This window comes from Streptomyces melanosporofaciens (assembly GCF_900105695.1).
GTDB classification, from domain to species: Bacteria; Actinomycetota; Actinomycetes; order Streptomycetales; family Streptomycetaceae; genus Streptomyces; species Streptomyces antimycoticus.
In genome coordinates this window covers 10,072,449-10,128,983 of the sequence record NZ_FNST01000002.1, presented here as the reverse complement: position 1 = coordinate 10,128,983, position 56,535 = coordinate 10,072,449, and the positions used below count along the sequence as shown (strand labels likewise).

Below are 56,535 nucleotides of genomic sequence, written 5' to 3'. Positions count from 1 at the left end.
CTGCGCCTGGGTCCGCAGCCCGGCCAGTGAGCCTGCCGCACGGGCGCCGACGGCGACTGCCCTGCTGACGGCGTCATCGCGCAGGTCATGGACGAGCACCGGGCCTTTGGCGCGTGCCGTCAGATGCGCGCACATCGGTTCTCCCATGACGCCGAGGCCGATGAAGCCGATCGGCGCGCTGAGGAGGGCGCTCACTGCATACCCCAGTAGATGCTCTTCGCGGCCTGGTAGGTGCGGATGCCGTACAGCCCCTTCTCCCTGCCGACACCGCTGGCCTTGAAGCCGCCGAACGGCATCGCGACGCTGATCTGCTTGTAGGTGTTGATCCACACGGTGCCGGCGTCGACGGCCCGGCCCACCCGGTAGGCAAGCTGGTAGTCCCGGGTCCAGATCCCGCACGCCAGACCGAAGTCCGTGTCGTTGGCCTGAGCGATGAGATCGGCCTCATCGTCGAAGGGGAAGACACACAGCACCGGACCGAAAACCTCCTCACGGACGATGCGAGCGTTCCGTGGCAGGTCCGCGAGGACGGTCGGCAGGTAGTAGGCTCCGTCGGCCAGTTCCGGGTCATGGGGGCGGGTGCCCCCGGACAGTACCTTGGCCCCTTGGGCGACCGCCTCGTCTACGAACGCTTCGACTCGGTGCCTGTGCAGGTCCGAGGAGAGCGGCGCGATCTGCGACTCCGGCCTGTCCGGCGGCCCGACCCGGAGCCGGGACGTGTACTCGACCAAACGCCCGACAAACTCGTCGTACTGGCAACGCTCGACGAACAACCTCGAGCCGGCGATGCAGGATTGGCCGGAGGAGGTGAAGATCCCGTTCGCGACCCCGGTCACGGCGCGGTCGAGGTCCGCATCGGCGAACACGACGTGGGGAGACTTGCCGCCGAGTTCAAGGGCGACCGGCACCATGCGTTCTGCCGCCGAGCGACCGATGGCGCGCCCCGTCGCGGTGCCGCCGGTGAACGAGATCATCCGGACGCGCGGGTGCTCGACGAGTGCCGCTCCGGTGTCCCCGCCCGGGCCCGTGAGGACGTTGAGCACGCCGACGGGGAGCCCCGCTTCCAGCGCGAGCCGACCGAGTTCCAGCCCGATGGTCGGCGTGACCTCTGAGGTCTTGAGGACCACGGCGTTTCCCGCCGCGAGGGCGGCCGAGACCTTCTGCGACTCCAACGTCAGAGGGGAGTTCCACGGCGTGATCGCGGCAACCACCCCGTAGGGCTCGTAGACGACCATCGACAGGTAATCGCCGCGGTGGGGGGCAACCTCGGAAACCATGGTGTCGCAGATTCCGGCGAAGTAGCGGAAGGCAGCGGTGGCGCCGGCGGCCTGTGCCCGGCATTCGCCGAGCAGTTTGCCGTTCTCCCGCATCTGGCGCTGCGCGAGTTCTTCACCGTGCGCTTCCAGCAGGTCACCGATGCGGCGCAGCACGGCCGCCCGCTGGTCCGGCCTGAGGGCGTGCCAGGCCGGCTGGGCGGCCGCGGCGGCGGCAACGGCGCGGTCGACGTCCGCCGGACTCGCCGTGGCGATGAGCCGGTTGACACTGCCGTCCGCGGGGTTGACGGATTCGAACGGCTCGCCTGAACCGGCGGCCCACTCGCCGTCGATGAGAAGGGCAGTGGTTTCCATGTCGATGCGCTCCTGTTCGGTAAATGCGCGGTTCGTCGGTTCACGCACAGCTTTGGCGGCCGGTACGGGAGTCCTTGAGGAACGAGACGGCGATGAGGCTGATGACCGCACCGAGCACCGCGTACCCGGCGACCGCGTAGCCGCTGTGATCCCATTTGAAGAGCAGTGCCGTGATGAGCGGCGTCGGACCACCGGCAACGATCGAGGACAGCTGGTACCCGACCGAGGCGCCGCTGTAGCGCACTTCAGGGCTGAAGGACTCGGCGATGAGCACGGCCTCGGACGCGTACGACATCGCGAACGGCACGAGGGCGACAAGGATCGCGAGGAATGCGAGCGGAGCGGAGCCGCTGCCCAGCATGAAGATGTAGAGCGGGGCGAAGGTTCCGGAGAGAGCCACTCCGGTGACGAAGACCCGCTTGCGTCCGATCCGGTCGGACAGGGCACCGAACAGCGGGATGGCGACGCCGCAGACGACCGCGGACAGCATGAGCGCGGTGAGCAGAAAACCGCGGCTGTACCCGGCGATCACAGTCCCGAACGTGAAGACGAAAACCGTGGCGATCTGGTAGAAGGACATCTCCGCCATGCGCAGGAAGGCGATGACAAGGATCTCCTTGGGGTTGCGCCGTACGGCCTCCCACACCGGCCGGCGGGCCAGGCGCTGATCCTCGGCTGCCTTACGGAAGACCGGGGTCTCCTCCACGGTGCGGCGGAAGTAGAACCCGAGCCCCACGAGCACGATGCTGCTGAGGAAGGGGATCCGCCAGCCCCAGTCCATGAAGGCCGGGCCGGTGAGACTGTCCACGGTGACGAAGACCAGGTTCGCGAGCAGCAGGCCGATCGGCACCCCGACCTGCGGCCAGCTCGCCGCAAGACCACGGTTGCCCTTCTTCGCCCACTCCATGGAGACGAGCACCGAGCCCGCCCACTCACCGCCGACGCCGACTCCCTGAAGGAACCGCAGGACGGTGAGGGTCACCGCGCCCCAGGCACCGACTGAGTCGTATCCCGGTACGAAGGCGACGGCGAACGTGCCGATGCCCATGAACAACAGCGATGCGATCAGGGTCTTCTTGCGGCCCGCACGGTCCCCGAAGTGGCCGAACAGCAGCGCACCGATCGGCCGGGCGAAGAACCCCACGGCGAACACGGCGTAGGCGTTGATCGTGGCGACGAACGGGTCACTCGCGTGGAAGTACAACGCGGGGAAGATCAGCCCGCTGGCAACGCTGTAGAGGATGAAGTCGTACCACTCGATCGACGTCCCGACGACGCTGGCCACGACGGCGCGTCGACGCTTGGTGCGATCAAGGTCGGTTTCCTGGGAGTCGGCCGTCGAGGCCGCGGTTCCGGTCAGGGACGTTGTTTCACTCATGGTCTCTGCCTCACGTCATCGTGGAGCTGACATCGATCATGGATTTGGGCGACCCGCGCCATCGTGAGGTCACATAGAGCTGGGAAGATCCGGGCGACCCGCGCCATCGCGGAGCCGACATCAGTCTGAGATTTCAGACGGCCTGCCCGCCGGCTTGAAACTACCCACACTCAAGCAGCTGGGTCACTCGATTTCTCAGCTATAGTTAACTGAGAAAAAGTAATGCGAGGAGTCGATCGATGGGGTGGCAACTGCCGTCGCTCAACCCGCTGAAGGCTTTCGAAGCCGCCGGACGGCACGGCAGCCTGACCCGTGCGGCCAAGGAGCTGCACGTGACACAGGGAGCCGTCAGCCGCCAGGTACGCCTGCTGGAAACCGAACTCGGAGTGCGACTGTTCGAGCGCCGCCACCGGCTGATCGTGCTCACGCCCGAAGGCGAGCAGTACCTGGCCGACATTTCCGCCGCCTTCGCCACGATCGACCGGTCCACGGCGCGGCTGCAGAGCCACCGCCGTCGCGCCGTGCTGAAGATCCAGGCTTACACGACATTCGCCATGCGATGGCTGATTCCCCGCCTGCCCGAGTTCAACGAGGCACATCCGGAGATCGAAGTCCAACTCTCGGCGTCGACGCGCGATGTGAACTTCGACCGGGACGACCTGGACGCCGCGATCCGCTCCGGGAACGGCCAGTGGCCCGGGCTCCATGCGCTCCACCTGTGCCAGTGCGCCCTCATCCCGGTGATGTCCCCTTCGCTGGCCGCAGGGCCACCCAAGCTGCATACGGCGGCAGACCTGGCGCGTACCACGCTTCTGCACTCCCTCGCACGGCCACGCGACTGGGCGACCTGGCTGGCCGGGACCGACCACGGTGATGTCGACCCGGAACGGGGCCTGCGCTTCGAAAGTTCGAGCCTCGCCTACGAGGCAGCCAGGCAGGGCCTCGGGGTCGCCATCGGACAACCTGAGCTGATCCGCGCAGACCTGCGCTCCGGACGCCTGGTCGCGCCCATCGACCGAGAGGTCGAACTGCCGGAGGGCTACTACTTCGTCTGGCCGGGTGAGCGACCGGAGAGCCCGAAGATCCAGGTCTTCCGCGACTGGCTGGAGCGGACCGCGCATTCGGCGGCGTCCGAGGGCTGAACTGTGCTGTCCCCGTGCGCCGGCCGAGGAGCGACGGGCCCCACGCCGCGGGCACTCCGCCAGTCGACGGGAAAGTAGGATGAAACCGGTGGAGTGTTCCGCGAAGGAATGGCTCTTCCGTCCTGACGCGGCCGTCGACATCGTCGTCGAAGGAGGCCGGGATGGTCACGACACCAGCGCACGGCAGTGCGCCATCCCTCGACACCGTAGTGGGCCTGCTCGACGCGCTCGCCTCGGACGCCCGCGGCCATGAAGTAGAGGGCCTGGCGGACGCTCTGGTCAGCAAGGTCTCTCCGGAGGGCGCGGAGCGGGTGCGGGCTTCCACACGTCGGCTCCGTGAAGTACTGGACCGACGGCTGCGCCGTGAGCGGGAACTCATCGCGCTGTACGGCACCGCCTGCGACCTGGCACAGATCCGCGATGTGGGTACGGCGCTGGACTCCATCGTGCGGCGTGCGCACGATGTGGTGCCGTCCGCCGATGCGGTCTACCTGTGCCTGCGCAGTGAGTCGTCGGACGGGTTCTACGTCAAGGCCAGCGTGGGTCTGACGTCTCCCGCCTTCATGCATGTGGAAGTCCCGTCCGGATGCGGCATGTCCAGCGTGATCGAACGTACCCGGGCTCCCCTGCAGATCCAGCGCTACAACCGCAGCACCGGCTTCCGGCACGATTCCGAACTCGACCGGGCCCTGGCCGACGACGGTCTGGTCTCCGTGCTGGGCACGCCTTTCATGCTGCGTGGAGAGGTGATGGGCATACTCTTCGCCGCGAACCGGATCGAGCGGGTCTTCAGCAAGGAGGAGATCTCCTTGCTGACCGCGTTCGCGGATCACGCCGCGGTCGCCCTGCACAATGCACGGCTCTTCGCCGGGCTGGAAGAAGAACACCGTGCCGTGGCGAGCCACGTCACGGCCATGAAGCGTTCGGCCCAGCTGCACGACTCACTGACAGACCTCGTGATCAGCGGCGCCGATGTCACCGACGTCGCGGACGCTCTTGCGGACGTTTTCGCGGAGGACCTGCTGCTGGTCGGCAAGAACAACGAGGTCACTTCCGTACGCGGCAGGCCCGTCACCGCTGGCGAAGAATGCGAACACGCGCATGCCCAGTACGGCAGGGCCGTACCGTCCGAGATCTCCGAGGACATCATGGCCAGCCAGCGCAGTGGCCATTGCGTGGTGAACAAGGCCACCCGTTGTGCCCGGTACGTGGCGGCCATCCCTTCCGGCCATACCTATCTGGGAGCCCTGGTGCTGCACACCACGCACGGTCTCACCGACCTCGATGTACGCACACTGGAACGGGCTGCCCAGATCGTGGCCCTCCTGACGCTGCGGGAGCAGGCCATCGGCGACGCCGAGGAAAGGGTACGGGGCGAGCTGCTGGAGGAGTTGCTGAGCAGCGCGAAACCGCTCCGGGAAAGCACCAAACTGTTCGCCCACTCCCGGCACTTCGACGTGGCCCGCCCGCACGTGGTGGTGGCGGTGGCACTTCCCGACAGCCCCCGCATCGAGGCCCGGCAGGCCGTTCGGGAGACGGCCCTGGCCGAGGGGGGCCTGGGAGGCGAGTACAACCGGTCTCTCGTGGCCGTGCTGCCGGGCGACGATCCAGGCGCCATGGCCGTCCGGGTCAGGCGACGGCTCTGCGCGGCAACGGACGGGCCGGTGCTCGTCTGCGCCGCGGATGCCGCCGACCCCCGCACCGGCGAGCTGGCCGCCCAAGCCTCGGTCACGGTCCGCTGCCTGCAACTTCTGCAAGCACTGGGCCAGCGGGGCGCGGCGGCAACGACGCGGGACTTCGCCCTGTACAGCCTGCTGCTGGATCCCCAGCGGGACACCCAGCTGAAGACCTTCCTCGGGAGCACTCTGGGAAAGCTCCAGGTGTATGACCAGGAGCACGGATCCGATCTGATCAGGACCCTCACCGTGTTCTTCGCCACCGGCTCCAGCGCGGCACAGACCGCCCGCGAGCTCTATGTCCACCCGAACACGGTGATCAAGCGCCTCGACCGGGTGGGATCCTTGCTCGGCTCGGACTGGCAGGCCGAGCCCCGAGCCCTCCAGCTGCGCATTGCTCTGCACCTCCACGACCTGTTCGGCAAGATCTGTGAGCTGGAGGATCGCTAGGGGACTTGGGCCGATTCGCCCGAGCCCGGTGGCCGGGGACGCGGCGCAGGCCGCCGACGAGCTCACCAGGCCCCTGAGCCGGTGGGCGTTCCCACACCGAAAGTGCCGGAGGTGGGGTGATTCCTCCATAGGGGGCTCACGAGCGGCGGTGTTCCCTGGACACGTAACGCAGAAGGGCCAAGCACCCAGGGAGCCGAAATGGCCACCACAGCGCCGACCGAGACACGCGAGTCAGCCAGCATCTGGACACTCCCCCATCAGGACGTCTCCGTCCCCACCGCCCGGCGTCTCGCCCGTGCTCATCTATGCCGGAGGCAGCTGGCCCCCGACGCCATCGACACCGCGCTGCTGCTGTTGACGGAACTTCTCACCAACGCGGTCCGGCACGGGCACGGCCCGTACGTCACCTTCGCCGTCAGTCTCCTTTCAGGACAGCTGATACTCAGCGTGACCGATACCGGAAACGGCGGGCCCCGCACGCGCCACCGATGCGACGCCCTCTCCGAGAGCGGCCGCGGGCTCGACATCGTCACAGCCCTCGCCGCCGCCTGGAGTGTCCAGAGGACAGCAGCGGGCCACACCATCTGGGCGATCATCCGTCTCTGATCCAGTGGGACGCGCGTCCACGCGACTCCAGGACACGTCCTCACTTGCGCGCCAATTACATTACGTGCTAGACACGTAATGTAATTGGCTCGGGCAAGCGACACCGTGCGCCCGTCCACACCAAACGCAGACATCACGACGAACCGCTAACGGTTCATCCGGAGGCATCAATGAAGGCATGGTTCATCACGGGAGCGTCCCGTGGTTTCGGGCTGGAGATCGCACGTCAGGCCCTCGAGCGGGGAGACTCCGTCGTGGCGACCGCTCGCGATCCCCGGACAGTGGAAAAGGCGCTTCCCGAGGGCGGTGACCGGCTGCTGGCGCTTCCTCTCGATGTGACCGACGAGCAGCAGGTGCGGCAGGCCGCCGATGCGGCCGTTGACCGGTTCGGCCGGATCGACGTCCTGGTCAACAACGCGGGCCGGGGCCTCCTCGGAGCCGTCGAGGAAGCCTCCGACGACGAGGCCCGGGCCGTCTTCGGCACCAACGTCTTCGGTCTGCTGTCCGTCACCCGGGCGGTCCTGCCGGTCATGCGTCACCAGCGTTCCGGCCGGGTCCTGAACATCAGTTCCGTGGGCGGCTTCACCGTAGGCGCGGGCTGGGGAGTCTACGGCGCCACCAAGTTCGCGGTGGAGGGCCTGAGCGAGGCCATGCGGGCGGAGCTCGCACCGCTCGGCATCGCGGTCACCGTCGTGGAGCCCGGCGTCTTCCGCACCGACTTCCTGGACAGCAGCTCATTGCACCGCACCAACCGGACGATCGACGACTACACCGCCACGGCGGGCGGCACCAGGGTCTGGGCGGAGCAGAACAACCACGCCCAGCCCGGTGACCCGGTGAAGGCGGCCACCGCGATGATCACAGTGGCGGACAGTCCCGAGCCGCCCACGCGCATTCAGCTCGGTGCGGACTGTGTCGCACGAGTCGAGGCCAAGTTGGAACACGTGGCGAGTGAGCTCGCGCAGTGGCGTGACCTCGCACTGTCCACCGTGCACGCCTGACCGTACGAGGACGGCTCAGCCACCACAGGAGCACGGCAGCCCCCTGTGCCGACGAACCTTAGGAGGACACTGTGCGGAACACCGCGCATCAGCGTCCGCACGTGGCCCTGATCCATGGCCTCGGCCTCGACACCACCATGTGGAACCGCGTCACGCAACTCCTGCCCAGCCGCTTCGATGTGGATTCCCATCCGCTGCTCGGCCATGCTCCGGGCACCCGCGTGTCCCAGGGGCTCACTCTGCGCGACATGGCGGATTTCACCGCCTCCCACCTGCGACCTCGCACTCATCTCGTGGGCTTTTCCCTGGGTGGCCTCGTAGCCGCACACGTCGCGCGGCGTCACCCCACCCTGGTGCGTTCCCTGACCCTCGTCAGCACCGCCGGCCGCCGCACAGAGGAGGAGAGAGCCACGGTCCGAGAGCGCTTCGCCCTCATGGAAAGCGACTTCGAGGCGGGGATCGACGACATGCTCGACCGCTGGTTCCGGCCTCACTGGCTCGAGCGGGACCAGGATCTCGTACATGACCTCGCGGCGGCCATCCGCCGGCACGACCGGGAGGCGCTCCTCGCGTGCTTTCGGCTCTTCACCGAGGCCGACATCGAGGTGTGGTCTGGTCTTCCGGACATCGCCGCGCCGACCCGGGTGATCACCGGCAGCGAGGACCCGGGATCGACTCCGGCCATGGCCACCGAACTGGCCGTCGCCATCCCCTCCGCGTCCTCCTACGTCGTCACCGACTCCGCCCACTTGCTCCCCCTGGAGCAGCCGGGAGCTCTCGCGACCCTGCTCATCGACCACGTGGACGACGTCGAGTCGGCCACCCCGGACCGCCCTCGAAGGAGGCTCCCGTGTCCCTGACATCCGGGTCGGTGGACGACCGCGTGAAGCTCGTCGTGAAGGGTGACGTCGCCGAAATCCGCCTCAACCGTCCCGACCGTCTCAACGCCGTCGACGACCGGATGATCGAAGCCTTCGCCGCTCATCTGGAGACGTTGCGGACCTCGGAGCATGTACGAGTCGTGGTGCTGACAGGAGCCGGACGGGCATTCTGCGCGGGGGGAGACTTGAAGCGGCCTCCGCGGACCGGGCCGCTCGAGGAACAGGCCACCGTGCTGAGACGGCAGGCCGCCACGGTCGAACGTCTCGCGGCTCTTCCACAGATCACGATCGCCATGCTCAACGGGGCGTGCGCCGGACTGGCTGTCGGTTGGGCGGCAGCGTGCTCGTTGCGCATCGTGAGCGATGCCGCGGTGATCAATACCGCTTACCTCACGGCCGGGCTCGCGGGCGATTTCGGGGTCGCGTGGTGGCTCAGCCGGCTCCTCGGGCCCGGTGTCGCCGCGGACTGGATGCTGCGGCCGCGGAAGATCGGGGCACGTGAGGCGGCAGACCGAGGTTTCGCCACGATCCATTGCCCAGCGGGCGAGCTGAAGGCAACCGTGGACACAGTGGTCCGCGAGCTCTGCGCGATCCGCCCCGCGGCACTGACCGGTGCGCTGACCAACCTGCGCCGGGCGGAAGACATCCAGCTGTCCGCATACCTGGACGAGGAGAGCGCCCGGCATGTCGCCGTGCGCCACCGTGCGCAGCCGGCCATCACCGGAACACACGCCACCGCCTCGCGACCGGGTTCACCGGAGCCGCCGCACGGATCAGCGGACCGCCGCACACTCGAAGAAAGGACCTCACGGTGACAGCGCCGTACCCTGCCATCCGCCAGTACATAGCGGGCGAATGGCAGGAGGGGCAAGGGGACGGCTACACGACCGTACTCAACCCCTCCTCCGAAACACCCCTGGCCGAGGTTCGCCACGTGAGCGCCGCGCAGCTCGACCGGGCTCTGGACGCCGTGCGGGAGACGGCCCGGCCCTGGCGGCGCACGTCCCCGACGGAACGAAGTGCGATCTTGCACGGGGCTGCTTCCCTGTTGCGCGAGCGGTGCGGGGACATCGCGCGCACCCTGGTCTCGGAACAGGGCAAACCGCTCCGGGAAGCGCATGCCGAAATACTGGTCTCCGCCGACATGCTCGACTGGTACGCGGAGGAAGGGCGCCGGGCCTACGGCCGGGTCGTACCCGGCGAGCACGGAACCCGGCTCAGCGTGATCCCCGAGCCCATTGGTCCCGTGGCGGCTTTCACCCCTTGGAACTTCCCCGCCACCTCATCGGTCCGGAAACTCGGCGGAGCCCTCGCGGCAGGCTGCCCGATCATCCTCAAACCGTCCGAGGAGACACCGGGCACCGTGGTCGAGTTGTTCCGGGCCCTGGCGGACGCCGGGCTGCCTCCCGGCGTGGCCCATATGGTCCTCGGCGATCCGGCCGCCGTTTCCGCACATCTCCTCACCGCCCCCGTCATCCGGAAACTGTCGCTCACCGGCTCCGCGGCGGTCGGCCGCGAGCTGTCACACCTCGCGGTGGAGTCGAACATCGTCACCACGATGGAGTTGGGCGGCAACGCACCAGTGCTGATCTTCCCCGACGTGTCCGTGGAGGCGGTTGCCGAGGCATGCGCGAAGGCGAAGTTCCGCAATGCCGGGCAGGTGTGCAACGTTCCCAGCCGGTTCTTCGTCCATGAATCGGTGTCCGCAGAGTTCGCCACGGCGTTCGCATCGATAGCCTCCGGCCTCCGCGTCGGCGACGGCCTGGCGAGCGGCGTGGAGATGGGGCCACTGGCCAACGCGCGCCGCAGGGAAGCCGTGGAAGCCATGGTGGACGAGGCCGCGGAGCAGGGCGCGCGGATCCTCGCCGGCGGTGGGCGCCTGGAGGGGCCCGGGTTCTTCTTCACTCCGACGGTACTCGGCGACGTCGGCGAGCGGCACCGGGTCTTCACCGACGAGGTGTTCGGCCCGGTCGTCCCCATCACCACCTTCCGGGACGAGGACGAGGCCGTGCAGCGGGCCAATGACACGGACTACGGGTTGGGCTCCTTCGTATTCACCGATTCGCTCGCCACCGCGACCCGGGTCTCCGAAGACCTGGAGGCCGGTGTGGTCGGTGTCAACACCACGGTGCTCTCGCGAGTGGAGACGCCTTTCGGAGGCGTGAAGGCATCCGGGCACGGTCAGGAAAGCGGCTCGGAGGGCCTGGACGCCTACCTCGTGCGCAAGGCCGTCCTGCAGCACCCCCCGCTGACCGCGAACATCACGAAAGGCAGCACATGAACAACCGCGAACACACGGTGCCTGACCAGCCCGTCGCCCTGATCACCGGTGGCGCGAGCGGCGTGGGCAGGGCCGTGGCGCGTGAACTGCACCAGCGGTCCTACCGGGTCTTCCTGCTCGACATCCAGGTGGATGCCGCCGGGGGCGTCGCCCGCGAGCTGTCGGCCGACGGCGCCTCCGCCAACGCGTGGAAGACCGACGTCACCGACGAGTACGCGGTGGCGGCCGCAGTCGAGGAGGCCGTGCGGGTGTGGGGCCGTCTCGACGCGGTGGTCAACTGCGCCGGGGCGGCGACCCGCAGCGCTCCGCTCACCGACACGACGTCCGAACTGTGGCAGCGCACGCTCGCGGTCAACCTCATGGGGCCCGTGCACGCCAGCCGTGCGGCCATCCCCTTCCTGCGGAGCGATGGAGGCGCCATCGTCAACGTCAGCTCGGTGGCGGGTGTCCGCGCCCGTGCGGAGCTGACCGCCTATTGCGCGGCAAAAGCGGCCCTGGTGTCCCTGACCCAGTCCCTCGCCCTGGAACTCGCGCCCGACGGTATCCGGGTCAACTGCGTGGCTCCCGGCGCCCTGGAGACACCGATGTTCGACGCGTTCAGCCGCCCCGGGGAATCCCCCGCCGAGGTCCGGCGGCGGTACGTGAACGGTATTCCCCTCGGACGGCTCGGCACCGCGGAGGACATCGCACACGCCGTCACGTTTCTCACCGACGGCGCCAGGTCCTCCTTCGTCACCGGCCAGGTGTTCGTGATCGACGGAGGACGAGCGCTGTGAAGATCGACACCTCCGACGAATCTGTCGGCGGCGGGGCCCTGCATGGCCTGACCGTGCTGGACCTGTCCAGGGTTCTGGCCGGGCCCTACTGTGCCCAGATGCTCGGCGACCACGGCGCGCGCGTCATCAAGGTCGAGCCGCCGGAAGGCGATATGACCCGTGAGTGGGGAGCCACGGGCGAGGAACGCATCAGCGCCTACTACGCGGGCCTGAACCGCAACAAGGAACACATCAGCATCGACCTGAGAAGCACGGAGGGCCAGGACCTGCTGCTGGAACTCCTCACGGACGCGGACGTCCTCATCGAGAACTTCAAGGCCGGAACGATGGACCGCTGGGGAATGGGACCTGGCGTCCTGCTCGAGCGCTTCCCCCGCCTCGTCTACTGCCGGGTCACCGGCTTCGGCTACCACGGGCCGATGGGCGGACTGCCCGGCTACGACGCGGTGTTGCAGGCGTTCAGCGGCATCATGCACATGAACGGCGAGGCCGATGGTGGCCCTGTCAAGGTGCCGATGCCGGTGGTCGACCTCACCACCGGCATGCTCGCCCTCTCAGGTGTCCTTCTCGCACTGCACGAACGGAGTCGGTCGGGCTGCGGCCAACTGGTGGATCTCGCCCTGCTGGACAGCGCGCTCAGCCTGCTGCATCCACAGGCCGCCAACTACTTCCTGCACGGCGAGGAACCCCGGCGGATCGGCACCGCCCACCCCAACGTCGCACCGTACGAGACATTCGGCGGGCCCGAGAACCAACTGTTCGTCGGTGGCGGGAACGACCGCCAGTTCCACGCTCTGTGTGAGTACCTGGGCGACCCCGGTCTCGCCGACGACCCGCGCTTCCGCACCAACGCCCAGCGGGTGAACCATCGCCTGGAACTGAGCAGTCGCGTCGCGGAGCTGATGACGGACATCGATCTGGACGAAGCCGCCGGCTCCATGCTGGCGCACGGCATTCCGGCCAGCCCTGTGCGGCCACTGCCGGAGGTGATGGAGGATCCGCAGGTCCGCCATCGCCGTATGGTGCAGGACATCGGTGACTACCGCGTCCTCGGCATACCCGTGAAGCTGGCCCGTACCCCCGGTGCGGTGGTGACACCGCCCCGGGCGCTGGGAGCCGACACCCGCCGCACGCTGACCGACCTCGGCGTACCCCCGGCCCGTATCGAGGAGCTGGTCCGCAACGGCGTCGTTCACGCCTCGGAGACGTCGTCCGCCGCATCCGGCGACGGGACAGACGCATGACGCCTCGCTCCGTCCAGCAATGTGGTGACCACACGCTGCTCCCACCCGTCGTCCAGTGCCAGATTCTGGGTGTAGCCGCCGTAGAACGCGCCGATCAGCATCGAGGCCATCAGCGGGGCGTCGGTGTCCGGCGACAGTTCACCGTCGTCCACCGCGCGGGTGATGATCGAGGCGATGCGCTCCCTGCGCGGCTCAACGACCCAGCGCCGCCAGGCCGCGATCAGCTCGGGGTGGTGCCGCTCCTCCGCCAGCAGCGTGCCCACCATGGCCATGGGAACGGTCCGCTCGTACGTGATCCGTACGTCATGAAGCTCCGCGGCCAGATCCTGCCGCAGGTCGCCCACCGGGTCCGGCCGGTCACGGTGGCTGTTGGCGATGGCGGCGGCGACGACTTCGGCCTTGCCCGACCAGCGCCGGTAGATGGCCGGCTTCGAGACACCGGCACGATCGGCGATGGCCGCGATGGTGAGTCGCTGGAACCCTTCCTCGGCGAGCAGCGCCAGCGCCGCGGAAAGGATCTGTTCATCCGCGTCCAGCCGGGGACGGCCAGGACGGCGCGGCGATCCGCCGGCCGCTCGTGCACGTGTCATGGAACCAACCTACAAGGAGACGGCCGTGCCTGAGATCACGGATGTCGGCATTCAGCGCGAAGGGGGCGTCACTGTCCTGGAGATGCGCAACCCCGGCAAGAAGAACGCGTTCGACCAGCACCTTCTCGACACTCTGACCGCCGAACTCATACGGGCGGGCCAGGACGACGCGGTACGGGCGGTCATCCTCACCGGCGCGGGAGACGCGTTCTGCGCCGGTGGTGACGTCTCCGCAATGGGTGGCGACACCGATGCCACGGGACACCTGCGTTATCTCACCGAGCACATCCACGCCGTGGCACGCGCCTTGATGGACTGCCCCAAACCGACCATTGCCATGATCAACGGCCCCGCGGTCGGTGCTGGACTGGACATCGCTCTGGCCTGCGACCTGAGAGTGGCGGCCCGGTCCGCCGTACTGCGGGAGGGTTACATCAGGGTCGGGCTGTCGGCAGGGGACGGCGGTGCCTGGTTGCTGCCCCGCGTCGTCGGGCGTGGCCGTGCCCTGGAGCTGCTGCTGACCGCACGGGGCGTGAGCGCCGACGAGGCCGAGCGGATCGGACTCGTCACGCTCACCGTGCCCGACGCCTCGCTGCGCGAGCGGACCCTCGCGTTGGCGCGGCGTCTTCAGGAGATGCCCCCGAACGCCGTGACCGCCATGAAGCGGCTGGTGAACGACTGCGCGGAGGCCTCGTTCAGCACGGGGCTGAGTCTGTCGGCCCAGTCCGTCGCGGTACTGCAGAGCAGCCATGAGCACGCCCAGGCTCTCCAGCACGCTCGGGCCCGTCGGCTGACCGGGAACGCCGGGAGGGAGTCATGAGGACCACAGCCGCCGTACTGCGGGCCGCCGGATCCAAGCGGCCGTACACGACAACGAGCCCCCTGGGCATCGAGCAGCTCGCGCTCGACGCACCGGGTGCCGGTGAGCTGCTGGTGAACATACGCGCCGCAGGTGTCTGCCACTCCGATCTGTCGGTCGTCACCGGCCACCGGGTGCGCCCCCTGCCGATGGCACTGGGGCACGAGGCGGCGGGGGTCGTTGCCGACGTCGGCCCCGGGGTCTCGGATGTGGCCGTCGGGGACCACGTCGTGCTGGCCTTCGTTCCCAGCTGCGGGGCCTGCGGTTACTGCGAGGAGGGCCGCCCCGCGCTGTGCGAGGCGGGAGGGGCCGCCAACGCCGCGGGTCGGCTCCTCGGCGGCGGCGGGCGGTTGCACGACGCATCCGGGACGGAGATCAAGCACCACCTCGGAGTGTCCGGCTTCGCCGAGTACGCGGTCGTCGATCGCTCCTCGGCCGTCGTCGTCGACAAGGACGTTCCCTTCGACGTGGCCGCCGTTCTCGGCTGCGCCATGCTCACCGGCTTCGGCGCGGTGCGCAACACGGCCGGGGTGTCCCCCGGTGAGAGCGTCGCCGTGCTCGGTCTGGGGGGAGTGGGGCAGGCGGCGGTGCTCGGGGCCGTCTCGTGCGGCGCGTGGCCCATCGTCGCGGTGGACCCGGTGGCCGACAAACGCGCGTTGGCTGTCGCGCTCGGGGCGACCCACGCCTGCGAGCCCGGCGAGGCGGAGGGCCTGCTGCGGGAACTCACCGGGGGCGGCAGCCGCTGGGTGTTCGAGGCGGCCGGTATCAGTGCCGTGATGGAGCACGCCTTCGCGTTGACCCGCCGGGGCGGGACGGCGGTCTCCGTCGGCCTGCCCGCCCCCGACGCGAAGGTCACCCTGCCGGCGCTGGCCTTCGCCGGAGAGGCGAAGACGTTCGCCGGTTCGTACATGGGCTCATCGGTTGCCCAGCGCGACATCCCGCTGCTGATCGGCATGTGGCGCGAGGGCAAGCTGCCCGTGGAGCGGCTGGTCAGTGGCGTCCTGCCCCTGCAGGAGATCAACACCGCGTTCGAGGAGCTTGCCGCGGGCCGCGCCGTGCGGCAGCTGCTCCATCCAGGCGAAGAGCCCGGGGAGGCACGATGAGGCGCGCGGACCCGGACGAAGCGGTCACCCGCGACGCCTTCCCGGTGCTGGTGCCGTGCCCGACACGATGGCGCGACAACGACGCGTACGGGCACATCAACAACGCCGTGTACTACGAGTACTTCGACACCGCGGTCAACAGCTGGCTCCACCACCGGGCCGGCCGCATCGCGCACGAAGGCGAGGCCATCGGCGTGGTGGCCGAGAGCGGCTGCCGCTATCTGCGGCAGGCCGCCTACCCCGAACACCTGCTGGTCGGGGTGGCCTGTGACCGGCTGGGCCGCAGCAGCGTCACCTACCGGCTCGCGGTCTTCCGCACCGGCGGTGACGCCCCTGACGCACCGGACGACACAGCCATCGCCATCGGCCGGTTCGTCCACGTCTACGTGGACCGCCGGTCCCGGCGCCCGGTCCCGGTGCCCGACCCCGTGCGCACGGCGGTCGCGAAGGACCTCGACACCACGGGCCGCCCGGTCATCATCCCCCCACCCACCTCAGGAGCCAGCGCATGAACCAGGCAGTGATCGTCGACGCGGTGCGTACCGCGTCCGGGCGGGGAAAGCCAGGCGGAGCTCTTTCCGGCAACCACCCCGCGTCGCTTCTGGCCGACGTGGTGAAGGCACTGGTGCAGCGCAATGACGTGGACCCGGCGGAGATAGACGACGTGGTCGCGGGCTGTGTCTCGCAGATCGGCGAGCAGTCGTACAACATCGGCCGCACCGCGCTGCTGGCGGCCGGGCTCCCGGCATCGGTGCCCGCCACCACGGTGGACCGCCAGTGCGGCTCCAGCCAGCAAGCGGTGCACTTCGCGGCCCAGGGCGTGCTGGCCGGCGCCTACGACATGGTGATCGCCTGCGGTGTGGAGTCGATGAGCCGTGTGCCCATGGGCAGCGGCGGCAACGGGGCGAATCCGTTCGCACCGCTGGCCGACCGCTACCCTGACGGCCTTGTCCAACAGGGCATCAGTGCCGAGCTCATCGCCGCTGGCTGGAAGATCGACCGCGAAACGCTGGACGCGTTCGCCGCCCGCTCTCACCACAGGGCGGCACGGGCGAGCGAGGCGGGGGACTTCGCAGCGGAGATCGTCCCGGTGCACGTCACCGACGCGGAAGGCGTCGGCAGGCAACACACGGTGGACGAGACCATCCGCCCGGCCACCACCACGGAGAGACTCGCCACGCTCGGGCCGGCGTTCATCGATGAGCGGACCGGGCGGCGTTTCCCCGAGATCGGGTGGCGCATCACCGCCGGAAACTCCTCGCCCCTGACGGACGGGGCCTCCGCCGTACTCATCATGAGCGAACGGCGCGCCACGGAGCTGGGGCTACGCCCCCGCGCCCGCTTCCACTCCTTCGCGGTGGCCGGCAGCGACCCGCTGCTGATGCTCACCGGCGTCATCCCCGCCACCCACAAGGTGATGAAGCGGTCCGGACTGACCGTGGACACCATCGATGCCTACGAGGTGAACGAGGCTTTCGCATCGGTTCCGCTGGCGTGGCTGCGGGAGTTCGACGCCGATCCCGAGCGCCTCAATCCGCGTGGTGGCGCCATCGCCCTCGGACACCCGCTGGGCGGGTCCGGCACCCGGCTGCTCACCACCTTGCTCGGCCACCTCGAAGCCACCGGCGGCCGCTTCGGTCTCCAGACCATGTGCGAGTTCGGCGGCATGGCCAACGCCACCGTCATCGAACGACTCCGATGAATGAGGAAACCACCATCATGGACATCTCCAACAGCGTGTCACTCATCACCGGAGGAGCCTCCGGCCTGGGACTGGCCACCGCACGCCGTCTGCTGTCCGCGGGCGGCCGGGTGGTGATCGTGGACCTGCCTTCCTCGCAGGGGGCCTCGATCGCCGAAGAGCTCGGCGGCCGGGCACGGTTCGTCGCCGCGGATGTCACCGACGAGGAGCAGATACGCGCGGTGCTGGACACGGCCGCCGGGCTGGGGCCACTGCGCGTGGTCGTGAACTGCGCCGGTATCGACAAGCCGATGCGGACCCTCGGCAAGAACGGCCCGTTCCCGCTGGCCGCCTTCCGACGGGTGGTCGAGGTCAATCTGATCGGCAGCTTCAACACCATTCGTCTCGCCGCCGAGCGGATGGCCGCCCAGGATCCGGTGGGTGAGGAACGCGGTGTCATCGTCAACACCGCGTCCGTCGCGGCATTCGAGGGCCAGATCGGACAGAGCGCGTACTCGGCGTCGAAAGGCGGTGTGGTGGGGATGACCCTGCCCATCGCCCGTGATCTGGCCGACCGGCTCGTACGGGTCGTGACCATCGCGCCGGGGCTGTTCGAGACACCGCTGCTCAGCGCACTGCCCGAAGCCGTCAAGGATTCCCTGAGCGCACAGGTTCCGCACCCCAGGAGGCTGGGCCGACCGGAGGAGTACGCGGCGCTGGTCGCCCACATCGTCGAGAACCCGATGATCAACGGCGAGACGGTCCGCCTGGACGGTGCCATTCGCATGGCTCCGCGCTGATGAGCGGGGACACCATGCGGGACGGAACACAACCACGAGGGAACGCACCTATGCCGGAGCGACACATCACCGACACCCCCGGCCCGGCGGCCACCTTGGAACGGCTGGGCGACATCGCCGTGGTGACGCTCAACCGGCCCCACGCGCTGAACGCGGTCGACGCGGCGCTGTCGGAGGCCCTCGGCACCGCCTTGGAGACCATCCGGCACGATCCCGCCGTCCGAGTGGGGGTGATCACCGGTGCGGGCCGTGCCTTCTGCGCCGGGGCCGATCTGAAGGAACTCGCCGCAGGCCGTTCCATCGACGCGGCCGGCCATCCCGAATGGGGCTTCGCGGGGATGGTCCGCCACTTCGTCGACAAGCCTCTGATCGCCGCGGTCAACGGTTTCGCGCTCGGCGGAGGCACCGAGATCGTCCTGGCCTGCGATCTGGCGGTGATCGACGAGACCGCCGCACTGGGTCTGCCCGAGGTCAAGCGGGGGTTGTTCGCCGCTGCCGGCGGGGTCATCCGGCTTCCCCGTCAGATTCCGCTGAAGGTCGCCCTGGAGGCCGTCCTGACCGGTGAGCGCATCGACGCCCGGAGGGCCGAGACCTTGGGGCTCGTCAACCGTGTCGCGCCCGCCGGTCGCGTGCTGGAGTCGGCGCTGGAACTCGCCCGTATCGTGGCCGCGAACGCGCCGCTGGCAGTACGTGCGGCCAAACGGCTCGTCCACCACGGTGCGGCCACCGGATCGGACTGGGAACCCGCGGTCTGGGAGCGGAACGACGCCGAGATGGACGCGGTGTTCGGCAGCGAGGACGCGGCCGAGGGCGGCCGGGCCTTCGTCGAGAAGCGCAGCCCCTCGTGGCGCGACCGGTGACAAGCGCCGCGCCCACAGGCCCCCCGCGGAGTGACCGGCATCCCTTGCCCCGCCGGCTCTTGCCAGGCCATCGAAGCTCTCATACATTACGTGTCAGGAACGGAAACTAATTAGCGGGCAGCTGAGCACGCTGCCGTCGGTCGCGCGGACGTCGTCGGCGCAGCCCCCCGCCGGTCCTCTTCCGGCCCGCCCCTCGGGCGCTCCCGTCCCCACCCTTCGGCGCACAGCCCATGGGGTCCTGGGTTCGTCGCACCATTCCTCCAGCTCCTTGAGGAGTCCCCATGCCACCCGTACAGCAACCCGGCGTCACCGCGGCCAGCCCCGATGTGCCCTCCACACGCCAGAAGACCATGCGGCAGGTAACACTGGCGGGCGGCGTCGGCACCGCCATCGAGTACTACGACTTCAGTGTGTACGGCTTTTTGGCCCTGACCATCGCCGATGTGTTCTTTCCGCAGTCCGACCCCACAGCGGCGCTCCTCTACACACTGGCCGTGTTCGGAGCCGCGTTCGCCCTGCGCCCGATCGGTGGAGTACTGCTGGGACATGTGGCGGACCGGTACGGCCGCCGGCCGGCGCTGGCCACCGCCGTCCTCGGCATGGCCTTCGCCAGCACGGTCATGGGGGTCCTGCCGAGCTTCGCGGCCATCGGGGTCGCGGCACCGGTGATGCTGCTGATCCTGCGCTGTGTGCAGGGCATCTCCGCCGGCGGTGAACTCGGGAGTGCGGCGGCGTTCGTCGCCGAAGCGGCGCCGGACAGAACCCGTGGCTTCCATACCAGCACCGCGCAGATCGGAACGCTGGCCGGCACCTTGCTCGGTGCTCTGGTCGTCGCGATAGTACGGTGGGGCCTCACCCCCGAGCAGCTCTCCGCGTGGGGCTGGCGCATTCCGTTCCTGCTCTCCCTGCCCCTGGGCATTCTCGCGCTGGTCGTGCGGCGCCGGGTGGAGGAGTCGAAGGACTTCGCCAACCTCGAGGAGGCCGGACGGGTCGCCAAGGTGCCGGCCCTGGCCGCACTGCGGTCCCATACCCGCGGTGTGCTGACGGTCTGCGGCCTGTCGCTCGTGTCGTTCGCCGCGTACTACATCGTGTTCAGCTACATGACGACCTACTTCACCGCACAGAAGATCATGTCCCCGGATGCGGCGGTCTGGACGAGCGTGCTCACCCTGGCGCTGGCCACCATCGCCATTCCCCTGTGGGGCGCGGCCTGTGACCGCTGGGGCCGCCGCCCGATCCTGATCGGTGTCTCCGCCGCCAACCTGGTGCTGGGCTACCCGTTGTTCCTGCTGATGGGGCAGGGATCGGTCACCTGGGCAGTGGTGGCGCAGATCGTGCTCGGTCAGGCCGAGGCCGCCTATATGGGTGTCATCCTCGCCGCGTACACCGAGTTGTTCCCCGCCAAGGTGCGTTCCAGCGGATTCAGCCTCGGCTACAACGCCGCCTCGATCATCACGGGCGGCAGCGCGCCCTACATCGCCACCTGGCTGATCGAGGAGACCTCCAACAAGCTGGCTCCCGCTTGGATGCTGATGACCGCCGCCGCGATCTCGCTCGGAACAGCCCTCACCCTCAAGGAGACCGCACGCCGGCCGTTGCCCACCGTCTGACATCTGCCCCGCCCGATGGCTTCCCGGCGTACCGCGGAAGGTACGGCGGGCGTACGGATGGAGTCCCGGCCCTCCCGGGCCGCCACACGTCTTGGAGAAATACATGAGGTACACCAGGCTGGGACATTCCGGCCTACAGGTCTCAGCACTCGCACTGGGCTGTATGAGCTTCGGCGAACCAGACCAGGGGGGCCACCGGTGGAGCCTGCCGGAAGACGAGAGCCGGCTGCTCATCCGCCAGGCGCTGGACCACGGGATCAACTTCTTCGACACCGCGAACGTCTACTCCAACGGCTCCAGTGAGGAGATCGTGGGCCGTGCCCTGGCCGACTTCGCCCCTCGCGACGAGGTGGTCATCGCGACCAAGGTGCACGGCCGGATGCGACCGGGCCCCAACGGTGGCGGCCTGTCGCGCAAGGCGATCTTCGCTCAACTCGATGCCAGTCTGCGCCGCCTGGGTACCGACTTCATCGATCTCTACCAAATCCACCGATGGGACCCGGAAGTCCCCGTCGAAGAGACCATGGAAGCCCTGCACGACGTCGTGAAGGCGGGCAAGGTCCGCTACATCGGCGCCAGTTCCATGTTCACATGGCAGTTCGCCAAGGCCCAGCACCTGGCCGAAGGCAACGGTTGGACGCGGTTCGTCTCGATGCAGAGCCATTACAACCTGCTGTATCGCGAGGAAGAGCGCGAAATGTTGGCGTTCTGCGCCGATCAGGGCATCGGCATTCTTCCCTGGAGCCCCCTCGCGCGTGGCAGGCTCACCCGTCCCTGGGGCGACACCACGCGGCGTTCCGAGAACGACGCCTTCGGGAGTGCCTTGTACGACACCGACTCAGGTGACCGGGCCATCGTCGAGCGAGTCGCCGAGATCGCCGAGTCCCGTGCGGTTCCCCCGGCTCAAGTGGCGTTGGCGTGGGTGACGCAGAAGTCACCGGTCACCGCCCCTCTCATCGGCGTCACCAAGGCGAGTCACCTCGATGACGCGATCGCGGCACTCGGCCTGGACCTCACTCAGAAGGAAATGGACGCCCTTGAAGAGCCATATCTCCCCCACCCCGTCGCAGGTCACACGATCATCCGTTGAGAAAGGCCATGTCCGTGCTCTCATCCATCGATGCCCCTTACGACTTCGATCAGCTCTACCTGGCAGGCCGGTGGCGGCACGGCGGATCCGCCTCACCGCTCACCGTTCGCGATCCCTACAGCGGGCAGGTACTGGCCCAGTTGGTCGCAGCCGACGCGGACGATGTCGACGAGGCTTTCCGCGAGGCTGATCGCGCCCAGAGGTCGTGGGAAAAGGTACTCCCCGGCGAACGGGCGCGGATCATACGCCGCGCCGCCGAGATTCTGGAGGCGCGCAGGGAAGAGACCGTTTCCTGGCTCGTCCGAGAAGCCGGAAGCACGCGCCTGAAAGCCGCGATGGAAGTGGATGCGGTGCTGGCGATGCTCCTCGACGCCGCCACTTTGCCCCATCGGGCTGAAGGACGCATCATCCCCGGCGACATCGAGGGCAAGGAGAACCGTCTCTACCGCAAGCCGATCGGAGTCGTCGGCCTCATCACGCCGTGGAACTTTCCCCTGCACCTGGCCGCCCGGACCCTCGCCCCCGCTCTCGCCCTCGGCAACGCGGTGGTCGTGAAGCCCGCCGAGGAAACGCCGATCACCGGCGGGCTTCTGCTGGCGAAGATCTTCGAAGAGGCGGGGCTGCCTCCGGGGGTCATCAGTGTTCTCGCGGGGCCGTCGCGCGTCATCGGCGACCCCTTCCTGCTCCACCCGGTGCCCAGCGTCGTCTCCTTCACGGGCTCCACCCCGGTCGGACGCCATGTAGCGCACTGCGCGGCCACCGGCCCCCGCATCAAGTCGGTCATGCTCGAACTCGGCGGCAACAACCCGTTCGTCATCCTCGACGACGCGGACATCGAACTGGCCGTCCGTGCTGCGGTGGCGGGCAAGTTCATTCACCAGGGACAGCTGTGCATCACGACCAACCGCATCATCGTGCACAGCTCGATTCACGACGAGTTCGTGGAACGCTACGTCGACCGCGTGAGCACCCTGAAGACCGGCGACCCGAACGACCCTGACACGGTGATCGGCCCGATCGTCAGCCAACGGCATTTCGCCGGGCTGATGAAAACCGTCGAGGCAGCCCGTGCCGAGGGCGCACATCAGGCGCTGGGTGGTGAGGCCACTGGGCAGGTGCTCCCGCCTCACATCTTCACATCGGTCACCCAAGAGATGGCCGTCGGCAGGGACGAGATCTTCGGGCCGATCGTGCCGATCATATCGGTGAACGACGACGAGGAAGCGCTTCGAGTGGCAAACGATACCGAATACGGGCTGTCCAGCGCCGTATTCACCACCGACGCCGAGCGGGGTCTCGCCTTCGCGCACCGTATCGAGGCGGGCATGACTCACATCAACGACATGCCGGTCGTCGATCTTGCCAACATGCCGTTCGGCGGAGAAAAGAACTCAGGTCTCGGCCGCTTCGGGGGTGACGCACTCATCGACGAGCTGACCCGGCAGCACTGGATTTCGGTACAACACCAGCCCCGCCGATACCCGTTCTGATAGCCGCTTCGCCCAGGGGCGCGGCTAAGAGTCCTTCGTGGCTTTGAGCCGCAACCCTGGGTTCCGCACGACAACAGCGTGGGGGAACCACGCGACTACTCCTGGCCGATGCGCGTGAAATCAAAATGGCCGGGCGGCCGCCCCCTTCGGCATTCCTGACGCCCTGTTCGCAGTAGCCCCTGCGTGACGTCCGGTCGGCCCGAGGCCCGACGAGAATCTCGGTGCCGCCCCGGCCACTACGAACTCAGCTCGGCGGTTGCCGCCATACTGCTGCTCGCTGTCCGAGGTCCGGTGCGGACTCCACCGTTATGGCCAATGGATCATCCCGGGCGGACCACCGATGAGCGAGGCCGACTGGTCGAAGCGGATCAAGGAGTGGTTTCCGGGGCTGGTCGACAAGCGGCTGCGGCAGGTGATCTGGCCGGAGATCGACAGGCACCGCGACTACATCAAGAGCCTGCTGGGGACCGTGACGGTGTCCACGATCCACCAGCGGCTCCGGGACGAGGAGAGGCTGCAGGTGTCGATTTCCTCCTTCCGGCGGTGGGTGCATGTTGCACCTGGACTTTCTGCAGGGCCTCTGCCAGGACGAGATCATCCGCCGGGAGACCGTCGCCTTCCAACGACGCCTCTGACGAGCCAAGTTCGAACAGCAGGTCACCCTGGAGAAGTTCTACATCGCCGCGTCCTCCAAGCTGCCCGCAGCCCAGATCCGCGACCTGGGCGTCCTGCGCCGGCTGCATGCCAGCGAGTCCGTGATCCTCTTCGGTCCCGTCGGCGTTGGCAAGACCCATATCGCCCAGGCCCTCGGCCACCTCACCATCCGCCGGGGCGCCCACGTCCGCTTCGCCAAGACCACCTGTGTCCACGCTGACCTGGCCGGAGGCCACGCCGGCCGCACCTGGGACAAGCGTCTACACGAACTCGTCCGGTTCAACGTCCTCCAAATAGCAACCGTCTCTCCGGGGCTGAGAACCTACTCAGCCCCGGAGAGGTCCTCGATCGTTCACCCCCGCACTGCACGGGTCTCAGCCACCTGGTCACTGCAATGCTCCGGTAGATCGTCACGGGAAGTCGTCCTGCTCCACCAGTTGCCCCAGCCCCAGGGTCAGAGCCTCGTGTACGGCTCGGGGCAGCCCATGGGTGTCGGTGTACCGCGGCACATCGCTGGCTGCACGCCGATCGGCGCCCAGTCGGGCAGGGTGCGGTGACACATCACATGTCCTTCAGCTTCCCGTGCCTCCGCGAGAAAGCTGCGGAGCCGGGCCGGTGGGATGGGGAGGCGACGCTCAGTATCCCCGCCACCCCCGGTCGCGTTTGGGATATTCGCACACTGGCCCTCGATACTCCTCGAGGTGCCGGGGAATTACCTGAACTCAGCCCTGGGAAATTACGAGACCGTCCACACGCCCACCCAACCGGCGCAACCGGGCCGTAAATGAGAGACTTCGCGGGGTGGCTTCCGCCCCTTGCGCAGGCGTGTCGGTCTCCGGCGCAGGGCTCGTCGCGAGCTCCTCATTGATCGCGGTAGTGGCGTCCGATGACCAGACGCTGAATCTGGTTGGTGCCTTCGAAATCTGCATGATCTTCGCTTCCCGCATCAGGCGCTCGACGGGGTAGTCGCGGGTGCACCCGACACCACCGAGGACCTGCACGGCGTCGGTGGTGACCGCCATCGCGGTGTCGGAGGCGATCAGCTTTGCCTCGGCGGCCAGCCGACGGAACTCCGCACCGCGGTCCTTGCGCCGGGCGGCGTCCAGGTAGAGGGCACGCGATGCCGAGATCCGGGACGACATATCGGCGAGCAGGAAAGACACGCCTTGGAAGTCGATAAGGGGCTGCCCGAACTGGACCCGGCTGCGTGCGTACTGGCTGGCGTGCTCCAGTGCCGCCTGCGCCACGCCGGTGGCGACGGCGGCGATGCAGAGCCTCCCGCTGTCCAGGGCGTCGAGTGCCATGGGCAGGCCGCGTCCCTCGTCGCCGATGCGATGGTCCGCGCTTACGCGCACGTTGTCGAAGGTCACCTGTGAGGTCCGAGAACCGTTGAGTCCCATCTTCCGTTCGGGCGGCGCGGCGGACAGTCCGGGTGCGTCCCCGGGCACGAGGAAGCAGCTGATGCCTCGCGACCCTTCGTCAGAGGTGCGCGCCATGACGGTGTAGAAGCCGGCTTCGCCGCCATGCGTAATCCATGCCTTCACTCCGTTGAGGACGTACTCGTTCTTCTCCCGGACGGCGGTGGTCTTCATGGCACCGGGATCCGACCCGGCTTCGGGCTCGGAGAGGCAATGCGCGCCAAGCAGGTCCCCGCGGATCAGGTCGGGCAACCAACGCTGGCGCTGCTCGTCGGTGCCCCACCGCCACAAGGGGTGGACGCTCGCCCAGTGGACCGTCACACCGACGCCGATGGTGGCCCAGGTGTGGGCAAGCTCCTCGACGACCTGCAGGCTCACTTCGTCAGGCAGCTCACCACCGCCGTACATCTCGTCGTGAGGCAACGACAACACGCCTAGCTTGCCGAGTTGTCGGAAGGCATCGCGGGGAAATCGGGCGTGGTCCTCGGCTTCGGCCACCTGCGGCTCGAGCTCTCGTGAGGCGAAGCGGGTGATGGTGGAGAGCAGGTCCTCGAACTCTGGGGCAGGTAGCAGGCGGGTCAGGATCATCGGGTCACCTCGGGGCCGGCTCGCGAGCGCCAGGGTCAGCTTTAGAGGTCATCTCATTTGGAGTGTTCGATAGGCTCGTGGTGTGGGGATCGTTGAGCGGCTGGTGCCGGACGAGTTGTGGCAGTTGTTCCAGCGAGTGGTGCCGGAGGCGCCGAGTCGTCCGCAGGGTGGCGGCCGGCGCCGTCACGGTGACCGGGAAGTGCTGGCCGCGATCGTGTTCGTGGCCACGTCGGGCTGCACGTGGCAGCAGCTACCGTCTGCGTCGTTCGGTCCGTCGGGAGCGACCGCCCACCGGCGATTCACCGAGTGGTCGAAGGCGCGGGTATGGGCGAAGCTGCACCGCCTGGTACTCGACGAACTCGGCTCCCGGGGCGAGCTGGACTGGTCGCGCTGCGCGATCGACTCGGTGAACATGCGGGCCCTGAAAAGGGGGGACTGACAGGCCCGAATCCTGTCGACCGGGGCAAGTACGGCTCGAAGATCCATTTGATCACCGAGCGCACCGGACTGCCCCTGTCTGTCGGGATCTCCGGCGCGAACCTGCACGACAGCCAGGCCCTCGAACCGCTCGTGCGGGGCATCCCGCCCATCCGCTCCCGCCGCGGACCGCGCCGGCGACGTCCCGCCAAACTCCACGGCGACAAGGGCTACGACTACGACCACCTGCGCCGATGGTTACGCAGCCGTGGCATCCGGCACCGCATCGCCCGCAAAGGCATCGAGTCCTCCGAGCGGCTCGGACGCCACCGCTGGACCATCGAACGCACCATGGCCTGGCTCGCCGGATGTCGACGCCTGCACCGTCGCTATGAGCGCAAAGCCGAGCACTTCCTGGCCTTCACCAGCATCGCCTGCACCCTCATCTGCTACCGCAGACTCGCCAAATGAGATGACGTCTAAGGATCGCCCAGACCGTCGAAGCGGCGATCCGATGCCCGAGTCGGGCCAGCTCCCCTTGGATCCGCCGGTGCCCCCAACTCGGATTCTCCCTGGCCAACCGCAGGACGAGCTTCTTGACCGCTGCCGGGGTGGGCGGGCGTCCGGTGCGTCGGCGCGCGGTGTAGTCCCACTTCGCGGCGATGACCTGCGGTGCCAGGCAAGCAGGGTGCCGGGGGGTGACAGGGAAGACCCTGAGCCAGTGGCGCCGGGGTATCAGCCCGGACAGCGCTGCGAACCAGAACCGGTCGGCAGGCTCGTAGCGGACCGGTCCAGCAAAACGGCGGCGCAGGACCACATTCTCGTGCCGCAGCACCAGCAGTTCCGCGTCCTTCACCGTCTCAGGACGCAGGAGCACCGATGGAACGGTGAGCAGCTTCCGGGTCACCTTGTACAGCAAGGACACGATCACGGAGGACATAATCCCAGCCGACTGACCGTATCCCGCTCACCTGCGACGGCACAGGGTACCGATGTACGTGCTCGTGATGATCGAACACGGCAGTCGCCGGATCCGGTTCCTGAGCGCCACCGCGCATCCGAGCGCATCCTGGGTAGCACAAGCGGCGAAGAACCTGGTTATGGACCTCGAAGACCTCCGCTGCCGGGCACGGTTCATGATCCGGGACCGGGACGGGAAGTTCCCCGACCTCTTCGATGCCGTCCTCAAGGACGCAGGGATCGACATCGTCCTCAGCGGCATCCAGATGCCACGAATTAACTCGATCATGGAGCGCTGGATACAGACCTGTCGCCGCGAGCTTCTGGACCGGACGTTGATCTGGAACCAGCGACATCTCCTGCACACCCTGCGCGAGTTCGAGCAGTTCTATAACGGACACCGACCACACCAGGGCATCGCGAACGACAGACCGCTGCACCCCTTGCCCCCGCCGATCGACGATCCGGACACGTTAGCCCGCCTCGACATACCGACACGATCGCCTCGGCGACATCCTCCACGAATACAAACATGCGGCGTGACCTGCACGGACGAGGTTTCCGGCAAGGGCAGACCCCTCTGCGATCACCCCAGCAGCGCTTGGCACACTATTTAGCATGCAAAGGCACCTGCCGACTGTCTCGCTACGGCGCTGCAGAGCCCGCCAGGGCGCTCACGCCCTGGGAGTGCCCCGTCTGCCAGCAGACACCAAGGGGCATTACCTCGTCTTGACGCTGCAGGTTCCTTGCGGCCGGGAGACCCGAGCACCGACTGCCTGCGGAAACACGCCTACCGAGGCCCTCAGCCCATAGCTTCCCCCTGTCGCACGGGGAGCACGAGATCGTGCTCCCACCCCGAAAGGGGGTCGAGGGCCGACAAGGGCTCCTTATGCTTCTCGATGCCGAGAGCATCCATAGCGGTGGGGTGACCTTGGTGGCCTGTGGCTGACGGCGGCGCACAGGGGCGCGGTGCGGCGCCGTAGGTCTACCGGATCGGGTGACGGACGAATCGGGCACCGTGGACACGTCTGCGAGTTGGGAGCACGAGGGCCCCCAGAGGGCTCCCCATCGCTCCCAGCCCGGAAATGGTTAAGGCCGCCTCCGCTACCCGCGGAAATGGCCTTCGACCTGCGAAAACGCTGGTCGGGACGACAGGATTTGAACCTGCGAGCCCTTGACCCCCAGTCAAGTGCGCTATCCAGGCGCCACAACGAGCCGACGGCGGTAACGCACGCCGGGGCGCCCATTGATACTGGTGTCTGTCACGACGGTGAATCCGTTCCGTTCGAGCACGGTCTTCGAGGCCACGTTGTCGAGGGTGGTGACCGCGGTGAGGGTGGAGAGGCGGTACTCCGTGGCGGCCAGACGGCACACTTCTTGCACCGCGGCGGTGGCCACCCCACGGCCCGCGGCACGCTCGCCGATCCGGTAGCCGAGTTCGGCGTCGCCGTCCTCGACGTCCACGAGATTGACGCGGCCGACCAACTCCCCCTGGTCGTCCATGACGACATGGAAGTGACACACACCGTCATCCTGCTCGGCGAGCCGGGCACGGAGAAGGGAAGCGAACTCCGCGAAGTACGCATCCCCGCGGTCGGAGATCGACCGAGCGAAGTACTCGCGGTTCTCGCGCTCGAAGGTCAGTAGGGCAGGTGCGTGGTCCGCCCGGAGCCGTTCCAACGTCAGCATGCCCAAAAGCATACGTTCCCATGGCCGCACCCCGCCGCCGCGGGCCCGAGCGCGGAGGGTCACCGCCCGCGAAACCAGGCCAGTTCCACCTCTCGGATCCAAGAGCGCGCTGTGCGGATATCGAGCCTCAGGACATTCCGTGGGGAATTCTCCCCGAGCGTCGCGCCCAAGGAAAGAAAACCACCGCTGCCTGTGCATCATGCCTATCCCTCAAGTATGGGGGCCCAGTAGCCTGTTGTTCCTGACACGACTGTCGTGCTTGGGAGGCTGAGAGCCAGTGATCGTACTCGGTTACAACGGATTCAGCAGAGGTGCGGAACTTTTCGGGCGTCTCTACGGGGCAACTGGTGTCGGCCGTAATCTCTTGGTGGGTCACGACGCCGCGGCGGCTCTGGTGATCGACGGCGAGTTGGTGGCGGCGGTCGAGGAGGAACGGCTGAGCCGGGTCAAGAAGACCTCCGATTTCCCCGCCAACGCAATCACCTGGTGTCTGAACTCCGTCGGCCTCGACATCGACCAGGTGGACGTATTCGCTTTCCCTTGGCGATTTTCGCCGACCGTGGCCGAGCAGATGATTTCGGAGATATGCGACTCCGACCTGCCGGTCACGGCCAAGTTCGACGCTCTGCGCAGCACGGGCGAGCTCTACACGGACATGCTCGGCCGGAACGCGGTGTACAACGACTTCGTCCAGCGCACCGGGCACGAGCTGGATCCCAACAAGCTCATTCTGGTGCCCCATCATCTGGCCCATCTCATGTGCGGCGCCTACCTGGCCGGCGGGGGCGACGCCGCCTTCCTCGTGAGCGACGGCCGGGCGGAGACCCTGTCCGCCGTCATGGGCGAGCTGCGGAACGGTGTGGTCCGCCTGTTCGACGAGAGCGCGGTCCCCATGACCAGCTCGCTCGGGGTGGCGTTCGGGAGGATCACCCGCTACCTGGGGTTCGTCCCGAACAACGACGAGTACAAGGTGATGGGCTTGGCCGCGTACGGCCCGCCGCCGCACCACAATCCGCTGCTCGAACGCGTGGTGCGGCTGCATGAGAACGGCTCGTACACCATCTCCGTCCCCCGGGACATCGGGGCCTACTACGCGCTGTTCGACGAGCTGTTCGGCGGCGACAGCGAGAAGCGCGAGCAGTTCGACTTCCGCGTGAAGGTCGCCGGGATCGCCCAGCACATGGTCGAGGCCATCACCGCTCATCAGCTGCGCACACTGACCGCGGCCTCCAGCCTGGACACCCTGCTCTTCGAGGGCGGTCTGGCGCTCAACTGCGTGGCCAATACGAAGATGCTGGAGCGGTCGCCGTTCACCGGTATGGAGGTCAGCTTCGGGGCCAGTGACCCGGGGGTCGCCATGGGCGCGGCCGTGTACGCCGCCGGTCTCAGGAACCGGCCCGCCGACGCGGTCACCACCCCCTACCTGGGACCTTCGTACGACGAGAGGCAGGTCCTGGACACCCTCACCGAGTACGCGGACCGCATCGAGTGGCGGGAGGAGCCCGACGCCACATCGGTCACCGACAGGACGGCGGAGCTGCTGGCCGGGAAGAACGTCGTGGGCTGGTTCCAGGGCCGGGCCGAGTTCGGGCCGCGGGCCCTGGGCAACCGCAGCATCCTCGCCAATCCGGCCTTCCCCGACATCAAGGACATCATCAATCTCCGGGTGAAACACCGGGAGCCCTTCCGCCCGTTCGCGCCGGTCATCCTCGAATCCGAGGCGCCGCGCGTCTTCCAGATGGGCAAGAAGACCTCGTCCCCCTATATGACGTTCGTCTTCCCGGTGCGGAAGGAGTACCAGGAGCGGATCCCCGGTGCCTGCCACGTGGACGGCACGGCACGGGCCCAGACGGTGAACGAGCGGCAGAACCCCGCGCTCGCTCGGCTGTTGCGCGCCTTCACGGCGCGGACCGATGTGCCCTGCCTCCTCAACACCTCGTTCAACGTGGCCGGTGAGCCCATCGTCTGCTCGCCGCGGGACGCGTTGGAGTGCTTCCTCGCCACCGAAATCGACTACCTGGTCATCGACCGGTTCGTGGTCACCAAGAAGGAAAGCTGAGCGGCCGGCCCGCGGGAACTCCCTCTCCCGCGGGCCGACCGCCCCTCACGCTATTCAGAGCTGAACGGGCTCGTTCGGTCCACCCTTTGTCTCGATGGTCAGGAACGACAGAACCCCATCGCCGATATTCTTCAGGTCATGAAGGTGGTATCGCCCATCGGGGCAACAAAAATGCAGAGACTGTCCTCGGACATAGGAGATCTCGTGCGTGCTGCCATCGCTTGAATGCTGGCGGGCCCGGCCGCTGGTGAGTGCTATCCAGAAGTAGTCCAGCACATGCCGATGGACGGGGATCCGCTCTCCCGGTTGAAGGGAGGTCTCCCAGATGCGCAGCGAATCGGTCTCCTTCACCAGCGACTGGCCGACCCTGCCGTTATGGGCGTTGGTGTCGAATTCCTTCCGCAGCTCCGGACTCCAGCGAGCAAACGCTTCGGCCACGACGGTGCTCGACAGGGCGGGATCGGAGCGAGATTCATTACCCACGAATCGGATCCTTTCGGCTGAACGATGTGGCTCACACGGCAGAGGAGAGTGCGTCGAGCAGGGCGGTGTTCGCATGCCGGTCGCCTATGGTGATGCGGCAGGTGTCCGGGACCGCGCGCCCGGTGTCAGCGACGACGATCCCCGCCTCCCCGAGCTGCTCCATGACGCGCTCGTGCTGGTGCAGTCTGACGAACAGGAAGTTGGTCTCCGAGGGAAACACCCGGTCCACCGCGGGGTGTTCGGCGAGCACCGAGGCCATCCGGTCACGCTCGGCGCGGATGCGCTGAATGCCGTCGAGCACCGGCCGCGAGTTGGTCAGCCGATCCCGCACGGCGTGCTGGGAGGCGTTGGTGAACCCGAAGGGCACCTGCACCCGCCGCAGCGCTTCGACGATGCCGGGCTGGGCCAGGGCGATTCCGCACCGCGCGGCGGCGAGTCCCCATGCCTTGGAGAGCGTCCTGAGCACGATGAGGTTGCCGTGCTCTTCGACCAGCCCGGCGTACGAGGGCTTCTCGCTGAACTCGACATAGGCTTCGTCGATCACCACCAGTCCGCGACCCCGGACCACCAGGTCGAGTACCTGCTCCGGATCGAGCCTGGTCCCTACGGGGTTGTTGGGATCGCACAGGATGGTCACCCGTGGATCGGCCGCGAGAATGGCCTCGGTGTCGAGCCGGGACAGGTCGTCACCGCACAGCGGCACACCGACCACGGGCAGGCGCAGTAGGTGCGCGAAGTGGGCGTAGAGCGGAAAGGTGGGCGGCGTGACGCAGACGCGCTCGCCGGGTGACGCCAGCGCAGCCAGGAGCAGCATGACACCGTCGACCGCGCCGCTGGTGAAGAGCAGGTGATCCGCGCTCAGCGCATCGACACCGTCGTGGCCGGGCAGCGCCGAGATCGTACTGAGGTAGGTGTCGGCCAGCTCCGCCAGATCGAGGTGCGGATACTCGGCCGCGGCGCCCAGGTACGGACTGGTGTTGCTGGACAGGTCGATCGCATCGAACCGCGGCACCTGGCGGAAGCGGGCAGGGCCCGGGACCGGTACGCCCGTGACGGGGGAAGCCGCGAACTTTGACAGCGCCACTTCCGCTCCCTCGGCAGCCGGGGCCGCGAGGCCGGGGGCCCGCAGCCAGTGGTCGAGGGGGATGAACAGATCGGCTCCCAGAGGGCGCATGCGGTGGGCGTCCCCCGGCCGAGGTGGATCCACTCCAGGCCGGAGCGCCGGGCGTGGCGGTACAGCTCGTACAAGGTCGCGACGTGGAGATTGTGCCGTGCGGCGGGATCGTCGTGGCCAGTGGCCTGGGCGAGGTAGTAGAGCCCCCGGCCGTTGTGGGATGTGGTGATGAGCCCGGCCTGGACGACGGTCTTCTCGCTACGGCGCACGAGCATCTCCGTGCGGTCCGCCAGCGCGCCGTGTGCGAGGGCGTCGAGGGCGTGGGCGTTGTACAGGTTCTCCTGGCCGCCGTGGCGCTTCGTCCGGCGCCGGTGGAGTTCCACGAAGGCGTCCTTCGCCCAGGGATTCCCGTCGAGCTCGGTCAGCGGGATCCGCTCCCAGGTGATGTCACAGGAGACCGCGTGGTGGTGGCGGCGGAGATCGTGGAGCCGCCCGGCACCGACGCGGGCCCGCAGGATCTCGTCCACCTCGCCGGGCAACCGGACGACACACTCGCTCTGGGTGGCGATGGGCACGAGACCTGCCGCCCGCAGCGCGCCGGTGTCATCACTGCGGCGCACATTCGGCACGAGGATCTGGGCCACGTTCAGCTCGTCGGCGCGGCGGGCCAGCTCATCGAGGGTGTGAGGGGCGGGGACGGGGCTGGTCGGGTGGTACGGGGACCCGCCGCCCACCAGGGTGGGGCGCTCGAGCACGGCGGAGTCCAGGGCGGCGAACGCGTCGGCCTCCCGGCCTAGTTGGGCCAGGGAGCACACCGGCTCCCGGGACCCGAGGGCGGCGGACAGCACCTGCTGAAGCGCGTCGATATCTGCGGACCTGCGCATGCTCGTTCTCCACTCCGCTTCGTCACTGGGATGTCTCGGCTCCGTGGGCATCGAGGTAGTCATCGATGCGGTCGCGGTACTCCTCGAACAAGTCGGCCACGGTGCGGGCGATACCGGTCTTCCAGTCGACGGAGCAGTCCCCGATCAGGTCGCGGCGGACGCCATGGTCGAAGGTGGCCGTTTCCCGGCTGTAGTCGCCGCGGTCCAGTTGGAGCGGCACTCCGGTGAGCGCGGACAGGTACTCCAGCAGATCGGTCATGCCGACCGCCTTGTCACCGCCCCAGTTCACGACCCGCGCGGGCGCCTGCGCCACGTCCCACAACAGCGGTACCTGACGGACGACGTCATCGGTGTGCAGCAGATCGCAGTAGTTCTGCCCCTCGCGGGGCACCGCGCAGGGCTGCCCCTTGCGCATCTGGTTGAAGAGGATCATGGGCACGCCGCCGTGGCCGTAAGGGCCGTAGGCGATGTTGAGGCGGGCTATCACCGTCGGCAGGGCGAGTGCTTCGGCCAGACCACGTGCCACCCCTTCGGCGGTGATCTTGGCGATGGGGTAGGTCGGCAGCCACGGCGCAGCCCCGCCCAGCGGATCGCTCTCGCGGTACCGATGGGTCCGATCGGCTCGGTTGTAGACCACCCCGGACGAGACGTACAGAAACGACTCGGCCGATGCGCAGTGTGTCATCAACCGTGCGGTGCTTACGGCGTTGATACGCGCGGTTTCCTCGAAGTCCTTGCCGTCGCCGCGGTGCACCGCCGAGTGCAGCACATGGGTGAAGTCGCGCGGCAGGCCCTCCAGGTCATCAGTGGCCATGTCCCAGACGGCGGTGTGGGCGCCCGCTTCCTGCAGGGTCTTGCGGGCGCCGTGGTCGCCGAACCGGCCAAGACACCACACCTCGTTGTCGGGGGCGAGTGATTCGGCGACGGGCCTCGCGACCTGTCCGGTCCCACCGGTGATGAGAATCTTCTTGCCTTGCATGATCGGCGGCTCCTGGTGGTGTCAGCGGTTGCCTTCTGCCCGTCTCAGCCGAGCGCGCGGGCCAGTTCCTGCCGCAGAATCGCCTGGAAGGTCTGCACATGCTGCGGGCTCATCAGGGTGTAGTGCTCCCCGTCGACCTCGATGTAGGTGTTGGGGTGACGAGTGAACTGGTCCCAGTGGCTGAGCTGGCCCTCCAGCCATTCCTCTTTGGTGCCGCGCAGCGGGGTGCAGTAGAAGACCTTCACCTGGCCGACCGAGCCCGACGGTTCGTAGGTGCGGCCCAGGTGCACCATGCTCTGCGCGAGGTGCACCCAGGCGGTGAACCGTTCGACGGACAGGTCCAGTTCGATCAAGCGCCGCTTGGGCGCGTGGTCGATCAGACAGGCCAGCTGATCGGCCTCGGGCAGGGGGCGGAGGGTGGTGGTCAGCCGCTCGATGTCGGAGGCGTCGATCAGTTCGAGGAACAGCGCCAGGTTGATCGCGCCGTCGGTGAAGGTGATCTCGTTCATGCGGTCGGAGATCCGCGGCGGCAGGTTGAAGACACCCACGAAGTCGACCTGGTCGCCGTCGGCTTCCAACCGCTTGGCGATCTCGAACGCCACCGCCCCGCCGTAGGAGTAACCCGCGACGGCGTAGGGGCCGCTGGGCTGCGCCCGCCGGATGGCCGCCACATAGGTGGAGACCATGTCGGCGAACGACTCGAAGTGGGTCTCGCCCTCCCCGAAGCCACGGGCCCGCAGTGCGTAGAAGGGCCGCTCGCCGGTGAAGTACTTGGCGAGGTTGACGAACACCAGCACCTCCCCCAGGCCGGGATGGACGCAGAAGAGTGGCGTCCCGTCTCCGGTGACCTGCAGTGGCACCAGCGGATCGTAGGTGGCGTCTCCGGTGGCGCCCTGCCCGGCGGTCAGGCGGCCGGCCAGCGCTCGTACGGCCGGGGCCTGCAGGAGCGTGGACATCGGCACATCCTCGATGCCGAACTCGGTCTGGATCTCCAGCTTGAGGCGCAATACGTCCAGCGAGGTTCCGCCCAGATCGAAGAAGCTGGCGGTCGACGACACCGTCGTGGTGTCCAGGACGCGTGCGTAGATGGCGGCCAGTGCGGTCTCGACATCGCCCTCCGGGGCCACGTGGCCGCCGAGGAACCGGGTGCTCACCTCGTCCGACCGACGGGCCGCCTCGTCCAGGCTCCCGTCCTCGACGGCCGTGCGCAGCCGCGACCGCTGGATCTTGCCGAGGTTGCCACGCGGGATCTCGTCCTCGGTGACGGGGAGGATCAGCTGAGGACGGAATCCCCAGTGCATCACCGTGGAGCTGCGGATCGCCACGATGGCCCGGTACACCGCGGTCTCGTCCGCGGCGCCGCCGGCCGGCACGAACGCGATGGCGAGCTGTTCGGTGTCGGCGCCCTCGGGGCGTATCGGGAACGCGGCGACCTGCCCGCGCTTCACCCCGTCCAGCTCGTCCAGGACCGCTTCCAGGTCGTGGCTGTAGTAGTTGACACCGCTGACGATGATGGAGTCCTTGCTGCGGCCGACCAGCATCAACCGGCCCTCGGAGTCCAGGTGGCCCAGGTCTCCGGTGCGGAACCAGCCGTCGGGCGTGAACGCCTGTGCGGTGGCCCGGTCGTTGCCGAAGTAGCCGTCGGAGACCATCGGGCCGTGCAGCTGCACCTCCCCCGGCTCGGCCGATCCGGGCTGGTCGGTGGCGGCCAGCACCTTGCCGTCGTCGTCGGTGATGCGAATCCGCAGGCCCCGCACCGGGCGACCCAGCGGGGGAAACTCCGTCTCCAGGTCACGGATGGCGAAGTCGCGGTTGAACACGCTGCCCGCACATGTCTCGGTCATCCCGAACGCGGGCACGATCACGTCTCCGCGCAACCCGTAGGGGGAGAGCGTGTCCAGGAACGCCCGTACGGTGGCGGTCACGGTGGCCTCACCGCCGGAGATGATGTGCCGCACGTGTGACAGGTCCACCTCCTGCCGCGAGGCGGGACGCCCGGCGAGGGCCTGGTTGATCTGCCCGAACAGGAAGTTTGGGGTGAACGTCACGCGCACCCGATGGGCCGTGAGCAGCCGGAGGAACTCCACGGGGTCCGCCAGCACCGTGGCCGGCGTCGTCATGACCTGGCCGGCGCCGTTGAACATCGGCAGCAGATGCGCCTCGATGGCGGCGATGTGATCGACCGAGATCCAGTTCAACGAGGCGTCGTCGGGCCCGAGTTCCAGCGCCCCCGCCTTACCGGCCTGGGCCGCCAGCAGATTGGCGTGGGTGAGCCTGACCGCCTTGCTCGATCCGGTGGACCCGGAGGTGAGCATCAGCAGCGCGAGATCGTCCGGCGCGGGCACATGGTGCTGATCGGGCCCGGCCACGGCATGGCTCAGCTCCTCGACCGTCACGCTCCGCAGCCCGATGTCGGGCAGGTCCCCGTGGGCCGTCTTGGACAGGACCACCAACGGGTCGCCCAGGAGAGTGCGCAGATGCTCAAGCTGAGCCTGCCACCGGGAGGGGTCGGCCGGCGGTGCGATCGGGCAGGGCACGGCGCCGGCCAGTACACACCCCCAGAAGGCGCGGAAGAAGGGCTCCGGATCGTTGGCCGCGATGAGTACCCGGTCGCCGGGGGCGGTGCCGCGGTCGCGCAGCCCCTGCGCGATCCGGCAGGCGCACTCCCGCAACTCCGCGTAGGAGAGGAACGGGCCGCCGATGAAGACAACGCCTCGAGTCGTGTCGGATGCCGCGCGCTCGAGCAGCTGCGGGAGTGTCGAGGCATGACGTTGATGCGGCATGGGGGAAGTCCTCCGATCAGAAGGGACGGAAAACCATGGCGAGCGGAGCTTGGGGGCGCGCCGCGCCGCAGAAAGGCAACCGGAGTCGGGTTCGCACATGGACGCCGACGGGGGTGCGGATTCTGGGCGGGGGACGGTTGAATGCGGCTGGGCGGAGCTTGGCGCCTTCAGCACGCGTGATCGAGACGACGCGATTCCGTTGATGCCGGGTCATCCCCGGCCGGTGGCTCGGTCCGGACTGGCCGGAAGGTCAGATGGAGCCAACCTCGTTGAATCGCACGATGTCCTCGATGGTCTTCTGCAGTTTCAGCTCATCCGGGTCGGATAAGATGGCCTGCCCCACGCGGCCATACGGCCCGATCGGCGCATCGGGCGATGAATCGTAATCGATCTCGTCGAAAAGGAAGTTGCGCTCAAAATCCCTTTGGGTCACATTGCAGCCGGTGGGGCGGCGCAGCAGAATGTATCCATAGAAGCGCTCCGGCGCACTGTGGCCCCGCAGGGCTCCAGCAGCCGCCTCCCCCAGCGCGAGGCTGATTTCGACGTCAAAGAGATCGACGCCGAAGGTCAACTTGTTGACCTGAGGGGACAGCGCCCCCGGGAGGCGGATGGCACACTCGCCGAAGGTCAGTCCCTCTTCTTCCATGAACGCTTCCAGATGGAATACGCAATCAGGTGCGTTCAGGCTGCCGAGTGCTTCCCTCGCGAGCGTCTCCGCCTGCTGGAACAAAGGCGAATGCCGCCCCCTGTCCAGGACGTACGCGGACAGGATGCCGCCCTGTGCGGCCGTGAGCGGTGAGGTGTGGTAGCTGCTCATGGACGACCACTGGAGGTCTCCGTTTTCCCACACGCCGTCGAGGTAGACCTCGGGGGCGTCCACGAAGGACTCGGCGACGATCTCGACATCCGACTGACCGGAGAACAGCGCCAGGGCCTGTGCGTACTCCTCCGGAGAACGGATGATGTTCGTACGGAGAGCGCCGGCTCCGGTCGCCGGTTTGACCACGAAGACTTCTCCCAGGTCATCGGCGAGGTCCGTGAACGTCGTACCGATGGACACATGCCGGCAGCGCGCTCGCTTCACCCGGGACGGCAGCTCGCTCTTCTGGAGATACTTGTCCCGGAAGTAGAGGGCGGTCTTTGAATCCGTGTTCCCGGGAAGGTTCAGCTGCTGCCGCAGATAGGTTGCCCCGAAGACGCCCATTTCATGGACGCTCAGCACCCCTGCCACATCGTCAAGACGCGCGGAGAGCACCGCTCGGAATATCTCCTGGGCGTTCTCCATGTCGGCGACCCGAATGGACCTCCGGCCCTTCGGCGGGCTCGCGGGCGCCTGGACGATATAGAAGGGATCCACGTCTCGGCGCCGCAGTGCCTGATCGAGATCGTCTCTATATCCGATAACAATCATCGTTGGCATTGGCGCCTCCCCGTTACGGCTAGCCAAAACTTGAAGAAGTCATTTGCCGTACTGCCGCCCGATATGGATTCGGGTGGTCCCGTGGATCGGTGTTGTCTCGCGATGAGCTACTTCGTCGAGGCCAGCACCGATGCATCGTTTCACAGGGATACGAAAATGTGATCCATTGCGGATGAGCTTGTGATGCAAGTCACAAGTTGCGCAATGGAGTTGAAATGGAATTGCTCGTTCCATTCGTGTTCGCGCAGCGCATTCACCATACCGGTCATGCCTCATATAGCACTACATAGAGAAATTGGGACCGGCCGTACAGTGCCGCAATGGCGGGTGGGCGCTTACGCCGCTGCCGCTGCGTAAGCGCCCACGTGCGGGGCCGCCGCTCAGATCGCGGTGAAGCCGCCGTCCGCCGCGACCACGGCGCCCGTGACGAAGCTGGAGCGCGGCGAGACGAGGAAGCAGAGCACTTCTGCGATCTCCTCGGGCTGGGCCACCCGGCCGAGCGGCTGGGCGGCGGCGAAGGACGCCAGATACGCACGGCTGTCGGACCGGAAAGTGTCGAGGAAGTCCGTCTCGATAACACCCGCGGCCACGATGTTCGCCCGGATCCCCAGCGGCCCGCCCTCGACGGCCAGGACCTTGGTGAGCTGAGCCAGGGCACCCTTGGAGGCGCTGTAGGCGGCGCCCTGGGGCAGTGCGACGGTGCATGTGTAGGAACCCGTGCTCACGATGGCTCCTCCACCACCGTTTTCCCTCATCGCGCGGAACGCCTCACGGGAGAAGAGGAACGACCCCCGGGCGTTGACCGCCATCACGGTGTCCCAGTCCTCCGTCGTCGTCTCCGTGATCGGCTTGTTGAGGGTGCGTCCGGCGTTGTTGACCAGGATGTCCAGACCGCCGAAGGCATCGACGGCCGCCCGCACCGCGCGGTGGGCGGTCGCCTCCTCCGTGATGTCGGCGACCAGGGGGTGAACGCCCGGGAAGTCCTCGGCCAGTTCCCTCACCTCGTGGCGCTGGTCGACGGCGACGATCCGTGCGCCGCGGCGGTGCAGAAGCCGGACGGTCTCCTTGCCGACCCCGCGTGCCGCCCCGGTGACCAGGGCGATTTTGCCCGTGAACTCCCGGGAATCAGCGGGATGCGTGGGTGTCGTCATGGTGCAGTCCTTCGTCGATGCCACCGCGGGAAGCGGCGGTGGCGGGGAGGGTGGTGTGCTCTCGGGCGTCGCGGATGAGCGTGGTGGCGGCCAGACCCGCGAGTACGCCGCCGACGATGACCGCGATGGCCGGGACGTATCCGGCCAGCGGATCGGTGCCGTTCGCCCGCTGACCGGCGTCGGCCACCGCGGTGACGACGGCCAGCACAACGGCACCGCCGATCTGCATGGAGGTGTTGAGCAGCGCCCCGGCGAGGCCCTGGTCCCGATCGGGTACACCGGTGACGGCGCTCATGTTCAGGGCGGGGAACGTGGCGGCGGTGCCGAGGCCGTTGAGGACCATGACGGGCAGGACCACGGAGACGAACGAGGAGTCGGGTCCGATCCGGAAGAGCATCGCGTACGACGCGGCCAGCAGCAGCATTCCGGCCGCGATCATGCGGTGGGCGCCGAACCGGGCCGTGAGACGCCCCGCGAAGGGCGCCACCGCACCGTTGACCAGGCCGAGGGGGACAAAGGCACCGGCCGTCTCCAGGGGTGTCCAGCCCAGCACGTTCTGCAGATAGAGAGTGGCGAGGAACGCGAAGGAGGTGTACGCGCCCCACATCGCGAAGATCGTCAGGTTGGCGCCCACGCTCTGGCGGCGGGTGAGGAAGGACAGGGGCACCAGGGGTGTGTCGGCCCTGCCCTCGATGCGCACGAACAGAGCGAGCAGTATGGCGGTGGCCGCGAACAGGGCGATGGTGCGCGCCGAGGTCCAGCCGTGCTCCGGCGCCTGTGCGATGGCGTAGACACACAGGAGAAGCCCGCCGGTGACGGTCAGCGCCCCGGCGACATCGACCCTGCCCCGCCCGGCCGACGGCGGGTCCGGCGGCAGCAGACGGCTTCCCGCGATGAGCGCGGCCACCGCGATGGGCACCGGCAGAGCGAACACCAGCCGCCAGGAGACCTCGGTGAGCACACCGCCGAGCACCAGGCCACCGACGAATCCGCAGGCGCCCGCGGTGGCGTACCAGCCCAGGGCTCTGCCGCGCTCGGGGCCCTCCGGCCAGTTGGTGGTGATCAAGGACAGTGCCGCCGGGGCGAGGAACCCGGCGGCCACGCCCTTGACCAGCCGGGCCACGATGAGCAGCCCGCCACTGGGAGCGATCGCCCCCGCCACGCTGACCACCGCGAACACACCGACGGCCGCCAGGAAGGTGCGCCGGCGGCCGAGCAGGTCGGCCGCCCTGCCGCCCAGCAGCAGGAAACCGCCGTAGCCGAGGGCGTACGCGGACATCACCCACTGCAGGGACGCCGGTGACATGCCGAGGTCGTCCTGGATGGCGGGCAGGGCGACACCCACATCGGACAGGTCGATGGCGTCCATGAAGTGTGCGGCGCACAGCGTCAGCAGGGCGAGCGCGCCGGGCGTCGCACCGACGGGCCCGGTGGGTCGGGAACCGGTCCGGCCTTCGCCGCCCGGTGGGGTCTGTGCCGAGAGGGGGCCGCTGGCCTCCTGCGTCATGCTCTTGCTCTCTCTTTCGATGGGGGTCGCCCGAGCCGAGCCCGTGGTTCGGGGTCCGTGATCCGGGGTCCGTGGTTCGAGGTCCGTGGTTCGGTCCGTGGTTCGGGGTCCGTCAGGAGTCGGGCCGCTCGCGGTACAGCACCAGGTGCTCGTGGTAGAGCACGCCGTCGCGTACGTCACCCGTCGCGGTGAAGCCGGTGTCGTCGACGTAGTCGATATGGCGGCCCGTGACGGAGTAGCGGCCGGTGTACGCGCTGGCACGCCTGCCACGCGCCTCGTCGTACCGGCCGTCCGCACGCAGCTCCTGGCGGATGTGGCCGTCTGCGGTGACCCACATGCCGACGACGTCGATGTCCGGGGCGTCCGCCGAATCCGTGGTCATGGCAAACCTCTCGTTGGTGGGGTTGTCCTGCGCCACCGAGTCTGGGCAGTGCCCAAGAGGTCAACCAGGACGCCTTCTGCCTGGGTGCGGCACACCCAGGCACCTGGTCGGGGCGCCACGTAGCCTGAGGTCATGGCTGACAACGACCTGGGAGATTTCCTGCGAAGCAGCAGGTCGGGGCTACGGCCCGAAGAGGTGGGGATGGCGAGCTACGGCACCCGCCGCGTTCCCGGGCTGCGCCGCGAGGAGGTCGCGGTGCTCGCCGGCATCAACGCCGACTACTACACCCGCCTGGAACAGGGCCGGGAGCGCCGCCCCTCCCCGCAGGTGCTCGACGCGCTCAGCCGTGCGCTGCGCCTCGACGACGACGCCCGGGGCCATCTGTACCGGCTCGCCGGCACGGTGCCCGACGACCCCGCCGTCCGCGTGCCCGACCAGGTGAGCCCCGGGTTGCGGCAGCTGATGGACGGCTATCCGCACACGCCTGCCTTCGTGCTCAACCGGACCCTGGACATGCTCGCCACCAACGCGCTGGCCGACGCCCTCTACTCACCGTTCCATCCGGCGGACAACCTGGCCCGTATGGCCTTCGCGGACCCCGCGGGCCGCACCTTCTACCAGGACTGGGACCGGGCGGCGCAGGCCACCGTGGCGAATCTACGCCAGGCGGCGGGCTACGAACCGCACAACCCACGGCTGCACTGGCTCGTGGACACGCTCACCGAGAACAGCGCGGACTTCGCCCGCCTGTGGGGCAGCCACACCGTGCGCGGCAAGACCCAGGAGGCCAAGCGGTTCCTGCACCCCGACGTCGGCCCCCTCACCCTCAGCTACCAGGCGTTCGATGTGAGAGAGGCCCCGGGCCAGCAACTCGTCATCTACCACGCGGAGCCCGGCACCAGCAGCGCGGAAGCCCTGCATCTGCTCGGCTCCATCCACGCGACGCGCACCCGGCCCTCCCCGCACGGCGCGGACCGTACCTGAACACGTGGCCGGGCACACGCACACGCCTCAAGGGTGAGGGGCCGGTCGATGCCGGCCCCTCACGGTCAGTCAGTTTGCGTGTTCAGCCGCGCGCGAGCAGTTCGAGCGTGTCGATGACGCGGTTCGAGAAGCCCCACTCGTTGTCGTACCAGGCCACCACCTTGATGTGCTTGCCCTCGACACGGGTGAGGGCGGCGTCGAAGATCGACGAAGCCGGGCGGCGGGTGATGTCACTGGAGACGAGCGGCTCGTCGGAGTACTCCAGGATGCCCTTGAGCTTGCCGTCGGCGGCGGCACGGTAGGCCGCGAGCACCTCGTCGCGGCTGACCTCCCGGGAGACCGCGGTGTTCAGCTCCACGATCGAGCCCACCGGGACCGGCACCCGGATCGAGTCGCCCGACAGCTTGCCGTCGAGGTTCGGCAGCACCAGGCCGATGGCCTTGGCGGCCCCGGTGGTGGTGGGCACGATGTTCACCCCGGCGGCGCGGGCACGGCGCAGGTCGCGGTGCGGGCCGTCCTGGAGGTTCTGCTCCTGGGTGTAGGCGTGCACCGTGGTCATGAAGCCGTGCTCGATACCGGCCAGGTCGTCCAGTACGGACGCCAGCGGAGCCAGTGCGTTCGTGGTGCACGAGGCGTTCGAGACGATCACGTGCTCGGCGGGGTCGTAGGCGTCGGTGTTCACGCCATAGGCGAGCGTCACATCGGCGCCCGCGGACGGGGCGCTCACCAGCACACGTTGGGCACCGGCCCGCAGGTGTGCGCGGGCGGCATCCGCCGCGGTGAACCGGCCGGTGGATTCGAGGACGATGCCCACGCCGAGCTCGGCCCACGGCAAGTTGGCGGGCTCGCGCTCGGCGAGCACCTTGATGCGGCGGCCGTCGACCACGAGGTCGGTTCCGTCGACCTCGACGGAGCGGCCGAAGGGGCCGAGCGCGCTGTCGTACTTGAGCAGATGCGCGAGGGACTCGGGGGCGGTGAGGTCGTTGACGGCGACCACTTCGAGATCGCTGTCGCGCTCCAGCAGGGCGCGGAGGGTGTTGCGTCCGATGCGGCCGAATCCATTGACGGCGATGCGGGTCATGGAGGTTCCTTTCGTTCCACCCCCATCGTCGGCATCCGGATCCGGGGTCGACAGCGGCCTGAACGCCACCGTACGCAAGGATCCCGCCAGCACGCATGTGCGGGCACGCCATTCGGGAACCTCAGGCCGAAAAGGTGTGGCGGTACTCCGTCGGGGAGGTGCCGAGAATGCGGTGGAAGTGCAGACGCAGGTTCGCGCCGGTGCCGAGGCCGACTCGGTCGGCGATCTGCTCCACACCCAGATCGGTGCGTTCGAGCAGCTCGCGTGCCAGGTCCACCCGCGCCCTGAGCACCCATTGCATCGGCGTGTAGCCGGTGTCCTCCACGAACCGCCGCGAGAAGGTGCGCGCCGACACCCGCGCGTTGCGGGCGAGCGCTTCGAGGGTCAGCGGTTCGGCGAGGTGCGCCAGGGCCCACTCCCGTGTGCTCGCGAACAGGTCGCCGAGCGGTTCGGGCACACTCCGGGGCACGTACTGCGCCTGGCCACCGCTGCGGTACGGCGCCGCCACCAGCCGCCTGGCCACGTGGTTGGAGAGCCCGACGCCCTGGTCGCGCCGCACCAGGTGCAGGCACAGGTCGATGCCGGATGCCGCGCCCGCCGAGGTGAGCACATCGCCCTCGTCCACGAACAGCACGTTCTCGTCCACCCGCACCAGCGGATGCCTCTCGGCGAGCGCCTTGGTGTAGTGCCAGTGGGTGGTCGCCCGCTTGCCGTCGAGCAGGCCCGTCGCGGCCAGCGCGAACGCTCCCGTCGAGATGGCCGCGAGCCGGGTTCCGCGCTCGTGGGCCGCCATGAGCGCGCTGACGACCGCCGCCGGCGGTTCCGTGGTCGCCGGCTCCCGATAGCCGGGGATGAAAACGGTGTCGGCGTGCTCGAACGCCTCGAGCCCCTCGGCCACGTGATACGAGAGCCCGTCGCCGCCGGTCACCAGTCCGGGCGCGGCGCCGCACACCCGCACCTCGTACGGCATGCTCGGCCGGTTGGAGAACACCTGCGCGGGGATGCCGACGTCGAGCGGTTTGGCGCCCTCGAGCACGAGCACGGCGACATGGTGGTTCTTCCGGCTCATCGGGCTCCTTCGGCTCTCCCGCGATCGAACGGGCCTCCGCTCACACCCGTTGACCTCGATGACGACTACCGCAGACATCCTGCCACCGGCCGCCCGGGCATCTCGCCGTCCAGCACCCAGCTCAGGTCGTGCTCGGTGTGTTCCCGCGACCGGGCGCTGAGCTGGTCGCCGATCCACATCTTGGTGGGCCGTGGCACCCTCGGATGGGCGACAAGTGCTTCCAGATCCTGGCGGGTTGCCGCGTACGACCCGGCGGATCGCGCAGCTCACCAGCCCCAGCGCGTACCGCTTCGGAAAGACCACGTGGTCGGCGTCGTCCTCCGGGCCGGGCTCCTTGAGGTGCTCCCACAGTGTCCGGTACACGGCCGGAGAACCGTGGTCGAAGACGCTGTCCATCGCGCCACGGAGCGCCTTCGCGAGGTGGTTCTCCGCGGCGCGGCCCTGCTGGCAGGCCACGGCCGCGCCGATGACCCGGATCAGCAGCTCGGCGGCGGGTGCCGCGCCGTGTGCGGTGCTGAGCCGGCGCACCAGCTGGCCGAGCCCGCTGATCAGCCCGGCGTCGGTCGGTGGCGCGAAGGCCAGGTCGAGGGCCGTGGTGAGGGCCGATGGGGTGAGGGGGCCGGACTCGCAGGCGGCGTGGAGCAGGGCCTTGCGGGCGGCGTTCCGGGTACTGGCCGATGCGTCGTCGAGGCGGGGGATGTCTCCCGCGGCGTCGAACACCAGCTCCGAGAGGAAGGTGTGTGCCGTGGCGTACTGGGCGGGTTCGCGCGCGGCGATGGTTCCCACCAGCCCGAGGAAGGCCGCCCGGGTCTTCTGATCGGAGAAGGTGCCGTACCGCGGCAGGAGTTGTGCCAGGTCGGGCACGGGGAGAGTGCCGACCGACACGGAGCACTCCCAGAGCGTGAGTGCCTGGCGCTGCCGGGCTGAGGCGCCTCCTCGCTCACTCCAGGAGCACAGGGCCGCTGCCCGGGGGATCCCCGGGCCCCGGGGCAAAAAAAGTGGACATCGCGTCCCCCTGCGGTGAATGGTGACGGTATGAACCAGGAGGAGATCTGGGACGTCGACGCCGCCCAGCGCTATGACACGCCCGGCACGGGCATGTTCGCGCCGGAGATCCTGCAGCCGGCCGTGGACCGGCTGGCTGAGCTCGCGGGCGGCGGAGCGGCGCTCGAATTCGCCATCGGCACCGGCCGGGTGGCCGTCCCACTCGCCGAACGAGGGGTCCCTGTCACCGGGATCGAGCTGTCGCTTCCGATGATCCGTCAACTGCGTACCAGAGCGGACGAAGCGACGATCCCCGTGATCGTGGGCGACATGGCGACTTCCGTGGCTCCCGGGGAGTACACACTCGTCTATCTCGTCTACAACACCATCTCCAACCTGCTCACCCAAGCCGAGCAGGTGGAGTGCTTCCGCAACGCCGCCCGCCACCTCGGGCCCGGTGGCAGGTTCGTGATCGAACTCTGGGTGCCCGAGCTGCGCAAGCTCCCGCCGGGCCAGACGGCCACCGTCTGGCAAACCGAGCCCGGCTATATCGGGCTGGACACCTACGACGTACTGCGCCAGCACGTCGTCTCGCACCACTTCCGGTTCGACGACAGCAAGCAGGCTCGGCTGGCCCGCAGTCCGCACCGGTACATCTGGCCGGCCGAACTCGACCTCATGGCTCAGCTGGCCGGATTCGAGCTGGAGACCAGGCATGCGGACTGGACCGGCGCCGAATTCACCGCCGAGTCGCGCTCTCATGTCTCCGTCTACCGCATCCCGCCGAACTGAGCGTGCGGAGCGGGTGGGGTCGATCGCTTCCTCGGTACGGGAGTTGCGCCCCGAGTCGGCCCGGAGCGGTTACCTCTTCGTGGGCGTGTTCTTCATGGTCGCCGCGCTCGTGCAAGCGGTCAGGGCGGTGACCCAGCACCAACCGGCCGCCCACGCCCTGATGACGGCAGTCTCCTGTCCCACAACAGGAGGCTGCCGGGTTGCTGCGGTGCATGGCGAAGGGCACCGAACTGCCCCCAGATGTCGGCCGCCTCTGCTTCGTCGACGCTGCGTGCGCCGCATCCCACGTCGTCGGCCACCCGCTCCGCGATCCACCGGTTCGCGGTCTCACCCGCCACGGCGTGGTAGAGCGCTCCGGAGGTTCCCCTTGCCAAGGCCAGCCCGAACACGCGGGTGACGTCGTCGACATGGACGTGGCTATAGGTGTTCAGACCCTCGCCGACGTAGCAGGCCGCTCCCATCGCACCCACCGACCGGTAGACCATCGACACATGCCCGTGGTCCGCTGTCCCCCAGAACAGACCGGGGCGGATGACCCACGTGCGGATGCCGTGCGCGGCAGCGGCCAGCACCTTGTCCTCGACGGCTTTGCGCGCGGTGGCCTGGGGTTCGACGGTGAAGGGATCGTCCTCGGCGAAACTGTCCTGGCTCCAGGCGCCCGCGGTGCGCTGGAGAAACACACCGCTGCCGGAGAGGAACACCAGTGTCCGTCCGCTGCCGGCCAGGGCCTGGATCAGCTCGTCGAGGGTCGCGGTTTCCTGGGCCGGGTCTGCCTGGGCCGCGTAGATGACGGTGTCGGCGAGGCGTGCCGCGCTGATCGTCTCGGGCCGCCGCGTCTCCAGGTCACCCGCGACCGGGGTGATGCCTTGGGCCTCGAGAGCAATGGCCGCGGCCTCCGCGCGGGCCAGGCCGGTGATGTGATGCCCCGCGCCCGCGAGAGGGCGGGCGACGGCTCCGCCGACGAAGCCGGTGGCGCCGATGATGAAGACCTCCATGATGGTTGCCTTCAGCCCGGCAGCGTGCTGATCTCGCCGCCGTCGGCGAAGAGGATCGCGCCGTTGATGTAGCTGCTTGCGGGACTGGCGAGAAAGGCGACGATCTCGGCGATCTCATGTGGCTCACCCACCCGGCGCGTCAGCTGATCACCGCAGGCCCGACCCCCGCGACCGGCGGACGCGCCAAGTGCTGATCACCGAAGAGGGGCGCGCCCACCTCGAGCGCGCCCAGCACCACCTCTCCCTCGCCGAGGCGCGCCTGCTCGCCGATCTCGATGAGCACGACGCACGGCAACTGCGCCTTCTTCTGACACGCGTCGCCAAAACCGCTCAGCGCGAAGCGCTGGCCCCGAGGCCGACTGCTGAGGCGGCCCGAGGCGCCTCGCTGCGTCGTCCAGTACTACGAGCTCGTGGACGGGTTCGTGGAGTCGGCCAGGGACTCCAGGGCGGGCAGCGCGGTGTACAGCGCGCGCTGCTCCTCGGGGCTCAGCGTCTCGATCCGCGCGGCGAGCCGGGCGGCGGCCTCGTGGCGCACGGTGTGGAGGAGTTGACGGCCGGGGTCGGTGAGCGCGATCAGGCTGGCTCGGCGGTCCTCGGGGTCGGGGGTGCGCTCGATCCAGCCGGAGGCATCGAGCAGATCGACCATGCGGGACGTGGTCGGCAGGGCAATGCCCAGCCGGGTCGCGAGGGCGCTGATGCGCATCGGGCCGTGGGTGTCGAGCGCTCCAAGGGCCGCCTGGCGGCTGGGGGTGAGATCGCCGTGTTCGCCCCGGGTGCCCCGCAGGCCGGGGAGCAGATGCTGGAGGGCGGTACGGAGCCGTTCGGCCAACTCCGCCGATTCCGGAACGGCGGGACTCGGGGTGTTGGCGCCTGAGGTGGCAGGGCCTGGGCCGGTGGGGCCCGGGTCGCTGCGGTCGAGCGCGGTCATCTCGGCTCCTCGGGTGGTGGTCCCGTTCCTCCGCCGGGTGACGACTGGGGTGGCGACGGAGGTGGTGACGGAGGCGGGTGCGGTGGCCCGGACTTCGGCGGGGGCGGCTGCCGGGGCGCGGGCGCCGGGTGGCGGCAAGTGTCCGCGACGTCCTCCTCGACGTCCTTGCTACTCGCGGTGTCAGCGGCGCCCGCGGTGCGGTCCCGGGCAGCCGCCACCCCCGCCGGGGCAACCGGCTTCGGCCCGCCCTTGTGCACATACCGCCCGCCGCGCAGCAGCGATGCCACGGCGGCCACCAGACAGGCCGCGATGGCGAAGTCGAACGCGGCGGACAGGCCCTGGGAGAACGGCGGGGAGATCAGCGCCGGGAAGAAGCCGCGCCCGGTGAGATAGGCCGCGTGGTGGGCGGGCAGATGGTCGAGCACCTGCGGTCCGAGCAGAGTTCTGACCGGGTTGTAGCCGAGCAGCGAGGCGAAGAGCACCCCGACCGGCGGCAGGGCGGCGACCCTGGCCGCGTCGGAGGCCGGGACCCCTTCCGCGGTCAGGCCGTGGGTGAGGGCGCCGGGGAGCGAACTGGCGAGCCCGGCGATCATCAAGGAGAAGAAGATGCCGATGGACAGGACGGTGGCCGAGTTCTGGAAGGTGGTGCTGATTCCGGCGCCCACCCCGCGCTGGTCGGGCGGCAGGCTGTTCATGATGGCCGCTCGGTTCGGCGAGCTGAACAAGCCCATGGCGATCCCGTTGACCAGCAGGATCGCGGCGAACACCGGATAGCCGAAGTCCACCGGCAGCTCCTCCAGCGCCACGAAGGTGGCGGCGGCCAGCAGCATCCCGCCGGTGGTGAAGGTACGGGCACCGAATCGATCGGAGGCCCAGCCGGAGAACGGTCCCGCGATCAGGAACCCGATGGTCAGCGGCAGCATATAGATGCCCGCCCACAGCGGGGTCTCCTCGAAGCCGTAGCCGTGGCGGGGCAGCCAGATGCCCTGCAACCAGATGATCAGGATGAACATCAGGCCACCGCGTCCCAGTGCCGCGAGCAGACTGGCCACGTTCCCGGCGGTGAACGCGCGGATACGGAACAGACCCAGGTGGAACATGGGCTGCGCGACCCGGTTCTCGATCACGCAGAACAGGCCCAGTACCGCCACTCCCCCGGTGATCGCGGCGATCACCCAGGGGTTGCCCCAGCCCATGGTGTGACCGGCGTAGGGCTGGATGCCGTAGGTGATGCCGGACAGCACGGCGATCAGGCCGATGGCGAAGGTGATATTGCCCCACCAGTCCAGCCGGGCCGGGGTGCGCACACCGGTGTCCCGCAGCTTCAGATACGCCCAGACCGTGCCGAACAGCCCGATGGGGACCGAGACCAGGAACACCAGGTGCCAGTCGAGTGGGCCGAGCAGCCCGCCCAGGATCAGTCCGATGAAGGACCCGGCGATCCCCGCCACCTGGTTCAGCCCCAGGGCGAGACCGCGTTGATCGGCGGGGAAGGCGTCGGTGAGGATGGCGTTGGAGTTGGCCATCAGCATGGCGCCGCCCACGCCCTGCAGCACCCGCATCCCGATCAGCCACAGTGCGCCGGAGGTGCCGTGCAGCCAGGTCACGGAGAGCAGCACGGAGAACAGGGTGAAGACCGCGAACCCCAGGTTGTACATCCGCACCCGGCCGTACATGTCCCCCAGCCGTCCGAAGCTCACCACGAGCACGGCGGTGACCACCATGTAGCTCATGATCAGCCACAGCAGCAGGCTGGTGTTCCCGGGGCGCAGCGGATCCACGCCGATGCCTCGGAAGATGTCCGGGAGCGCGATCAGCATGATCGAGATGTTGATCGTCGCGATGAGGACGCCGAGCGTGGTGTTGGACAGGGCGATCCACTTGTACCGCGGCCCCGGGCCGCCATCGCCGTAGGACGGAAGGGCCCCCTCAGCTCCGGCCCTGCGCCGCTCGGTCGTCCAACCCATCGAGCATCACTCCCGTCGGGAGTTGGTTGCTTGACATCAACCAAGCTAATCCCGATATGCCCTTTCGCCAAGTGGGGTCGGGCTGAGCACGTAGCGACCGGCCCAGGCGGCGAGCACGGTGGCTACGTACCGCGTGTCGGCCGGGTCGGTAAGCAGGTGGTTGGCTCCGTCGAGGGACGCACCGCGTCCTCGTCCAGCTGGTCGGCCCCGCCCCCGTCCGCGAATGCCTCGCCCTGGCCACCGCCGAGTCCAACCGCTGCACCTACTGCTTGTCCGCGCACACTTGCCCACGACCTCGGCGATTTCGGCGTCGGTGCTCGCCCTCAACATCCTGACCAACTACTTCAACATCGTTGCCGACACCGACAACGAATTCCCCCTCGTCACGCCGCACCAGGCCGCCTGACGCCCTCAGCCGTGCAGGCCGCCCCTCCCTTGACAGCCACGGCTCACTGGCCCAAGGACCGGCACGGCCTCCGCTCCTCCGGCCCCCGCTCACGGCACAGTGGTGGCATGAACGCAGACGACAGAAGCACCCTGGCCCGCGGGCGTGTGGCGACCAGGCTTCCGGCCCAGGACCTCGATCGGGCGCGGCGTTTCTATTCCGAGCAGCTCGGTATGGAGCCGGTCGACGAACGGCCCTGTGGGTTGCTGTATCGCTGCGGAGAGGCGGAGTTCGTGCTCTTCCGGTCGACGGGATCCTCCCCCGGCACATTCACTCAGATGGCGTGGGAAGTCGACGACATCGAGACAGCGGTGAGGGAGCTCCGACGACGCGGCGTGGTGTTCGAGGACGTCGACGTGGCGGGGTTTCGGACGACGGAGGGGATCGCCGAGATCGAGGGGAACTACCCCAGCAAGGGTGCGCGGGGTGAGCGCGGGGCCTGGTTCCGTGACAGCGAGGGGAATTTGCTGGGCATCGGCCAGTTGGTCATGTGACCGGAACGCACCTGGGCCTCCCCCGAAGGCCCACCGCCCGGGTGCGTGGCCATCCGCACACAGTCCCGCCGCTTACCCGCCGTCCGTCCGCCGTACCCACTTTTTTGTGGGTACTTGGCAGCGACGGACGACCGGGCGAATCTTGTTGCGGGCGGTCGGAGGGCCGCCGGATCGGATGAGACGGAGGTGGCGGTGCGTCAGGGGCCCGACTGGGCCTCGGCCAGCTTCTCCAAGCGGCGATGGCCCCAATCGGACAGAGGGGCCAGCGCCTCGGAGAGGTCGCGGCCGAACGCGGTCAGGGAGTACACGGTCTTCAGGGGCAGCACATCGTGTACGTCCCGGTGCACCAGCCCGTCCGTCTCCATCTCACGGAGCGCCTGAGTCAGGACCTTCTCGCTGAGGCCCGGCAGCCGCCGGCGCAGCTCGCCGGGGCGATGCGGTCCGGACTCCAGTGCCCAGAGCAGGGCGGTCTTCCACTTGCCGTCGATCACGACGATCGCGGCGGTCACTCCGCAGACATTCGTGTCCTGAGCACGACTGCGTGTCATCTTCGCTCGATTTCCCTTGAGTTGTCAGTTACGCGTATATCCGTATGGGAGTTGAAGTTTCATGTCTACGCACTCCGAACATTCTGCCGTCACCGTGCTCGGTCTGGGGCCGATGGGCCGCGCCCTGGCCGGTGCGTTCCTGGACGCCGGGCTGCGGACCACGGTCTGGAACCGGACGCCGGGCAGGGATGGGGAGCTGATCGAGCGGGGGGCGGTCAGTGCGCGATCGGCGGAAGAGGCCGTCGCCGCAAGCCAGTTGACCGTGGTCTGCGTGGTGAACTACGACGCCTCGGACGCGATCCTGCGGCGCGACGGGGTCACCGACGCGCTCAAGGGACGCACCGTGGTGAACCTGTCCGCGGACACTCCGGACCGGGCCCGGGACACCTCGGACTGGGCGGCCGGGCATGGCATCCGGTACCTCGACGGTGCGATCATGACGCCGATCAACACCATCGGAGCGCCTTCCGCGGTGTTCATCTACAGCGGCCCGGCGGAGCTCTACGAGGAGCACCGGCCCGTGTTGGACACGCTGGGCGGTACCCACACCCATCTCAGTGAGGAGATCGGCCGGGCGGCGGCCTACGACATCGCGCTGCTCGACATCTTCTGGACGGCGATGGCGGGCTATGCGCACGCCCTGGCGGTGGCGCGGGCGGAGGGAATCAGCGCTCGGGAGTTGGCGCCCTTCGCCCAGGGCATCGGTGCGATCCTCCCGCCGCTCTTCCAGGAGACCGCGGAGGAAGTGGAGCGCGGCACCTTCTCCGGTGAAGACAACCCGATCACCTCGGGGGCGTCGACCATGTCCCATATCGTCCACACTTCCGAGAGCCATGGCATCGACGCGGGCGTGATGCGCGCGGCCGAAGGCATGGCCCGCCGCGCCATCGGGCTGGGCCATGGCACGGACGGGTTCATCCGCGTCGCCGAAATGCTGGGCCGCGGCGGTAAGTGAAGGGGGCTGGTGCAGCCACCGCGGGTGGGAGTTGGATATCGTCGCCGGCCGCTGAGCAGGTCGATCCGGCCCGGGCACCCGGGCGCGTCATCCCGCTCCTTACAGGTCGACCTCGATGTAGTCGATATCGGTGAACTCCACCAGCAGGCCCTGGGCGCGGCGGCCGCGGTCCTTGAAGTAGATCTCCTGCAGGCCCTCGGCCGCGATGTCGAGCAGTTGCTGTTCGGGGGCGCCCTGTTCCTGGGCGTCGAAGAGGCGGGCGGCGTACTGCGGTGGCAGCGCCTGGGTGATGTGGCGCAACCGGGCGTCGTCGGTGGTGCCGGGGGCGGCGGTGTAGCCGAAGCGGGCGCGGGTGTCGAGGACGATGCCACCGGTGGTGGCGGCCTGCTTCTTGGCCCTGGCGCGGATCTGCGGCTGCCAGCGCTTTCTCACCTCTCGGTCCATCCGGGTGGCGAGGGACTTGCGGGGTTGTTTGAGCTGGTCCTTGACGTACCGCTCGACGGTGCGCTGGGAGATGCCGAGCAGGTCGGCCACCGGCCGGGTGCCCTTGAGCTGCCTGACCAGATAGCGCATCTGCGCACCGGCCGACTTGGGGACGGGGCGGGTGAAGGTGCCTTCCACCGCCTTGTCCAGGCTCTCCGCGAGCTTGCCCATCGTCTCTACTCTCCGTTGTCCGGGGCGGTGACGTGGCCGTCCTTGATGTACCGGGCGAGGTTGAGGCCATCGCCGTGCTCCTCGCGCACGCCCTCGGCCCACAAGGTGGTCTGGGTGCCTTCGTGCTTGACCATCCCCGGGCTCACGCCGATCCGGAAGCCGCCCGGCAGCGGTTTGCCGTCCTGGTGGGGCAGGAAGTCCAGCGGGCTGGGCCCGTCGGAGGGGTAGACGGCGCAGTCGGAGAGGACGGCCACCGGGTACTGGCCGGTGGCCGCCGCCGTCTTGAGCATCTTGCGGTGCATATTGACCCGCGCCTTGGAGATGACCGCGGCGCGGATGTCGGGCCGCCAGGTCGGGCGCCGGAGCGCGGGCCAGGGCTGACCCGGGCGCCAGCCACCGCCACGGGGGCGTTCGCGCAGCTTGCCGATGCCGCCCTTGACGGTTGCCTTGATCGCGGAGAGGACGATCGCCGGCTGCGGATCGGCCCGCCGGTGGCCGTCCATCGCGGTCAGGAACTCCTGCGGTCCCATGCCGGCGGTGACCCCCAGGTCGGCCATGGTGGCGATATAGGCGTCCCGCAGCCGGGTGTACCAGGCGTCCAGGTAGCGGCCGTTGTCCGGGCGGAGGTACGCCTCGACGGGGGCGACGCCGTAACCGAGTTCGGCGGCGTAGGCGACGGTCGGCGTGGCGTACCAGGCGGGTCCCGTCGGCCGCTCCCCGGTCGGGGTGAAGGGGCTCGGCAGGCGCGGATCCAGTTCGACGTGGGAGAGGTCCACCAGCCATGAGCCGGGGATCTTCGGGTCGAACGGCGGCTGCTTGGCGTGCACGGGCTCGCCGAGGCCGAAGACCGTGCCGTTGGCGGCCGCGGCGAAGGCCATGTTGACGTCGATGCCCACCACGTAGCGCTTGGCGCACTCGTCGTCGGTGAGCGGGCGCGCCCAGTCGTATGCCTCCTCCACCAGCACCTCGTCAGGGGTGCGCTGGTGGAAGCGTGGCAGGTGTGCCAGGAGTGGATGGCCGTCCGGGGCCTCGGGCGGGGCGCACTCCACCGGCTGGGTGCCCAGCGAGCCGGGGTTGTGCTCGCTGTGCCGCCGGCCACCGCTGTCCGGCTCACCGGCGCGGGTGGGCGGGTGCAGAGCGGTCATCAGCTCCAGGCCGGTGACGGCGGTGGAGCCGCAGGGGGTCATGACGCGGTCGGCGTAGGTGCCCAGCAGATGCGCCAGATCGGCGGGCGGCAACTGCGCGGCCTCGCCCCAGGAGCGCGTATCGAGGGCCTCCCAGCCCAGGACGCACAGCTGGACGCAGGCGCGCCGCGAGCCCTCGGCGGGGCGGTAGATGCGCGCCCACGGGCCGAGCCCGCGCCGGGTGAGCCGCCAGTCGGCCCGCTCCAGTTCCTTGAGGACCTTGTGGCCCTCGGGCAGTCTCCCGGCCCGCCGTTCCTCGTCGGTCAGCCGGGCCGGGAGGCCGAAGCGCACCGCGGCAGCGTCGGTGAGCACCAGAACGGGGTCGGCGTCCCTGCCGTTGCGGTTCAGCCGCGGTGCGCCCAGCCGCGCCTCGGTCAGAGTCCACTCCACCAGAGACGGGAGGGACTTGGCCGGGATGTCCAGGACCAGGCCGCCGGCGCAGTACGCCCAGACCTGGCCGTCCACGACATCCACGACCGCCAGCGGGCCGTGGGCGAAGCGTGGGTCCACGACATGGTTGGCGGCGGGGATGGCGGTGGTGGTCCCGGCCGCCCCCGCCACCCGTGCCATCGCGTCCGGGCGCCGTGATGCGGACGGCCGGGGCGGACGGGCCCGCTGCGCCGGGGCCGTGGCGAGTTGCCGGGTCGTGTCCTGTGCGGCGGTCGCCCCGGGCCGCTGACTCCGCTCGGGGGAATGGCCCTGGCCCGGGGGCGGAGTCTGCGTCGGGGTGGGCTGGGCCGGCGGTGACGGCTCAGGAGCGGTGGGTGCCGAGCCCGCCGCTGGGGCGGGGAAGCGGGCGGCCAGGCCCTTCAGAAGCCGGGCGTACGCGGCACGCTTCGGCTGCCGTGGCTCGGTCTTGCCGGATTCCCAGTTGCCCACCGCTTCCCGGCGGATGTCCAGCGCCTTGGCGATCCCGGCCTGGCTCAGCCCCGCGGCCTCACGCAGCCTCTTGCGCTCCGCGGGTGCCGGCAGATCGTCCTGGGCGACCTGCTCCAGCAGCGCGTCGACAGCGCTGAACAACTCGTCTTCAGCGGGCACAGGGCTCACCTCCGGGCAAACCCTATCCCCATCGCTCTCCGCAACGCACACGTCATCGCGCGTTCGATCACTCCTGTCGCGAACGCGGTGGGAGTGCGGAGGCTGGGGCCGTTCCGGGCCGGAGAGTTCCGGCCCGAAGGGATCGCAGGGTCGGCCGAAAGGCACGGCCGACCCTGCGATCAAGGCGAAGACAAGCTGATCAATCGTCAACACACTTGGGGTACTTCGAACCCCGGTTGCAGTCGTGATAGTCGTACTTGCTGACGCGGAACTTCTTCTCGTCGCCGCCCTTGGCCGGATCGACGACCAAGTAGAACTTCTTTCCGTCCTTGACCTTGTCGGAGACCGTCCCGTCAGGGCCCCGGTCGAAATCCTGCGCGCAGCCGGCGAGCGAGGCAAAAGCGGTCATTACCAAAAGGGCGGCGGCAAGGCGACGCATAGGGGTGCTCCGATCAACTTGGGGACCGGCACAGTCTAAGAGAGACGCACCATCGCCAGAACCGCCGGGGACGCCCCCACCCAGCAACGACAGCCCGTCCGGCAAAAGCACCGAAGAAGCACCCGAAAACACCCTCATCCCCTCCACCAAAACCCCACACCACATGCCCGATCTACTCGCGTCGGCAACAGGAGGGGCTGCGGGGAGGTGAACGGACAGCATGCGCGGAACGCCGCTTCAGGGACACATGTTCCAAAGAGTTCGATATCCCTTCCACTGGTCGCCCGGTGGCCGACAGCTCCTTTTCGGCTGACGTTTCTTGCACGAGCAGTCCACTCCCGTCC

General features: G+C 68.6%; 52 protein-coding genes and 3 pseudogenes (1 of these 55 cut by a window edge). 27 read left to right on the top strand and 28 right to left on the bottom strand.

Features of this window, described 5'->3' with window-relative positions; translation table 11 throughout:
* The 3 genes in view from BLV72_RS45715 to BLV72_RS45705 are tightly spaced (at most 40 nt apart) and all read right to left on the bottom strand, a layout consistent with a single transcriptional unit that may run on beyond the window.
* Positions 1-195 carry the beginning of an NAD(P)-dependent oxidoreductase gene (locus BLV72_RS45715; protein WP_093469943.1) on the bottom strand. 660 nt of this gene lie to the left of the window's left edge, so 195 of the gene's 855 nt are visible here — the first part of the coding sequence; it begins with the start codon at positions 193-195; its stop codon lies beyond the left edge, outside the window.
* Positions 192-1,628 (bottom strand): aldehyde dehydrogenase, encoded by a 1,437-nt coding sequence (locus tag BLV72_RS45710; protein ID WP_093469940.1) that lies wholly within the window; start codon positions 1,626-1,628, stop codon positions 192-194. The genes BLV72_RS45715 and BLV72_RS45710 overlap by 4 nt, the downstream gene beginning before the upstream one ends.
* Before the next feature lie 40 nt (positions 1,629-1,668).
* Positions 1,669-3,006, bottom strand: a complete 1,338-nt coding sequence (locus BLV72_RS45705; RefSeq protein ID WP_093469937.1) for an MFS transporter — start codon at positions 3,004-3,006, stop codon at positions 1,669-1,671.
* Between the two features lie 239 nt (positions 3,007-3,245).
* Here BLV72_RS45705 and gcvA point away from each other — a divergent pair, with 239 nt between their 5' ends.
* The 9 genes from gcvA (at position 3,246) to BLV72_RS45660 (ending at position 13,063) form a co-directional block, all read left to right on the top strand.
* Positions 3,246-4,148: a transcriptional regulator GcvA gene (gcvA, locus tag BLV72_RS45700; RefSeq protein ID WP_093469935.1), complete on the top strand. Its 903-nt coding sequence runs from the start codon at positions 3,246-3,248 to the stop codon at positions 4,146-4,148.
* A 161-nt stretch (positions 4,149-4,309) separates the two neighbouring features.
* Positions 4,310-6,274: a helix-turn-helix domain-containing protein gene (locus BLV72_RS45695; protein ID WP_093469933.1), complete on the top strand. Its 1,965-nt coding sequence runs from the start codon at positions 4,310-4,312 to the stop codon at positions 6,272-6,274.
* Positions 6,275-6,472: 198 nt separating this feature from the next.
* Positions 6,473-6,880, top strand: a complete 408-nt coding sequence (locus BLV72_RS45690) for an ATP-binding protein (RefSeq protein WP_093469931.1) — start codon at positions 6,473-6,475, stop codon at positions 6,878-6,880.
* Positions 6,881-7,050: 170 nt separating this feature from the next.
* Positions 7,051-7,881: an oxidoreductase gene (locus BLV72_RS45685; RefSeq protein WP_093469928.1), complete on the top strand. Its 831-nt coding sequence runs from the start codon at positions 7,051-7,053 to the stop codon at positions 7,879-7,881.
* Positions 7,882-7,952: 71 nt separating this feature from the next.
* The gene (locus BLV72_RS45680; RefSeq protein ID WP_093469926.1) at positions 7,953-8,741 is read left to right on the top strand and encodes an alpha/beta fold hydrolase; all 789 of its coding nucleotides are present in this window, start codon (positions 7,953-7,955) and stop codon (positions 8,739-8,741) included.
* Positions 8,742-8,752: 11 nt separating this feature from the next.
* Complete coding sequence (locus BLV72_RS45675; protein ID WP_167746545.1) at positions 8,753-9,577, top strand: enoyl-CoA hydratase/isomerase family protein; 825 nt, start codon at positions 8,753-8,755, stop codon at positions 9,575-9,577.
* Positions 9,574-11,043 (top strand): NAD-dependent succinate-semialdehyde dehydrogenase, encoded by a 1,470-nt coding sequence (locus BLV72_RS45670; RefSeq protein WP_093469922.1) that lies wholly within the window; start codon positions 9,574-9,576, stop codon positions 11,041-11,043. The genes BLV72_RS45675 and BLV72_RS45670 overlap by 4 nt, the downstream gene beginning before the upstream one ends.
* A complete protein-coding gene (locus BLV72_RS45665) occupies positions 11,040-11,819 on the top strand; it encodes an SDR family NAD(P)-dependent oxidoreductase (RefSeq protein WP_093469920.1) in 780 nt (259 codons plus the stop codon). The genes BLV72_RS45670 and BLV72_RS45665 overlap by 4 nt, the downstream gene beginning before the upstream one ends.
* On the top strand, positions 11,816-13,063 hold the full coding sequence (locus BLV72_RS45660; RefSeq protein ID WP_208905961.1) for a CaiB/BaiF CoA transferase family protein: 1,248 nt from the start codon (positions 11,816-11,818) through the stop codon (positions 13,061-13,063). The genes BLV72_RS45665 and BLV72_RS45660 overlap by 4 nt, the downstream gene beginning before the upstream one ends.
* Here BLV72_RS45660 and BLV72_RS45655 read toward each other — a convergent pair.
* Positions 13,012-13,653, bottom strand: coding sequence for a TetR/AcrR family transcriptional regulator (locus tag BLV72_RS45655; RefSeq protein ID WP_093469917.1), 642 nt, complete (start codon positions 13,651-13,653; stop codon positions 13,012-13,014). The genes BLV72_RS45660 and BLV72_RS45655 overlap by 52 nt on opposite strands.
* A gap of 25 nt (positions 13,654-13,678) precedes the next feature.
* On the opposite strand from BLV72_RS45655, the gene BLV72_RS45650 reads away from it, so the two are divergent.
* From BLV72_RS45650 to BLV72_RS50890, 10 genes and pseudogenes are all read left to right on the top strand, one after another.
* Positions 13,679-14,473 carry an enoyl-CoA hydratase/isomerase family protein gene (locus BLV72_RS45650; RefSeq protein ID WP_208905959.1) on the top strand — a complete coding sequence of 265 codons (795 nt, stop codon included), beginning with the start codon at positions 13,679-13,681 and terminating at the stop codon, positions 14,471-14,473.
* Complete coding sequence (locus tag BLV72_RS45645) at positions 14,470-15,615, top strand: alcohol dehydrogenase catalytic domain-containing protein (RefSeq protein WP_093469913.1); 1,146 nt, start codon at positions 14,470-14,472, stop codon at positions 15,613-15,615. The genes BLV72_RS45650 and BLV72_RS45645 overlap by 4 nt, the downstream gene beginning before the upstream one ends.
* The gene (locus BLV72_RS45640) at positions 15,612-16,127 is read left to right on the top strand and encodes an acyl-CoA thioesterase (protein ID WP_093469910.1); all 516 of its coding nucleotides are present in this window, start codon (positions 15,612-15,614) and stop codon (positions 16,125-16,127) included. Before BLV72_RS45645 ends, BLV72_RS45640 begins: the two co-directional genes overlap by 4 nt.
* Positions 16,124-17,317: a thiolase family protein gene (locus BLV72_RS45635; RefSeq protein WP_093469908.1), complete on the top strand. Its 1,194-nt coding sequence runs from the start codon at positions 16,124-16,126 to the stop codon at positions 17,315-17,317. Before BLV72_RS45640 ends, BLV72_RS45635 begins: the two co-directional genes overlap by 4 nt.
* 17 nt (positions 17,318-17,334) lie before the next feature.
* On the top strand, positions 17,335-18,096 hold the full coding sequence (locus tag BLV72_RS45630) for a 3-hydroxyacyl-CoA dehydrogenase (protein ID WP_093470920.1): 762 nt from the start codon (positions 17,335-17,337) through the stop codon (positions 18,094-18,096).
* 50 nt (positions 18,097-18,146) lie between these two features.
* Positions 18,147-18,956 carry a crotonase/enoyl-CoA hydratase family protein gene (locus BLV72_RS45625; RefSeq protein ID WP_093469905.1) on the top strand — a complete coding sequence of 270 codons (810 nt, stop codon included), beginning with the start codon at positions 18,147-18,149 and terminating at the stop codon, positions 18,954-18,956.
* Positions 18,957-19,237: 281 nt separating this feature from the next.
* Complete coding sequence (locus tag BLV72_RS45620) at positions 19,238-20,566, top strand: MFS transporter (RefSeq protein ID WP_093469902.1); 1,329 nt, start codon at positions 19,238-19,240, stop codon at positions 20,564-20,566.
* 103 nt (positions 20,567-20,669) lie between these two features.
* A complete protein-coding gene (locus tag BLV72_RS45615) occupies positions 20,670-21,656 on the top strand; it encodes an aldo/keto reductase (RefSeq protein WP_093469899.1) in 987 nt (328 codons plus the stop codon).
* An 8-nt stretch (positions 21,657-21,664) separates the two neighbouring features.
* Positions 21,665-23,146: an aldehyde dehydrogenase family protein gene (locus tag BLV72_RS45610; protein WP_093469897.1), complete on the top strand. Its 1,482-nt coding sequence runs from the start codon at positions 21,665-21,667 to the stop codon at positions 23,144-23,146.
* A 650-nt stretch (positions 23,147-23,796) separates the two neighbouring features.
* Positions 23,797-24,093: pseudogene (locus BLV72_RS50890) on the top strand (ATP-binding protein); the annotation flags it as partial.
* A 117-nt stretch (positions 24,094-24,210) separates the two neighbouring features.
* On the opposite strand, the gene BLV72_RS50885 reads toward BLV72_RS50890, so the two are convergent.
* Together BLV72_RS50885 and BLV72_RS45595 are read right to left on the bottom strand one after the other, a co-directional pair.
* Positions 24,211-24,360 (bottom strand): hypothetical protein, encoded by a 150-nt coding sequence (locus BLV72_RS50885; protein ID WP_244321533.1) that lies wholly within the window; start codon positions 24,358-24,360, stop codon positions 24,211-24,213.
* 301 nt (positions 24,361-24,661) lie between these two features.
* Positions 24,662-25,806: pseudogene (locus tag BLV72_RS45595) on the bottom strand (acyl-CoA dehydrogenase family protein).
* Between the two features lie 88 nt (positions 25,807-25,894).
* Between BLV72_RS45595 and BLV72_RS45590 the strand changes: the two are divergent.
* Positions 25,895-26,694 (top strand): IS5 family transposase gene (locus tag BLV72_RS45590; RefSeq protein WP_167746688.1). Its coding sequence is split into 2 segments (ribosomal slippage): positions 25,895-26,243 and positions 26,243-26,694, totalling 801 coding nucleotides; the frame shifts between segments, so codons are not numbered across the junction.
* On the opposite strand, the gene BLV72_RS45585 is transcribed toward BLV72_RS45590, so the two are convergent.
* Positions 26,666-27,154 (bottom strand): helix-turn-helix domain-containing protein, encoded by a 489-nt coding sequence (locus tag BLV72_RS45585; protein WP_167746544.1) that lies wholly within the window; start codon positions 27,152-27,154, stop codon positions 26,666-26,668. The two genes, BLV72_RS45590 and BLV72_RS45585, sit on opposite strands and share 29 nt — an antisense overlap.
* Positions 27,155-27,215: 61 nt before the next feature.
* Here BLV72_RS45585 and BLV72_RS45580 point away from each other — a divergent pair, with 61 nt between their 5' ends.
* Positions 27,216-27,800, top strand: a complete 585-nt coding sequence (locus BLV72_RS45580; protein ID WP_244321345.1) for an integrase core domain-containing protein — start codon at positions 27,216-27,218, stop codon at positions 27,798-27,800.
* A gap of 577 nt (positions 27,801-28,377) precedes the next feature.
* On the opposite strand, the gene BLV72_RS45570 is transcribed toward BLV72_RS45580, so the two are convergent.
* Positions 28,378-28,872 (bottom strand): GNAT family N-acetyltransferase, encoded by a 495-nt coding sequence (locus BLV72_RS45570; protein ID WP_167746543.1) that lies wholly within the window; start codon positions 28,870-28,872, stop codon positions 28,378-28,380.
* Positions 28,873-29,149: 277 nt separating this feature from the next.
* On the opposite strand from BLV72_RS45570, the gene BLV72_RS45565 reads away from it, so the two are divergent.
* Entirely contained in the window at positions 29,150-30,931 is a 1,782-nt protein-coding gene (locus BLV72_RS45565; RefSeq protein ID WP_093469889.1) for a carbamoyltransferase family protein, read from the top strand.
* Positions 30,932-30,985: 54 nt separating this feature from the next.
* On the opposite strand, the gene BLV72_RS45560 is transcribed toward BLV72_RS45565, so the two are convergent.
* From BLV72_RS45560 to BLV72_RS45525, 9 genes are all read right to left on the bottom strand, one after another.
* Entirely contained in the window at positions 30,986-31,414 is a 429-nt protein-coding gene (locus tag BLV72_RS45560; RefSeq protein WP_093469886.1) for a cupin domain-containing protein, read from the bottom strand.
* Positions 31,415-31,445: 31 nt separating this feature from the next.
* A complete protein-coding gene (locus BLV72_RS50880) occupies positions 31,446-32,312 on the bottom strand; it encodes an aminotransferase class I/II-fold pyridoxal phosphate-dependent enzyme (protein ID WP_244321524.1) in 867 nt (288 codons plus the stop codon).
* Positions 32,273-33,412 (bottom strand): GNAT family N-acetyltransferase, encoded by a 1,140-nt coding sequence (locus BLV72_RS50875; protein WP_244321344.1) that lies wholly within the window; start codon positions 33,410-33,412, stop codon positions 32,273-32,275. Before BLV72_RS50875 ends, BLV72_RS50880 begins: the two co-directional genes overlap by 40 nt.
* Positions 33,413-33,434: 22 nt before the next feature.
* Entirely contained in the window at positions 33,435-34,391 is a 957-nt protein-coding gene (locus BLV72_RS45550) for an NAD-dependent epimerase/dehydratase family protein (RefSeq protein WP_093469883.1), read from the bottom strand.
* A gap of 44 nt (positions 34,392-34,435) precedes the next feature.
* Positions 34,436-37,174, bottom strand: coding sequence for a non-ribosomal peptide synthetase (locus BLV72_RS45545; RefSeq protein WP_093469881.1), 2,739 nt, complete (start codon positions 37,172-37,174; stop codon positions 34,436-34,438).
* 250 nt (positions 37,175-37,424) lie between these two features.
* Entirely contained in the window at positions 37,425-38,594 is a 1,170-nt protein-coding gene (locus tag BLV72_RS45540; protein ID WP_093469878.1) for an ATP-grasp domain-containing protein, read from the bottom strand.
* 380 nt (positions 38,595-38,974) lie between these two features.
* Entirely contained in the window at positions 38,975-39,745 is a 771-nt protein-coding gene (locus BLV72_RS45535; RefSeq protein ID WP_093469875.1) for an SDR family NAD(P)-dependent oxidoreductase, read from the bottom strand.
* On the bottom strand, positions 39,720-41,252 hold the full coding sequence (locus BLV72_RS45530) for an MFS transporter (protein WP_244321343.1): 1,533 nt from the start codon (positions 41,250-41,252) through the stop codon (positions 39,720-39,722). The genes BLV72_RS45535 and BLV72_RS45530 overlap by 26 nt, the downstream gene beginning before the upstream one ends.
* Before the next feature lie 112 nt (positions 41,253-41,364).
* Entirely contained in the window at positions 41,365-41,634 is a 270-nt protein-coding gene (locus tag BLV72_RS45525) for an Atu4866 domain-containing protein (RefSeq protein ID WP_093469874.1), read from the bottom strand.
* A 132-nt stretch (positions 41,635-41,766) separates the two neighbouring features.
* On the opposite strand from BLV72_RS45525, the gene BLV72_RS45520 reads away from it, so the two are divergent.
* Positions 41,767-42,618: a helix-turn-helix transcriptional regulator gene (locus BLV72_RS45520; protein WP_167746542.1), complete on the top strand. Its 852-nt coding sequence runs from the start codon at positions 41,767-41,769 to the stop codon at positions 42,616-42,618.
* An 82-nt stretch (positions 42,619-42,700) separates the two neighbouring features.
* On the opposite strand, the gene gap is transcribed toward BLV72_RS45520, so the two are convergent.
* Positions 42,701-43,699, bottom strand: a complete 999-nt coding sequence (gap, locus tag BLV72_RS45515) for a type I glyceraldehyde-3-phosphate dehydrogenase (RefSeq protein ID WP_093469872.1) — start codon at positions 43,697-43,699, stop codon at positions 42,701-42,703.
* A gap of 121 nt (positions 43,700-43,820) precedes the next feature.
* Complete coding sequence (locus BLV72_RS45510; protein ID WP_093470917.1) at positions 43,821-44,768, bottom strand: GlxA family transcriptional regulator; 948 nt, start codon at positions 44,766-44,768, stop codon at positions 43,821-43,823.
* 1,035 nt (positions 44,769-45,803) lie between these two features.
* Between BLV72_RS45510 and BLV72_RS45505 the strand changes: the two genes are divergently transcribed.
* Complete coding sequence (locus BLV72_RS45505) at positions 45,804-46,544, top strand: class I SAM-dependent methyltransferase (protein ID WP_093469869.1); 741 nt, start codon at positions 45,804-45,806, stop codon at positions 46,542-46,544.
* A gap of 119 nt (positions 46,545-46,663) precedes the next feature.
* Here BLV72_RS45505 and BLV72_RS45500 read toward each other — a convergent pair whose 3' ends face one another.
* From BLV72_RS45500 to BLV72_RS45480, 5 genes and pseudogenes are all read right to left on the bottom strand, one after another.
* Complete coding sequence (locus BLV72_RS45500; RefSeq protein ID WP_093469867.1) at positions 46,664-47,539, bottom strand: NAD-dependent epimerase/dehydratase family protein; 876 nt, start codon at positions 47,537-47,539, stop codon at positions 46,664-46,666.
* A gap of 11 nt (positions 47,540-47,550) precedes the next feature.
* A pseudogene (locus tag BLV72_RS45495) lies at positions 47,551-47,673 on the bottom strand (SDR family oxidoreductase); the annotation flags it as partial.
* Positions 47,674-47,678: 5 nt separating this feature from the next.
* Positions 47,679-47,834 (bottom strand): hypothetical protein, encoded by a 156-nt coding sequence (locus tag BLV72_RS48565; protein WP_167746541.1) that lies wholly within the window; start codon positions 47,832-47,834, stop codon positions 47,679-47,681.
* Between the two features lie 105 nt (positions 47,835-47,939).
* Positions 47,940-48,467 carry a MarR family winged helix-turn-helix transcriptional regulator gene (locus BLV72_RS45485; protein ID WP_093469863.1) on the bottom strand — a complete coding sequence of 176 codons (528 nt, stop codon included), beginning with the start codon at positions 48,465-48,467 and terminating at the stop codon, positions 47,940-47,942.
* Complete coding sequence (locus BLV72_RS45480) at positions 48,464-50,434, bottom strand: MFS transporter (RefSeq protein ID WP_093469861.1); 1,971 nt, start codon at positions 50,432-50,434, stop codon at positions 48,464-48,466. Before BLV72_RS45480 ends, BLV72_RS45485 begins: the two co-directional genes overlap by 4 nt.
* A 283-nt stretch (positions 50,435-50,717) precedes the next feature.
* Between BLV72_RS45480 and BLV72_RS51335 the strand changes: the two genes are divergently transcribed.
* Positions 50,718-50,840, top strand: a complete 123-nt coding sequence (locus BLV72_RS51335) for a hypothetical protein (RefSeq protein ID WP_280143049.1) — start codon at positions 50,718-50,720, stop codon at positions 50,838-50,840.
* Positions 50,841-50,947: 107 nt separating this feature from the next.
* Positions 50,948-51,373 (top strand): VOC family protein, encoded by a 426-nt coding sequence (locus tag BLV72_RS45470; RefSeq protein WP_093469856.1) that lies wholly within the window; start codon positions 50,948-50,950, stop codon positions 51,371-51,373.
* Positions 51,374-51,570: 197 nt separating this feature from the next.
* Here the strand turns inward: BLV72_RS45470 and BLV72_RS45465 are convergent, their stop codons facing one another.
* Positions 51,571-51,921: a winged helix-turn-helix transcriptional regulator gene (locus BLV72_RS45465; RefSeq protein ID WP_059149443.1), complete on the bottom strand. Its 351-nt coding sequence runs from the start codon at positions 51,919-51,921 to the stop codon at positions 51,571-51,573.
* 61 nt (positions 51,922-51,982) lie between these two features.
* Between BLV72_RS45465 and BLV72_RS45460 the strand changes: the two genes are divergently transcribed.
* A complete protein-coding gene (locus tag BLV72_RS45460) occupies positions 51,983-52,876 on the top strand; it encodes an NAD(P)-dependent oxidoreductase (RefSeq protein WP_093469853.1) in 894 nt (297 codons plus the stop codon).
* A 99-nt stretch (positions 52,877-52,975) separates the two neighbouring features.
* Here the strand turns inward: BLV72_RS45460 and tpg are convergent, their stop codons facing one another.
* From tpg to BLV72_RS45445, 3 genes are all read right to left on the bottom strand, one after another.
* Positions 52,976-53,530 (bottom strand): telomere-protecting terminal protein Tpg, encoded by a 555-nt coding sequence (gene tpg / locus BLV72_RS45455; protein ID WP_093469851.1) that lies wholly within the window; start codon positions 53,528-53,530, stop codon positions 52,976-52,978.
* A gap of 5 nt (positions 53,531-53,535) precedes the next feature.
* Positions 53,536-55,752: a telomere-associated protein Tap gene (tap, locus tag BLV72_RS45450; protein ID WP_093469848.1), complete on the bottom strand. Its 2,217-nt coding sequence runs from the start codon at positions 55,750-55,752 to the stop codon at positions 53,536-53,538.
* Between the two features lie 199 nt (positions 55,753-55,951).
* On the bottom strand, positions 55,952-56,161 hold the full coding sequence (locus BLV72_RS45445; RefSeq protein ID WP_228052485.1) for a hypothetical protein: 210 nt from the start codon (positions 56,159-56,161) through the stop codon (positions 55,952-55,954).
* Positions 56,162-56,535: the final 374 nt, after the last annotated feature.

Coding starts and splice junctions, on each gene's coding strand:
- BLV72_RS45710 (WP_093469940.1), bottom strand. CDS start 1,628: ATGGAAACCACTGCCCTTCTCATCGACGGCGAGTGGGCCGCCGGTTCA.
- BLV72_RS45705 (WP_093469937.1), bottom strand. CDS start 3,006: ATGAGTGAAACAACGTCCCTGACCGGAACCGCGGCCTCGACGGCCGAC.
- gcvA (WP_093469935.1), top strand. CDS start 3,246: ATGGGGTGGCAACTGCCGTCGCTCAACCCGCTGAAGGCTTTCGAAGCC.
- BLV72_RS45695 (WP_093469933.1), top strand. CDS start 4,310: ATGGTCACGACACCAGCGCACGGCAGTGCGCCATCCCTCGACACCGTA.
- BLV72_RS45690 (WP_093469931.1), top strand. CDS start 6,473: ATGGCCACCACAGCGCCGACCGAGACACGCGAGTCAGCCAGCATCTGG.
- BLV72_RS45685 (WP_093469928.1), top strand. CDS start 7,051: ATGAAGGCATGGTTCATCACGGGAGCGTCCCGTGGTTTCGGGCTGGAG.
- BLV72_RS45665 (WP_093469920.1), top strand. CDS start 11,040: ATGAACAACCGCGAACACACGGTGCCTGACCAGCCCGTCGCCCTGATC.
- BLV72_RS45655 (WP_093469917.1), bottom strand. CDS start 13,653: ATGACACGTGCACGAGCGGCCGGCGGATCGCCGCGCCGTCCTGGCCGT.
- BLV72_RS45645 (WP_093469913.1), top strand. CDS start 14,470: ATGAGGACCACAGCCGCCGTACTGCGGGCCGCCGGATCCAAGCGGCCG.
- BLV72_RS45640 (WP_093469910.1), top strand. CDS start 15,612: ATGAGGCGCGCGGACCCGGACGAAGCGGTCACCCGCGACGCCTTCCCG.
- BLV72_RS45635 (WP_093469908.1), top strand. CDS start 16,124: ATGAACCAGGCAGTGATCGTCGACGCGGTGCGTACCGCGTCCGGGCGG.
- BLV72_RS45630 (WP_093470920.1), top strand. CDS start 17,335: ATGGACATCTCCAACAGCGTGTCACTCATCACCGGAGGAGCCTCCGGC.
- BLV72_RS45625 (WP_093469905.1), top strand. CDS start 18,147: ATGCCGGAGCGACACATCACCGACACCCCCGGCCCGGCGGCCACCTTG.
- BLV72_RS45620 (WP_093469902.1), top strand. CDS start 19,238: ATGCCACCCGTACAGCAACCCGGCGTCACCGCGGCCAGCCCCGATGTG.
- BLV72_RS45615 (WP_093469899.1), top strand. CDS start 20,670: ATGAGGTACACCAGGCTGGGACATTCCGGCCTACAGGTCTCAGCACTC.
- BLV72_RS45610 (WP_093469897.1), top strand. CDS start 21,665: ATGTCCGTGCTCTCATCCATCGATGCCCCTTACGACTTCGATCAGCTC.
- BLV72_RS45580 (WP_244321345.1), top strand. CDS start 27,216: ATGTACGTGCTCGTGATGATCGAACACGGCAGTCGCCGGATCCGGTTC.
- BLV72_RS45570 (WP_167746543.1), bottom strand. CDS start 28,872: ATGCTGACGTTGGAACGGCTCCGGGCGGACCACGCACCTGCCCTACTG.
- BLV72_RS50875 (WP_244321344.1), bottom strand. CDS start 33,412: ATGCGCAGGTCCGCAGATATCGACGCGCTTCAGCAGGTGCTGTCCGCC.
- BLV72_RS45550 (WP_093469883.1), bottom strand. CDS start 34,391: ATGCAAGGCAAGAAGATTCTCATCACCGGTGGGACCGGACAGGTCGCG.
- BLV72_RS45545 (WP_093469881.1), bottom strand. CDS start 37,174: ATGCCGCATCAACGTCATGCCTCGACACTCCCGCAGCTGCTCGAGCGC.
- BLV72_RS45540 (WP_093469878.1), bottom strand. CDS start 38,594: ATGCCAACGATGATTGTTATCGGATATAGAGACGATCTCGATCAGGCA.
- BLV72_RS45535 (WP_093469875.1), bottom strand. CDS start 39,745: ATGACGACACCCACGCATCCCGCTGATTCCCGGGAGTTCACGGGCAAA.
- BLV72_RS45530 (WP_244321343.1), bottom strand. CDS start 41,252: ATGACGCAGGAGGCCAGCGGCCCCCTCTCGGCACAGACCCCACCGGGC.
- BLV72_RS45525 (WP_093469874.1), bottom strand. CDS start 41,634: ATGACCACGGATTCGGCGGACGCCCCGGACATCGACGTCGTCGGCATG.
- BLV72_RS45520 (WP_167746542.1), top strand. CDS start 41,767: ATGGCTGACAACGACCTGGGAGATTTCCTGCGAAGCAGCAGGTCGGGG.
- gap (WP_093469872.1), bottom strand. CDS start 43,699: ATGACCCGCATCGCCGTCAATGGATTCGGCCGCATCGGACGCAACACC.
- BLV72_RS45510 (WP_093470917.1), bottom strand. CDS start 44,768: ATGAGCCGGAAGAACCACCATGTCGCCGTGCTCGTGCTCGAGGGCGCC.
- BLV72_RS45505 (WP_093469869.1), top strand. CDS start 45,804: ATGAACCAGGAGGAGATCTGGGACGTCGACGCCGCCCAGCGCTATGAC.
- BLV72_RS45500 (WP_093469867.1), bottom strand. CDS start 47,539: ATGGAGGTCTTCATCATCGGCGCCACCGGCTTCGTCGGCGGAGCCGTC.
- BLV72_RS45485 (WP_093469863.1), bottom strand. CDS start 48,467: ATGACCGCGCTCGACCGCAGCGACCCGGGCCCCACCGGCCCAGGCCCT.
- BLV72_RS45480 (WP_093469861.1), bottom strand. CDS start 50,434: ATGGGTTGGACGACCGAGCGGCGCAGGGCCGGAGCTGAGGGGGCCCTT.
- BLV72_RS45470 (WP_093469856.1), top strand. CDS start 50,948: ATGAACGCAGACGACAGAAGCACCCTGGCCCGCGGGCGTGTGGCGACC.
- BLV72_RS45465 (WP_059149443.1), bottom strand. CDS start 51,921: ATGACACGCAGTCGTGCTCAGGACACGAATGTCTGCGGAGTGACCGCC.
- BLV72_RS45460 (WP_093469853.1), top strand. CDS start 51,983: ATGTCTACGCACTCCGAACATTCTGCCGTCACCGTGCTCGGTCTGGGG.
- tpg (WP_093469851.1), bottom strand. CDS start 53,530: ATGGGCAAGCTCGCGGAGAGCCTGGACAAGGCGGTGGAAGGCACCTTC.
- BLV72_RS45445 (WP_228052485.1), bottom strand. CDS start 56,161: ATGACCGCTTTTGCCTCGCTCGCCGGCTGCGCGCAGGATTTCGACCGG.